The organism is Saccharopolyspora antibiotica (assembly GCF_047200635.1).
Lineage (GTDB): Bacteria > Actinomycetota > Actinomycetes > Mycobacteriales > Pseudonocardiaceae > Saccharopolyspora_C.
In genome coordinates, this window is the sequence record NZ_JBJZOI010000004.1 from 112,703 (window position 1) to 170,373 (window position 57,671).

At 75.3% G+C, this 57,671-nt stretch carries 17 protein-coding genes and 1 riboswitch (2 of these 18 running past the window's edge); of the genes, 14 read left to right on the top strand and 3 right to left on the bottom strand.

Annotated features, from left to right (window positions below; genetic code table 11):
* Positions 1-982 carry the 5' portion of an oxygenase MpaB family protein gene (locus ACL03H_RS03970; protein WP_412809682.1) on the bottom strand. The gene continues 257 nt to the left of window position 1, outside the view, so the window shows 982 of its 1,239 coding nt (coding positions 1-982); the start codon lies at positions 980-982; its stop codon lies off the left edge, out of view.
* A gap of 59 nt (positions 983-1,041) precedes the next feature.
* Between ACL03H_RS03970 and ACL03H_RS03975 the strand changes: the two genes are divergently transcribed.
* Complete coding sequence (locus tag ACL03H_RS03975; RefSeq protein WP_412809683.1) at positions 1,042-1,671, top strand: TetR/AcrR family transcriptional regulator; 630 nt, start codon at positions 1,042-1,044, stop codon at positions 1,669-1,671.
* Between the two features lie 316 nt (positions 1,672-1,987).
* Here the strand turns inward: ACL03H_RS03975 and ACL03H_RS03980 are convergent, their stop codons facing one another.
* Positions 1,988-3,598 (bottom strand): ABC-F family ATP-binding cassette domain-containing protein, encoded by a 1,611-nt coding sequence (locus ACL03H_RS03980; protein ID WP_412809684.1) that lies wholly within the window; start codon positions 3,596-3,598, stop codon positions 1,988-1,990.
* A 389-nt stretch (positions 3,599-3,987) separates the two neighbouring features.
* The gene (locus ACL03H_RS03985) at positions 3,988-5,088 is read right to left on the bottom strand and encodes a type I-E CRISPR-associated protein Cas7/Cse4/CasC (RefSeq protein ID WP_412809685.1); all 1,101 of its coding nucleotides are present in this window, start codon (positions 5,086-5,088) and stop codon (positions 3,988-3,990) included.
* 1,288 nt (positions 5,089-6,376) lie between these two features.
* Between ACL03H_RS03985 and fabD (ACL03H_RS03990) the strand changes: the two genes are divergently transcribed.
* The 13 genes from fabD (ACL03H_RS03990) to ACL03H_RS04050 form a co-directional block, all read left to right on the top strand.
* Positions 6,377-7,954 (top strand): ACP S-malonyltransferase, encoded by a 1,578-nt coding sequence (fabD, locus tag ACL03H_RS03990; RefSeq protein WP_412809686.1) that lies wholly within the window; start codon positions 6,377-6,379, stop codon positions 7,952-7,954.
* 38 nt (positions 7,955-7,992) lie between these two features.
* Complete coding sequence (locus ACL03H_RS03995; protein ID WP_412809687.1) at positions 7,993-8,247, top strand: acyl carrier protein; 255 nt, start codon at positions 7,993-7,995, stop codon at positions 8,245-8,247.
* Between the two features lie 4 nt (positions 8,248-8,251).
* Positions 8,252-10,222 carry an asparagine synthase (glutamine-hydrolyzing) gene (gene asnB, locus ACL03H_RS04000; protein WP_412809688.1) on the top strand — a complete coding sequence of 657 codons (1,971 nt, stop codon included), beginning with the start codon at positions 8,252-8,254 and terminating at the stop codon, positions 10,220-10,222.
* 92 nt (positions 10,223-10,314) lie between these two features.
* Positions 10,315-19,623 (top strand): SDR family NAD(P)-dependent oxidoreductase, encoded by a 9,309-nt coding sequence (locus ACL03H_RS04005; RefSeq protein WP_412809689.1) that lies wholly within the window; start codon positions 10,315-10,317, stop codon positions 19,621-19,623.
* 46 nt (positions 19,624-19,669) lie between these two features.
* The gene (locus ACL03H_RS04010; protein WP_412809690.1) at positions 19,670-43,231 is read left to right on the top strand and encodes an SDR family NAD(P)-dependent oxidoreductase; all 23,562 of its coding nucleotides are present in this window, start codon (positions 19,670-19,672) and stop codon (positions 43,229-43,231) included.
* Positions 43,228-49,107, top strand: coding sequence for an SDR family NAD(P)-dependent oxidoreductase (locus ACL03H_RS04015; RefSeq protein WP_412809691.1), 5,880 nt, complete (start codon positions 43,228-43,230; stop codon positions 49,105-49,107). The genes ACL03H_RS04010 and ACL03H_RS04015 overlap by 4 nt, the downstream gene beginning before the upstream one ends.
* A gap of 1 nt (position 49,108) precedes the next feature.
* Positions 49,109-51,427 carry an ACP S-malonyltransferase gene (fabD, locus tag ACL03H_RS04020; RefSeq protein WP_412809692.1) on the top strand — a complete coding sequence of 773 codons (2,319 nt, stop codon included), beginning with the start codon at positions 49,109-49,111 and terminating at the stop codon, positions 51,425-51,427.
* Positions 51,428-51,450: 23 nt separating this feature from the next.
* Positions 51,451-52,467: an NADP-dependent oxidoreductase gene (locus tag ACL03H_RS04025; RefSeq protein ID WP_412809693.1), complete on the top strand. Its 1,017-nt coding sequence runs from the start codon at positions 51,451-51,453 to the stop codon at positions 52,465-52,467.
* A 257-nt stretch (positions 52,468-52,724) separates the two neighbouring features.
* Positions 52,725-53,546: an SAM-dependent methyltransferase gene (locus ACL03H_RS04030; protein ID WP_412809694.1), complete on the top strand. Its 822-nt coding sequence runs from the start codon at positions 52,725-52,727 to the stop codon at positions 53,544-53,546.
* Between the two features lie 98 nt (positions 53,547-53,644).
* Positions 53,645-54,856, top strand: a complete 1,212-nt coding sequence (locus ACL03H_RS04035; protein ID WP_412809695.1) for a cytochrome P450 — start codon at positions 53,645-53,647, stop codon at positions 54,854-54,856.
* A 148-nt stretch (positions 54,857-55,004) separates the two neighbouring features.
* A riboswitch (cobalamin riboswitch) is annotated at positions 55,005-55,137 on the top strand.
* Positions 55,138-55,219: 82 nt separating this feature from the next.
* A complete protein-coding gene (locus ACL03H_RS04040) occupies positions 55,220-56,221 on the top strand; it encodes an ABC transporter substrate-binding protein (protein WP_412809696.1) in 1,002 nt (333 codons plus the stop codon).
* Positions 56,218-57,252, top strand: coding sequence for a FecCD family ABC transporter permease (locus ACL03H_RS04045; RefSeq protein ID WP_412809697.1), 1,035 nt, complete (start codon positions 56,218-56,220; stop codon positions 57,250-57,252). Before ACL03H_RS04040 ends, ACL03H_RS04045 begins: the two co-directional genes overlap by 4 nt.
* A protein-coding gene (locus tag ACL03H_RS04050; protein ID WP_412809698.1) for an ABC transporter ATP-binding protein crosses the window boundary here: on the top strand, positions 57,249-57,671 show its 5' portion. Its footprint extends 339 nt past the window's final position; only the first 423 of its 762 coding nucleotides appear in the window; it begins with the start codon at positions 57,249-57,251; the stop codon falls past the right edge of the window. The genes ACL03H_RS04045 and ACL03H_RS04050 overlap by 4 nt, the downstream gene beginning before the upstream one ends.

A 57,671-nucleotide genomic window follows, 5' to 3' on the forward strand; every position in this document is an offset into this window, starting at 1 on the left:
CCCCCGCCAGCGAGCCGAACCGCCCGCGGCCGAGCTCCCGCTGCCCGGCCACCAGCGCCCCGGACAGCGCCGCGCCCGCCGGTGTGACGTCGTCCTGAGCGCGCAGCACGTGGTAGTTGAACCGGTTCTGCTCCCGCTCGGTGTCGAACAGGAAGTCCTCGTCCACCCCCAGCAGCCAGCCCACGTACTTCCAGGCGTGCATCACCGCCCGCGACTCGGCGGGCGTGACCAGCCAGCCCAGCGCGCGCACGCCGAGCAGCAGGGTGCTGTTGAACAGCCCCAGCGTCGCGGCCTGGTCGGCCTGGTTGATCGGCAGGCCCCAGCGCCGCGCGTCCCACCGCCCGTTGCGCTCGAAGCGGTGGTTGATCAGCGCGTGCATGACCCGGACGTGGACGGTGAGCCGGAAGCCCTCGCCGTCGCGGCGCATCCCGCCCGGCCGGCTCACCGCCACCGCCCACTTCTTCGTCTCGCCGAGCCTGCGCATCGCGGTGTCCCCGGTGAGCCCGCCGGTGGCGACCAGCAGGTCCGGCGGCCCGCCGAAGCGGTAGCCGCCGATGAGCGACAGCTGCAGCAGCACGTCGTCGACGTTGCGCCCCATCCGCCGCACGGCGCGGGAGCCGCGCTCCAGCAGGTCGAAGTCGACCCAGTCCGGCACCCGGTCGACCCGGGCGAAGAACTCGCGCAGCGCGGGCGGCGCGTCCGGCACGGCGTCGATCCCGTGCTCCAGCGCGCGGCCGAAGGAGCTCATCGTGACCCGCTCGCCCTCGGGGCGGTCCCGGCCCATGGCGGCGACCAGCCGCGCCGCGGGCTCGTCCCGGTCGAACATCCGCCGCCCGATCCGGTCCAGCAGGGACTCGTCCAGCTCCCGCACTCCGGCGGCCACCCGCAACACCCGGCCGATCCGCTCCGAGCGCTCCGGCGCCCCGAAGAACCTGTCCGGATGCACCGCTTCCGAAGTGCGTTGCGTCACAGGTGGGGTCATGCCGACGATGCTGACACGAAGAATCATTCGCGTTCAACTCGCGTTTCCCAGGAGTCCCCGTGCCACCCCGACCTCGCCGCCCGATGCGCCGCGAACCCGCCCAGGAGCGGTCCCGCGCGATGGTCGCGCGGATCCTCGCCGCCGGACACGCCGTCCTGCTGCGGCACGGCTACGACCGGGCCAGCACCGGTCGCATCGCCGAGGCGGCGGGGGTCAGCCCCGGCTCGCTCTACCAGTACTTCCCGGACAAGCACGCGCTGCTCGGCGAGGTCATCGACCAGCACACCGACCGGCTGCGGACTCGCGTTTCGCGCGCGTTCGTCGCGAACCTCGCCGGGCGATCGGTGGTGGAGGCCGTGCGGGGCAACGTGATCGCGCTGCTGGAGGCGTTCGAGCAGAACGCCGGGCTGCTGCGGGTGATCTACGAGCAGCTGCCGCCCGCCGCCGACACCAGGCGGACCGACTTCAAGCACCGCGTCGACGAGCTCGTCACGACCGCCCTGCTGCTGCACGGCGGCGGGCGCGGTGGGCAGGCCGACGCGGTGGCCTGGGTGCTGGTGCGCACGGTGGAGAACCTGACCATCAGCTACGTGCTGGACCCGCCCGGCATCGACCGGGAGACCGCGGTCGAGGAGATCACCCGGCTGCTCACCGGTTACCTGGCGGACCGCTTCGGTCCGGGTGGCTGAGCGCCGCCTTCCCGCCCCGGCGGCCGAATCGAGCACTCGGCGCCCCCGCTGAGATTCCGCTACCCGTCCCGCGCGGCCGGTCCGAAGGCGACATCCCCTCTCCCAGGGGAGCGGCGGATTCCCGCACCGCGAACTCGGGAGGAGTCGGTTCCAGCGCGGGTCCGCGGCGGGGAGCGGGGACGCCGTGCGCGACGAGGGCGACCGCGTTCCGCTTCCACGCCGGGAACGTCCCCCGCGCGGTGCCTCTGACGATTCTCCGGAGAGCACGGGTGCCCGCGCGGAACGCTCGGCCGGGACGGCGGCGCGCCGCTCGGGATCAGGGATCCTCGCGCAGGTGTCCGCCGGCCAGGTGCAGGCGCCGGGTCGGGCGCAGCCCGGCGAGGAACCGCTCGTCGTGGCTGACCACGACGAGGCCGCCCTCGTAGGCCCGCAGCGCCGACTCCAGCTGCCCGACGCTGACCAGGTCCAGGTTGTTCGTCGGCTCGTCGAGCAGCAGCAGCTGCGGCGCGGGCTCCGCGCACAGCACGCAGGCCAGCGTCGCGCGGAGCCGCTCCCCGCCGGAGAGGTCGCCCACCGGCAGGTGGATGCGGTCGCCCTTGAACAGGAAGCGGGCCAGCACGTGCCGGGAGCGGGAGGGCGGCAGCTCCGGCGCGGCGGCCCGCAGGTTCTCCGCCACGGAGCGATCCAGGTCGAGCAGGTCCAGCCGCTGGGACAGGTGGGCGATCCGGCCGTCGAACCGGCTGATCTCACCGCGCTCCGGCGCGAGCTCCCCGCTGATCAGGTGCAGCAGCGTCGACTTCCCGGAACCGTTGTCCCCGGTGAGCGCGATCCGCTCCGGGCCTCGGATCGACAGCGCGACGCCCTCCCCGGCGAACACCTCGCGGACCCGCAGCCCTTCGCCGGTGAACAGGGTGCGCCCGGCCGGAACCCGGGTGTCGGGCAGCGCGAGCGCGAGCACGTCGTCCTCGCGCAGCGCCCGGTTCGCCTCGTCCAGCTTCTGCCGCGCTTCGTCGACGCGCTGCCCGTGCACGTCGTCCGCTCGTCCCGCCGACTCCTGCGCGCGGCGCTTGCGGGCTCCCGCGAGGATCTTCGGCAGCCCGGCGGACTCGACGTTCCGCGCGGCGTTGCCCGCCCGGCGGTCGGCCCGCTCGCGGGCCTGCTGGCGTTCCCGCTTCTCCCGCTTGAGCTCCTGCTCGGCGTTGCGGGCGTTGCGCTCGGCCACCTCCCGCTCGGCTTGCCGCGCGTGCTCGTAGGCGGTGAAGTTCCCGCCGTACCAACGGATCTCGCCGCGATCGAGCTCGGCGATGCGCTCCATCCGGTCCAGCAGCTCCCGGTCGTGGCTGACCAGCAGCAGGCAGCCCTTCCACTCCGCGAGCACCCGGTGCAGCCGCTCCCGGGCGGTCCGGTCGAGGTTGTTCGTGGGCTCGTCCAGCAGCAGCACGTCCGGCTGCTTGAGCAGCTGCGCGGCGAGGCCGATCGCGATGGCCTGCCCGCCGCTGCACGCGCGCAGCTCGCGGTCCAGCCCGACATCGCCCAGCCCGAGCCGGTCCAGCTCCGCGCGGGCGCGCTCCTCGACGTCCCAGCCGGAGCCGACGGCGGCGAAGTGCCGCTCGTCGGTGTCCCCGGCCTCGATGGCCCGCAACGCCCGCAGCGCGGGCGCGATCTCCAGCACCTCGGCGACGGTGCGATCCCCGCTCAGCGGGAGGGTCTGCGGCAGGTAGCCGACCACGCCGCGCGCGCTCGCGGTCCCCGATCGGGGGACGAGCGCACCGGCGATGAGCTTGAGCAGCGTGCTCTTGCCCGCGCCGTTGGGCGCGACGAGCCCGGTGCGCCCGGGCCCCGCGGTGAACGACAGGTCGTCGAACACGGGCGTGTCGTCCGGCCAGGAGAAGGTGAGGTGGGAACAGGTGATCAACGCATCGGCCATGAGGAGGTCTCCCGCGTCGGGCGGGCGCGCCGCGGCGGCCCGGCGAACGGACGGTGGGGTGGGTACGACGACGCGCCCTCCGAGCCGCCCGGGACCGGGCGGGGGGAGGTGCGCGGCACTCCGGGGTCACCCGGAGATGTCGTCCTCGCTCACCACGCCGACCACTCCTCGCCTCGCGGAACCGCCCTCCGGCCCCGACCGCCCAGCACCGTAACAGCCCGGGCGCGGGGAGCCGAACCGATTTTCCGGCGGCCGATCACCGCTGCTCGTGCCGAGTTGGCGCGGCCCGGATCGCGCCGCCGGATCGGCGTCGCGGCAGCGGTCCGGTCGGCACCGACCGATCAGGTGCCCGTCCCGCTCGCCGGCCGGGGACCGCTCACCCCTCGACGTCAGAGAGCGGCCGCGAGGGTGCGGGTGGTGAGGTCCTCGAAGGTGGTGGCTCGCTGGAAGGCGTCCCCGGGGAGGTCGCCGGCCACGGCGGCGCCGAGGACCGTGCGGATCTCGTCGGTGCCGTAGAAGGAGCGGACCTGGCCGAAGTACTCCACGAGCCGGTCGGCGGACCGCGACAGCACGCCCGCGCCGGAGACGGGGTCGATGAAGGCGTTGATCAGGTTCCACGAACCGTGCTCGCGCACCACGGACAGCACCAGCTCGGGGACCGTGCGGGCGGCCGTCGAGCTGGCCGCCGCGCCGGGCAGCGCGTGCACCAGGCAGCCCAGCCAGGCCTCGGCGGCGCGGGACACCAGCTCCGCGTCCCCGCCGAGGTTGTGCGCGAGGCGTTCCAGGTCGAGGCGGGCGTAGCGGTAGTAGCAGGCCGGGTCCAGAGCGACCAGCGCCGCGTCCGCCTCGGCGGGCGGTGCGCATTCGTGAGTGGAGACCGCGGGCGCCACCTCCGAAGCGGCCCTGGCGCTGAAGTCCTCGCCGCCGAACAGCGCTACGTCGACGGCCTGCCGGGGCGCGAGGACGCGCTCGGCGGCCGCTCGCTGCTCCTCCCGGGAGCGGGCGCCGGGGAGCTTGAGCTCCTCCGCGCGCGCCTCCTCGAAGCCGGCGGCGTTGGCGATGATCTTCTTGCGCCGGTCGGCGCGGTCGGCGAAGTCGTCCCAGCCGTCGAGGCAGAACCGGGCCAGTCCCTCGTCCGCGCGCGGGGCGGTGAACACGACCGACGGGGTCAGCTCCCGCGCCGACAGGCCGAGCCCGAGCTCGTAGAACGCCTCCCGCACCACGTCGGCGGTGTCCTCGGACGGTTCGTCCACGCAGGCCGCGGCGTCGATCCAGCGGCCCGCGTCGCCCACGAGGCGGCGGGTGGAGACTCCCTCGGAGGAGACGCCGAGTCCGCGCGCCGGTAGCAGCCCGCCCGCCGAGTCCCGCAGGAAGCGGCTGGACAGCGAGCCGCGCGGGACGTTGCCGAAGGTGGCCTGCGGCTGCTCCAGGGCCTCCCGGGGGAGGGGGCTCACCGGTACCGACTGGAGCAGGTGCAACTCGACGATCATGATGTGCTGTCCTCCGGGGGAGTGCTGCGAGTTCGCGGGGGGAGGGCGGTGGGCCTCATCGGCACCGCTGGCGGATCGGAATCGGTGCAGTCCGGAATGGGCGGATCAACGGGATCCGCCGACCATCCACCGGGCCGGAACTCACTGGCTCTCCTCCGGGAAGCGGGGCTCATCGGGAGAAGCGGTACCGACGACTCGGCTGGTGCGGCGAGTCGCGCTCAACCGGTTGGACCGGATGGGGGAATTTCGACGACGTTCGACGAGAATCCTCTGGCACTCCACGCTGAGTGCGTTTCGGAATGCGACCTCGTTTCGACGGTAGCAAGTCGAGACGTTCGTGCCAACGCGCCCCCGGATTCGGTTTTCGGCGCTGTGCGCAGGGAAAACGTCGACTCCGCCGCGGTCGTGCCCGAGCGGGCGTTGGGGTTTCCCGCGGCGGGAGGCGGCTCACCTGCGGGAATGCCGCGCGGTTCTCATATCGGAACAATTTGGTTCCGCAGATCCTGGATCCGGTGTGATCTGAGCCCCTCCGCCGGGCGTGCCGCGACGTCATGGTTCCCCGGTTCGGGTGCGGTGCCCGGGGTGGCGGACCCGACCAAGATTCCGTCCACTTCGGACGATCTGCGCGAGTCTCGCGGGTCGGATGCGGCGGGCGGCGGCGGGGCGACGCGGGACCGATCGTCGCCATTCCCCTTCCGCGGATCCTCCCGAATTGCCGCCGGTCGTGAAATGAGCGATCTGGTCCCGGTAGGCGACCTCGTTCTGGTTCTGGTGGAAAAAGTTCTCAATGGGCGTCTTCGTCGTTTTCGTGAAATGAGGTGGGGTGTCGGGGGCCTGAGGTGGACTCCGGCGGTCGACGACCGGCGCGGCGGCGCGGACCCGGATCGGACCGTCGCGCGCGCAGCGTTTCCGCCGAGCGGCACGGGGGTTCGGCGGTGCCGCGTCCCCTCGGAAGGCCGTGCGCGGCGCGGCCGGGCGGCGTCGCGCGCCTGTTCAGCTGGGCCGCGAGTGCGGCGGGACTCGTCCCAGGCTGCGTTCGCGCCGCGCCCTCGGCCTTGGGTGGCGGCGCCGATCTGACACCGTCGGCGGAGTTGCTGGTGATTTCCCTAGACGAGCGCCTGGGGATTTCCTTAGATGTCCTGGAAACGCAGTTCTCCTGATTGCGGAGCGTTCCGCGGCTTCTCTAGCGTGATCGCCAGATTGGTCCCGGAACGGGTTATCGCGAAATCGGGAGGCGCGCTATGCACCTAGGTGGTTCCTCGCTCCGGAACAGCGCGGCGGAGCGCGCGTGAACGCCTCCGGAGCCGCAGCGCACGCCGTCCTGTTCCCCGGTCAGGGGTCCCAGCACCGGGGCATGGGCGCGGGCCTGTTCGAGCGCTTCCCCGCGCTCACCGACCTCGCCCGGGAGGTCCTCGGTTACGACCTTCCCCTGCTGTGCCAGCAGGATCCGGACGGGCGGCTCGACGACACCCGCTACGCGCAGCCCGCGCTCTACGTGGTCAACGCGCTGTCCTACCTGGACTCGGTGGCCGCCGGAGAGCCCGAGGGGGAGTTCCTGCTCGGGCACAGCCTCGGTGAGTACAACGCCCTGCACGCGGCGGGCGTCTTCGACTTCGAGACCGGCCTGAAGCTGGTGGCCAAGCGCGGCGAGCTGATGTCGCGGGCCGGGGGCGGCGGGATGCTGGCGGTGCTCGGCCTCGGCCACGACGAGCTGCGCGGGCTGCTCGCCGAGCACGAACTGTCCGAACTGGACCTCGCGAACATCAACACCGATGCGCAGCTGGTCCTCTCCGGCGACCGCGCGCAGCTCGACCGCGCCCGGCGGGAGCTGGAGCTGCGGCGGGTGCGCTGCGCTCCGCTGAAGGTCTCCGGTGCCTTCCACTCCCGGTGGATGGCCCCGGCCCGCGACGAGTTCGCCGCGTTCCTCCGGGGATTCCGCTTCGAGCCGCCCCGGGCCACCGTGATCGCGAACCTGACCGCGCTGCCCCACGCCGAGAACGACCTCGCCGCGACGCTGGCCGAGCAGATCACCGAGCCGGTGCGCTGGCTCGACAGCGTCCGCTACCTGCTGCGGCGCACCACCCCGGAGCGCTGTCGCGAAGCGGGCGGCAGCGGAGTGCTCACCCGGATGCTCGGGCAGATCGCCGCGACGCCCCCGGCCGAGCGGACGCGCCCCCGGGTGTTCGGCATCGCGCACGCGGGCGGCGACGAGCGCGCCTACGCGGGGCTCGCCGAGCAGGCCCCCGACCTGGACGTGGTGGTGCTGGAGCGACCCGGGCGCGGCACCCGCAGCGGCGAACCGTTGCTGTCGGATCCGGTGGCGATCGTCGAGGACCTGCTCGCGCGGCTGCGGGACCGGCTCGACGACGCCACGCCCTACGCGCTCTACGGGCACAGCCTCGGCGCCCGGCTCGCCTTCCTGCTCTGCCACCGGATCCGGCAGGAGGGGCTGCCCGCCCCGGCGCACCTGCTCGTCTCCGGTGAGAGCGGGCCCGCGCTGCCCAGCCGCGAGCGCGACACCTGGCGGCTCCCCGGCGCGGAGTTCTGGGAGCGCCTGGAGCGGCTCGGCGGGCTGCCCGCGGAACTGCGCGAGCACGAGGACCTGATGGCCTTCTACGAGCGCGTCCTGCGCGCCGACTTCACCGCACTCGCCGCCTTCACCCACCCCGACCTGCCGCCGCTGGACCTCCCCATCACCGCCATCACCGGCGAGGACGAGTGGTTCACCCGCGCCGACGTGGAGGCCTGGCAGCAGGAGAGCACCCGGCCGCTGCGCACCCACCGGTTCCCCGGCGACCACTTCTTCATCCGCCAGCAGTGGCCGGCGCTGGGCCGCATCGCCCGGTGCGCGCTCGCGACCACCTGAGACCGCCCGCCCGACGATCCCGAGGCAGAGGAACCGCCATGAAGCAGGAACTGCAGGACTACCTCGAAGAGCGATTCATGTTCGAGTTCGACGCCGAGATCACCGAGGACACCGACCTGTTCAAGGCCGGGATCCTCGACTCCTTCGGCTACATCGCGCTGATGACGCACCTGGAGCAGGAGTACGGGGTGCGGTTCGGCGAGGACGAGCTGCTGGGCAACGTGATGGTCTCGCTGGCGGGCATCGCGGAGTTCGTCGACGGCGCCCGCGAGCGGGCGCTCGAAGGCCGGTGACCCCATGTGCGGCATCGCGGGCTTCTACGGCGGCGCGGGCGACCCCGCGGGCGCACCGGAGCTGGTGCGGGACATGCTCGCGCAGATCGAGCACCGCGGTCCGGACGAGGCGGGCTGCTACCTCGACGACCGAGTCGCCATGGGGACCGCGCGGCTCAGCATCATCGACCTCGCCAGCGGGCAGCAGCCCGTCGGCGGCGAGGACGAGCGCTTCTGGCTCTGCTACAACGGCGAGCTCTACAACTACCGCGAGCTGCGGGCCGAGCTCGTCGCGCGCGGGGCGCGGTTCCGCACCGAGTCGGACACGGAGGTGGTGCTGCGCGCCTGGGAGGAGTGGGGACCGGAATGCCTGCCGAGGTTCAACGGGGCGTTCGCGTTCGCCGTCCACGACTCGGTCACCGGTGAGCTGCACCTCGTGCGGGATCGCTTCGGCAAGCGTCCGCTGTTCGTGGCCCGGCACGAGGGCACCTGGCTGTTCGCCTCGGAGATGAAGGCGTTCCTGGCCTACCCCGGGTTCCGCTTCGAGTTCGACCCCGCCGAGCTCTCCTCGATCTTCGCGACCTGGACGCCGCTGCCCGGCCAGAGCGGGTACTGGGGGATCGAGCAGGTCCCGATGGGGGAGTACCTGGCGCTGCGCGGCGAGCGGGTGCGACGCGGGCGGTGGGCGCCGCTGGACCTCACCCCCGGGCCCGCCCCCGACTCCGAGGAGGAGGCCGTGGAGCAGGTCCGCGCGGAGCTGGAGCGGGCGGTGGACGTGCGGCTGCGCAGCGACGTGGAGGTCGGGGTGTACGCCTCCGGCGGCCTGGACTCCTCGATCATCGCGCACCTCGCGGCGCGGCGCGCCGACCGTCCGCTGCGGACGTTCTCCGTCGAGTTCGAGGACGCCGAGTTCGACGAGTCCGCTGAGCAGGAGGAGCTCGCCGCGCACCTGGGCACCCGGCACTCGACGGTGCGGGTCTCCGACGCGGACGTCGCCGATGCCTTCCCCGAGGCCGTGCGCCACGCCGAGGTGCCCGCGTTCCGCACCGCCTTCGTGCCGATGCACCTGCTGGCCCGCCGGGTCCGGCAGGACGGGATCAAGGTGGTGCTCAGCGGGGAGGGCGCGGACGAGGCCTTCCTCGGTTACGGGATCTTCAAGGACACCCGGCTGCTGTCGGAGTGGCACGAGCTCGACGACCGGACCCGCCGCGAGCGGATGGGCCGCCTCCACCCCTACCTGGCGCACTTCAGCGGCGCCGACGAGCAGCGCCGGATGCTGGGGGTCTACCAGCAGTTCGCCACCGAGCAGCGGCCCGGTCTGTTCTCGCACCAGATGCGGTTCCAGAACGGTCGCTTCGCCGCCCGGCTGCTCGCCGAACCCGGGGATCCGCTCGGGGCGATCGAGCGGCTGGTGGCCGAGGAACCGGGCTACGCCGCGCTCAGCCCGGTGCGCAAGGCGCAGTGGCTGGAGTTCCGCACCCTGCTGGCCGGGTACCTGCTGTCCACCCAGGGCGAGCGGATGGCGCTGGCGCACGGCGTGGAGAACCGGTGCCCGTTCCTGGATCCCGCCGTGGTGCGGCGCGCGGCCGCGCTCAACGGCCGCTTCGGCGACCCCTACGACGAGAAGCACCTGCTCAAGCGCGCCTACGCGGACGTGCTGCCGGAGCGGATCGTGCGGAAGGGCAAGTTCCCCTACCGGGCCCCGGATTCCGCGGTGTTCGTCAGGTCCCGCCCGGACTACCGGGACCTGCTGCTGGACCAGGACACCCTGGAGGAGATCCCGGTGCTGGACGCGCGATTCGCGCGCCGCTTCGTGAACCGGATCTTCGACACCCCGCCGGAGCGCACCGGCACCAAGGAGAACCAGGCGTTCGTGCTGCTGGCCTCGACGGTCTGGCTGCACCACTGGTACGTGCGCGGCCGAGGCCGCCGCCGCGATCCGCTCGCGGTCCCGCTGCGCGTCGTGGACCGCCGCCGCAGCGCGGTGCCCGCCTGAGCGCGAGCGCACCGACAGCACGCAGCACCCGGCCGCGGAGGCCGGGTGGGACAGCGCCCGGGGGCGGGTGCCGGAGAGGGAGAAGATCTGACATGGACCACCCGGCCGGTGACCAGGACGTCGCCATCATCGGGACCTCGCTGCGGCTGCCCGGCTCGCGCACGATGGACGAGTTCTGGGGACATCTGGCTGCGGGCCGCTCCCTGATCAGCGAGGTGCCGGCGCGGCGGTGGCGCAAGGAGGACCACCTCGGCGACCCGCGCCGCGAGGTGAACAGGACCAACTGCGCCTGGGGCGGCTTCGTCGACGACGTGGACTGCTTCGACGCCGAGTTCTTCCAGGTCTCCCCGCGCGAGGCGCGCGCGATGGACCCGCAGCAGCGGATGGCGATGGAGCTGAGCTGGCACGCGCTGGAGGACGCCGGGTACCGGGCCGACCGGCTCGCGGGCACCGCCACCGGGGTGTTCCTGGGCGTCTGCCACTGGGACTACGCCGAACTCGTGGAGCAGGAGGTCGCCGAGGTCGACGCCTACTACCCGACCGGCTCCGCCTACGCGATCATCGCCAACCGGGTCTCGCACCACTTCGACTTCCGCGGTCCGAGCGTCGTCAACGACACGGCCTGCTCCAGTTCGCTCATCGCGGTGCAGCAGGCCGTGCAGGCGCTGCTGAACGGCGACTGCGAGCACGCCCTGGCGGGCGGGGTGAACCTGACCTGGTCGGTGCGGCACTTCATCGCCTTCGCCAAGGCCGGGATGCTCTCGCCGGACGGTCTGTGCCGCGCGTTCGACGCGGGCGCCAACGGGTACGTGCGCGGCGAGGGCGGCGGGGTGGTCCTGCTCAAGCGGGCCGCCGACGCCCGCCGCGACGGCGATCCGGTGCACGCGGTGATCAAGGGCGTCGGCAGCAACCACGGCGGGCGCACCAGCTCGCTCACCGTCACCAACCCGGACGCGCAGGCCGCGCTGATCGCCGGGGTGTACCGGCGGGCGGGGATCGATCCGCGCACCGTGACCTACGTGGAGGCGCACGGCCCGGGGACCCCGGTGGGCGATCCGATCGAGATCTCCGGGCTGAAGAAGGCCTTCGCCGCGCTGGAAGCCGAGCGCGCGTCCGACGCGGACGACCGGGAGCACCGCTGCGGCGTCGGCTCGGTGAAGACCAACATCGGGCATCTCGAAGGAGCCGCCGGGATCGCCGGGTTGCTCAAGGTGGTGCTGGCGATGCGGCACCGGCGGCTGCCCCGCACCGTGAACTTCGAGCGGCTCAACCCGCTGATCAAGCTCGCGAGCAGCCCGCTGCACGTGGTCGACGAGCTCGCCGAGTGGGACGCGCCCGGTCCGCTGCGGGCCGGGGTGAGCTCCTTCGGCTTCGGCGGCACCAACGCCCACGTGCTGCTGGAGTCCGCCGAGCCCGAGACGACCGAACCCGCCCCGGTCGAGCACGACGGGTGGTGGCTGCCGGTCTCCGCGCGCGACGAGGAGCGGTTGCGGGAGCAGTGCGCCGCGCTCGCCGCCTGGGCGCGGTCGCGGATCGAACGCGACGAGCCGCCGGCGCTGGTCGACGTCGCCCGCACCCTGCGCGAGGGCAGGACGCCGATGCGCGAGCGCGTCGCGTTCCGCGCCGAGGACGTCGACGGCTGGCTGGCGCAGCTGGACGCGGTGGCCGGTGGGGCGGAGCCCCCCGCCGGCGTGCTGCGCGGCAGCGCCGGGGGCGGTGCGCCGGACGGGCTCGACGTCGACGACCTCACCGAGCTCGGCGCGCGCTGGCTGGAGCGGGGTCGGCACGAGAAGTTCGCGACCGCCTGGGTGAGCGGTCTCCCGGTGGACTGGGCGGACTGGCCCGCGCGGGGGCGGCGGCTGCACCTGCCCGGGACCTCCTTCGCTCGCACCCCGCACTGGTTCACCCCGACCGCGCCCTCGCACCTCGCTCCCGCCGCCCCGGCCGAAACCCCGGTGCTGGGCGAGGCGCGGGCCGCGGAGGGGGCCTGGGAGTTCCCGGTGCGCTTCGACGCGACGCAGGGCTTCGTGCGCGACCACGTGGTCGGCGGTTCCCGGCTCGTGCCGGGCGTGGCGGTGCTCGACCTCGTGCGCACCGCCGCCGGGCAGGACGCCGTCGCCGACGGCCGCGCGCCCCGGCTGCGGCACGCGGTGTGGATCCGTCCCCTGGAGGTGGGCGCCGACGGGCTGTCCGCCCGGCTGCGGCTGGTCCCCGGCGGTGACGGCTACGACTACGCGCTGCTCGACGCGGCCGGGGCGCCCTGCGCCAGCGGCCGGATCGATTACGGTTCGCCCGAATCCGAATCCGAATCCGTTGACCTGGACGGGTTGCGCGCGAGGTACCCGCACCGATTGGACGCCGAGGGCGGTTACGCGGCGCTGCGGGCCAGCGGCATCGAGCACGGCCCCGCGATGCGCGCGCTGACCGGCGTGCGCACCGGGCCGGACGGCGTGCTCGCCGAGCTGGCCCTGCCCGCCGCCGCCGAGCCCGGAGCCGGACTGCACCCGGCCGTGCTGGACAGCGCGCTGCTCGCGGCGCTGGCGCTCGGCGATCCGGACGGGGGCTGGCGGACGCCGCCCACCCCGGCGGTGCCGTTCGCGCTCGACGAGCTCACCGCGCACGGCCCGACCACCTCGACGATGCACGCCCGGCTGCGCGCCGCCGGGCGCGGCAAGGTCGACGTGGACCTGTTCGACGAGCGGGGGCGGCTGTGCGCGCACCTCGGGGGTTACACCGCTCGCCCCCTCGGCGGCGCGGCGGCGGACCCGGACGGAGAGCTGCTGGAGGTGACGGGGGACTGGGTCGAGGCTCCGGCCGCGCCGGAGGGACCTGGCGTGCCGGTGACCGTGCTCAACGCGGTGCTGGAGGAGGACCTGGTGCCCGCCACCGCCGCCCGCCTCGGGATGGAGGTGCGGGCGCTGCCGGTGTCCGGCCGGGCCGACGAGGCCACCGAGATGCGCACCGCCTTCGAGTCCTGCTACGAGCTGGTGCAGCGGATGCGCGGCCGGGGCCGGGTGCTGGTGGTCGCGCCGGGCGCGCCGGACTCGCCGGTGTTCGGCCCGCTGGCGGCCCTGTTCAAGAGCGCGGCCCTGGAGAACCCCGCGTTCCGGGGCTCGGTGGTGCTCGTGGAGGACGCGGATCCGCGCGACGCGGCGGGGTTCGAGCGGCTCGTGCGCGCCGAGTCGGGTTGCGCCGACCCGGAGGTCGCCCACCGCGCCGACGGGAGGCGGCTGCGCCACGACACCGCCGAGCTGGGCCCCGGAGGCTCGGCCGCCGAGCAGGGGGAGAGCCTGCTGCGCACCGGCGGGGTGTACTGGATCACCGGCGGGGCCGGGGGGATCGGACGGTTGCTCGCCGAGCACCTGTGCACCCGCTACGGGGCGACCGTGGTCCTCGGCGGCCGCTCCGAGCACAGCCCGGCCGTCGCCGCGCTCGCCGCGCGGGTGCCGCGCGGGCGGGTGCGCTACCTGCGGGCCGACGTCACCGATCCCGATTCGGTGCGTGCCGCGGTGGCCGCCGTGCGCGCCGAACACGGCGCGCTGCACGGGATCTTCCACGCGGCCGGGGTGCTCGACGACGGCTACTTGACGGCGAAGCCGCTGGCGGGCACGGCCGCCGTGCTCGCGCCGAAGGTGGCGGGCACCGCGCACCTCGACGCCGCCACCCGGGACGCCGGGCTGGACTTCCTGCTGCTGTTCGGCTCGGTGGCGGGCGCGTTCGGCAACGCGGCGCAGGCCGATTACGCGGCCGCGAACGCGCACCTGGACGCCTTCGCCGCGCGGCGGCAGGCCGCGGGGGCGCTCACCCGGGTCGTCGACTGGCCGCTGTGGGCCGAGGGCGGGATGCGGATGGACGCCTCGACGCTGGCCTACCTGCGCAAGCGCACCGGCACCGTCCCGCTGCCCAGCGAGGTCGGGCTGGACGCGATCGAGCGCTCGCTGCGCACCGGTGCGCCGGTGCGGCGGGTGGTGCTGTTCGGCGAGGTGCCGAAGCTGCGGGTCCACGCGGGCCTGGACCGGCCCGCGCCCACCCCGGCCCCGGCCGGTCCCGCCGCGCGGGGGGAGCTCGACGAGGCGGAGCTGACCGCGCGCACCCAGGACTTCCTGCGGGAGGCCTTCGCGCGGGTCACCGGGCAGGACGCGGACGACGTGCTGGTCGACGAGAAGCTGGAGCACTACGGCATCGACTCCATCGCGATCGTCGATCTCACCAGCGCGCTGGAGGACTCCTTCGGCTCGTTGCCGAAGACCTTGTTCTTCGAGCACGTGGACCTGCGCGGCGTGGCGCAGCACTTCCTCGCCGAGCACCGGCCCCGGCTGCTGGAGCTGCTGGCACCGCGGGAGTCCACATCGGACACCGTTGTCGCCCCTGGGCCCGCGCCGGCCGATCCCGCCGCGCCGGCCGAACCCGTCCCGGAAAGCCGCGCCACCACGGCCCCCGCCTCGACCACCCCGCGCCCCGTCGAGCCCCGCACCGACCCGGGGCGCCACGACATCGCCGTGATCGGCATGGCCGGGCGCTACCCGGGAGCCGAGACCCTGGAGGAGTTCTGGGAGCTGCTCAGCGAGGGCCGGCACAGCTTCGAGACCGTGCCCAGCTCCCGCTGGCGGCAATCCGACCTCTACTTCGACGAGCGCGACGTGCCCGGCAAGACCGTGGTGCGCACCGGCACCTTCCTGCGCGACGTGGACGCCTTCGACCCGCGCTACTTCACCATCTCCCAGCGCGACGCCGAGCTGATGTCCCCGGAGGTGCGGCTGTTCCTGCAAGCGGGCGTCACCGCGCTGGAGGACGCCGGGTACTCGCGGGAGACGCTGCGCCGCCGCTACGACGGGGACGTGGGCGTGCTCGTCGGCTCGATGAACAACAGCTACTCGCTCTACGGCTTCCAGAACATGCTCCAGCGGGGCACCGCGACCTCCGGCAGCGAGGTCGGCGTGCTGGCCAACATGCTGTCCTACCACTACGGCTTCACCGGGCCCTCGGTCTTCGTGGACACCATGTGCGCCTCGTCCTCGGCCTGCGTCCACCAGGCGGTGCGGCTGCTGCGCGAGGGCGAGACCCGGATGGCCGTGGTCGGCGGCATCAACCTGATGCTGCATCCGTACGACCTGATCTCCACCTCGCAGGCCCACTTCACCAGCAAGTCCGCCGACGTGGTGCGCAGCTACGGCCAGGGCGCGGACGGCACGATCCTCGGCGAGGGCGTCGGAGCGGTGGTGCTGAAGCCGCTCGCGGAGGCGGTGGCCGACGGCGACCACGTGCACGGCGTGATCAAGGGCAGCGGGCTGACGAACGCGGGCGTGCGCAACGGGTTCACCGTCCCCAGCCCCCGGCAGCAGGCCCGCGCCATCGAGCGGGCGCTGGACGACGCCGCCGTGGACGCCCGCACCATCAGCTACCTGGAGGGCCACGGCTCGGCGACCGCGCTCGGCGACCCGATCGAGATCAAGGGGGCGAGCCTCGCGTTCGGCAGGCACACCGGCGATCGCGGGTTCTGCGCGCTGGGCTCGGTGAAGTCGAACGTGGCGCACCTGCTGTCGGGTTCCGGGCTGGTCGGGCTGACGAAGGTGCTGCTGCAGCTGAGGCACCGCACGCTGGCGCCCTCGCCGCACTCCGAGGAGCTCAGCCCCGCCATCGACTTCGAGCAGACCCCGTTCACCGTGCAGCGGGAGCGGGCGGAGTGGCGGCGGCCGGTGCTCGACGGGGCCGAGGTGCCGCGCCGGGCCGGGGTGACCTCGATCGGCGCGGGCGGCGCCAACGTCCACCTCGTCGTCGAGGAGCACGACGCGGCGGTGGTCTCCGCTCCGGAGAGCGGGCGGCCGCAGGTGCTCGCGATCTCCGCGATGACCCCCCGGGTGCTGCGGACCGTGCTGCGCGATCTGCGCGAGCACGTGCGCGCGCACCGGCCGGGCCTGGACGCGCTCGCGCACGCCCTGCAAACCGGGAAGAACGAACTTCCCTGCCGGCTCGCCTTCGTCGCCACCGACGCGGACGACGCGCTCGCGAGGCTCACCGAGCTGTCCGAGGTGGACTGGACGGCGGATCCCGCGGTGCCCGGCGGAGCGCACTTCACCGCCAGCACGCTGCGCCGTCGCCGCGGCTCCGATCCGGAGTCCGCGGCGCGGGCGCTGGCCGAGCGGGATCTCCCCGGGATCGCCGGGCACTGGGCGGCCGGGGCCGAGGTCGACTGGGACCGGTTGTGGCCCTCGGGCGCGCGCCCGGCGAAGCACGCGCTGCCGGCCTACCCGTTCGAGAAGGTCCGCTGCTGGTACCCGGAGTTCGACGACGCGCCGAGCGTGCTGCGCCCGCTGGCCTTCACCCGCCGCGCGCATCCCTGGGTCGGGACGAACCGCTCCGACCTGCGCGGAGTCCGCTACGCGCTGGTGCTGCGCGGGGACGAGCTGCTGGACTACGAGCACACCGCGGGCCGCAGGCGGCGGTACGCCACGCTGGCGCTGCTCGACGGCGCGCTGGCCTTCGCCCGGCTCGCCGGGCTCGGCGACGGGCCGCTGCGCGTCCGCGACGCCGAGTGGGCCGCGCTGCCCGCGCCCGACGACGAGCCGGTGGAGCTGGAGTGGCGGCTCGGGACCGGTCCGGACGGAGCGCACCACGTCGCGCTGCACCACCCGGACGGCACCGTCCGCTTCACCGCGATCGTCGAGAGCGGTCCGGGCCCCCGGGTGCCCGGCGCCCGGGTGGACCTGCCGCCGGAGCTGGACGAGGCGGGCTTCTACGCCGCGCTCGCCGAGTCCGGCATCGACCCCCGGCCCTACGCGCGCGGCGTGCGCGGCGTGGCGGCGCTCGACGCCGGCGGGCTGCTGGTCCGGGTCGCGGAACCGGCGATGTGCCAGGATCCGCACAAGCAGCGGGTGCACCTGCCCGCGTGGGTGCTCACCGGGTTGCTGCAAGGGGTGCAGCACGCCACCGGGCAGCCCGACGCCACCGTCCTCCGGGTCGGTGCCGTGCACGGGGAGGGCCTGGAGCGGACCCGCGCGCTGCTGCTGACCCGAACCGGACCTGGCGAGTTCCGGGTGGACCTGCTCGACGAGCGGGGCGATGGTCTCGGGCGGATCGAGCGCGCCGAGTTCGGCACCGGTCCGCTGCCCGGCGCGCTGCGCGCCGCCCCCGGCGCGGTCCCGGCCGAGGTGGCCGCGGCTCCGCCGAGCGCCACCGCCGAGCCCGCACCGGAACCCGCCGGGGGCGACGGGCTCGTCGACGCGCTGCGGCAGGTCGTGGCCGACCTGCTCAAGTTCGACCTCGCCGACATCGACGCGGACACCCACTTCCACGCCTACGGCTTCGAATCCATCGCGCTGGCGACGCTGTCCACCGAGGTGGGAGCCCTGTTCGGCGTGCGGTTGAGCCCGGCGGTGTTCTTCGAGTGCCCGAACGTCCGCACCCTCGCCGAGCACCTGGCGGGGGAGCACGGGGTCACCGCCGCCCCGGCGCCCGCTCCGCTGCCCGGACCCGCGCTCACCACCCCCCGGACCGAGCCCGAGCCCGCCGCCGACGACGCGGTGGCCGTCGTCGGCGCCGCCGGGAGGTTCCCCGGCGCGGCCGACCTCGACGAGTTGTGGCAGCGCCTCAGCGAGGGCGCGGACCTGATCACCCCGTACCCGGGTGACCGCTTCGACTCCCGCTACGCCGGGACCGTCGCGGCCACCGACTTCCCCAAGTTCGCCGGGCAGCTCGACGGCGTGGACCGCTTCGACGCGGACTTCTTCAGCATCTCCCGGCTGGAGGCCGAGCTGATGGATCCGCAGCAGCGGCTCGCGCTGGAGGTGGTGTGGGCGGCGCTGGAGGACGGCGGCTACTCCCCGGCCCGGCTGCCGGAGAGCACCGGGGTGTTCTTCGGCGTCTCCGGCAACGACTACCACCACCTGCTCAACGCCAGCGGTGTCGCGCCCGACGGCTACACCGCCACCGGAAACGCGCACTCGGTGCTGGCGAACCGGATCTCCTTCGTGCTCGACGTGCGCGGTCCGAGCGAACCCGTGGACACCGCCTGCTCCAGCTCGCTGATCGCGCTGCACCGGGCCGCCGAGAGCGTCCGCTCCGGCCGGTGCGCGATGGCGCTGGCGGGCGGGGTGAACCTGCTGCTGAGCGTGGACACCTTCGCGGCGGCCCAGCAGTCCGGGATGCTCAGCCCGGACGGGCGGTGCAAGACCTTCGCCGAGGGAGCCGACGGCTACGTGCGGTCCGAGGGCGTCGCGGCGGTGCTGCTCAAACCGCTCGCGGCGGCCCGCCGGGACGGCGATGCCATCTGGGGCGTGCTGCGCGGCAGCGCCGAGAACCACGGCGGTCGCGCCGGATCGCTCACCGCGCCCAACGGCCGGGCGCAGGCCGCGCTGGTCCGGGAGGCGATGCGCGGAGTCGAACCGGGCAGCGTCGGCTACGTCGAGGCGCACGGCACCGGCACCGCACTCGGCGACCCGGTTGAGGTCAACGCCCTGGCCGCGGCCTACCGGGAGCTCGGCGGTCCCGGGGCGGACGGCAGGCCGTGGGCGCTCGGCTCGGTGAAGACGAACATCGGGCACGCGGAATCGGCGGCGGGCCTGGCCGGGGTGCTCAAGGTGCTGCTGGCGATGCGGCACCGCGCGCTGCCGCCGACGCTGCACTGCGAGCGGCTCAACCCGCACCTGCCCTCCGGCGAGGAGTTCGAGGTGGTGCGCGAGGCGCGCCGCTGGGAGCCCCGCACCGACGCCACCGGGCGGGCCTGGCCGCTGCGCGCCGGGGTGAGCAGCTTCGGCTTCGGCGGCGCCAACGCGCACGTGGTGCTGGAGGAGCCGCCGCCGCCCGCACCGGCCGCCGCCCCCGCCGGGCCGCAGGCGGTGGTGCTCTCCGCGCGCGACGACGAGCGGCTGCGCGAACTCGCGCGCCGGTGGCGAGACCTGCTGTCCGGGTCGGAGGCCCCGGCGCTGGCCGAGGCCGCCCGCACCGCGCAGCTCGGCCGGGAGGCGATGGAGCGGCGGCTCGGCGTGGTCGCCGGCTCCGCGGCCGAGGTCGTCGCCGCCTTGGACCGCTACCTCGCCGGGGACGCGGCGGCCGTGCACCTCGGCGGGGTGCCGCGTTCCCGGGGGACCGGGGTGCGGCGCGACGCCGGGCAGGACCCGGAGGTGGCCCGCGCGCTGCGCGACCGGCGGCTGGACGAGGTGGTCGCGCGCTGGTGCGACGGAGCCCGGGTGGACTGGGCCGCGCTGCACCCGGCCGGGCTGCGGACCGTCCCGGTGCCGCGACACCCGTTCGCCCGCGAGCGGTACTGGGTCCCGGAGAGCCGCGCCGCGGCGCCCGTCGCCGCCCCGCCGCCGGAACCCGACTTCGACCCCGGCGCCTACGCGGCCCTGCTGGACGCGGTCCTCGACGACCGCCTCGGCCCGGACGCCCTCAGCGATGCCTGACCGCCCGCGGTGGACCGCCGCCCCGCGCCCTGGAACGGAGCTCAACGTGAGTCGACAGATCCTTCGCCTGCCGGTGTGGCGCGACGAGCCGGTGCGCCCGGCCACCGCGCCCGGCGACGCCCGGCGGCTCGTGGTGCTCTGCGACGCGCCGGAGGAGGCGGTCGCCGCGCTGCGCGCCCGGATCCCCGGGGTCTCGATCGCGCGGGTCGAATCCCGCGACGACCGCCCCGCCGCGGCCTACGAGCACGCCGCGATCCGCCTGCTCGGCGAGCTCCAGCGGCTGCTGGCGGATCCGGGTGCGGCGAGCTGGGTGCAGGTCGTGTGCCCGTCGGGCACCGCGCCCGGCTACGCGGGCCTGCTCGGTGCGCTGCGCACCGCTGAGCTGGAGGACCCGGCGCTGCGCGGCCGATTGATCGAGTTCGACCGCGTCCCGGGAGGCGAGCGGCTGGCCGAGCTGCTGGACGCCGAGTTCGGCGGCCCCGACCCGCACGTGCGCTACACCGGCGGCGTCCGGCAGGTGCGGGACCGGGAACCCGCCGCGCGCCCGGACGCGGCACCGCTGTGGCGACCCGGCGGGGTCTACCTGATCACCGGCGGGGCGGGCGGCATCGGCGCGCTGCTCGCCGCCGACGCCGCCCGGCACGCCCCGGACGCGCACCTGGTGCTGTGCGGGCGCGCGGCGGAGCGGGACGTTCCGCACGGCGAGTACCGCCAGCTGGACGTGACCGACCGGGCGGCGGTGGCGGAGCTCGTCGCGGACGTGGTCCGCACCCGTGGCCGCCTGGACGGCGTGCTGCACGCCGCCGGGATCACCGAGGACGACTACCTGGTCCGCACCTCGTTCCAGTCCGCGCGGCGCGTGCTGGCGCCGAAGGTCGCCGGGCTCGCGCACCTCGACCTCGCCACCCGCGACCTGCCGCTGGAGTTCTTCCTGGCGTTCTCCTCGGCGGCGGGCTCGCTGGGAAACGCGGGGCAGGCCGGGTACGCCGCCGCGAACGGGTTCCTGGACGCGCACCTGGCCCACCGCGCCGAGCTGGTCGCCGCCGGGCAGCGGCACGGCCGCAGCGCCGCGATCGGCTGGCCGCTGTGGCGCGAGGGCGGGATGACCGCGGACCGGGAAGCGATCCCGGAACTCACCGCCCGGTTCGGGCACCCGCTGCCGACCGCCACCGCGTTGCGCGCCCTGCGCGAGGCGCTGGCGCTCGGCGCACCTCAGCTGCTGGTCGTGGACGAGGAGGGCGATGTGGAGACCGACCGCGCCGAGGACCTGGCGACCCGGGTGCTGCCAGCGCTCAAGGAGCTCGTCGCCGCCGAGCTGCGGCTCGACGCCGTCCGGCTGGACGCCGACGCGCCGCTGGACTCCGCCGGCATCGACTCGCTCGCCGTGACCCGGCTCAACCGCCGCTTCGCGACCTGGTTCGGCGCCCTGCCGAAGACGCTGCTCTACCAGCACCCGACCCTGCGGCAGCTCGCCGCGCACCTGGCCGAGCGCCACCCCGAGGGCTGCCGCCGGTGGCTGGGCGAGTCCCCGGTGGCGGAACCCGCCCGGACCGCGCCCGCCGCGGAGCGCTCCGCCGCCGGCGGAGCAGCACCCAGGCCCGGCGAGCCCATCGCGATCATCGGGCTCAGCGGCCGCTACCCCGACGCGCCGAACCCGGAGGCGTTCTGGGCGAACCTGCGGGCGGGCCGGGACAGCGTCCGCGAGATCCCCGCCGAGCGCTGGTCGCTGGAGGGCTTCTACGAGCCCGATCCCCAACGCGCGGTGGAGGGCGGCGCCAGCTACGCCAAGTGGGGGGCCTTCCTGGACGACTTCGACCGGTTCGACGCCGCCTTCTTCGGCATCGCGCCCCGGGAGGCCGCCGACATCGATCCGCAGGAGCGGTTGTTCGCCGAATCCGCCTGGTCGGTGCTGGAGGACGCGGGCTACACCCGCGCCCGGCTGGCCGAGCGGCACGGCTCCCGGGTCGGGGTCTTCGCCGGGATCACCAAGACCGGCTTCGACCGCACCCGGGCGCGGGGGAGCGGTGCGCCCCGGACTTCCTTCGGCTCGCTGGTGAACCGGGTGTCCTACCTGCTGGACCTGCGCGGTCCGAGCATGCCGATCGACACCATGTGCTCGGCCTCGCTCACCGCGATCCACGAGGCCTGCGAGCACCTGCGCAGCGGTTCCTGCGAACTGGCCATCGCGGGCGGCGTGAACCTCTACCTGCACCCCTCCAGCTACGTGGAGCTGTGCCGCTCGCGGATGCTGGCCTCCGGGCCGGAGTGCCGCAGCTTCGGGGCGGGCGGCGACGGGTTCGTCCCCGGCGAGGGCGTGGGCGCGGTGCTGCTCAAGCCCCTGTCGCGGGCGGAGGCGGACGGGGACCCGATCCGGGCGGTGATCCTCGGTTCCGCGATCAACCACGGCGGGCGCACCAACGGCTACACAGTGCCGAACCCGCGCGCGCAGGCGGCGCTGATCCGGGAGTCCCTGGCGCGCGCGGGAGTCTCCGCCGCCGACGTCGGGTACGTCGAGGCGCACGGCACCGGCACCCGGCTCGGCGATCCCGTCGAGGTGGACGGGCTCACCGAGGCGTTCGGCGGGGCGGGGCGGTGCGCGCTGGGTTCGGCGAAGTCGAACATCGGGCACCTGGAGGCCGCCGCCGGGATCGCCGGGCTCACCAAGGTGGTGCTGCAACTCGAGCACGGCGAGCTCGCCCCGACCCTGCACGCCGAGCGACCCAACCCGGAGATCGACTTCGCGGCCACCCCGTTCGCGTTGCAGACCTCCGCCGCCCCCTGGGAGCGCCCCGCCGGGGACGCGCCGCGCATCGCCGGGATCTCCTCCTTCGGCGCCGGGGGAGCCAACGCGCACGTGGTCGTCGCCGAGCACCGCCCCGCCCCGGTCGCACCGAGCCCGTCGCGACCCGTTCCGCTGCCGGTGTCGGCCCGCACCCCGGAGGACCTGCTGGCGCGCGCGGCGCAGCTCGCGGGCTGGCTCGACCGCACCGGCGAGGCGGACCTGCCCGCCGCCGCCACCACCCTGCAACTGGGGCGGGAGGAGATGGACGAGCGGGTGTGCTTCGTGGCGAGCACGCCCGGCGAGTGGCGCGAGCAGCTGCGCGGCTTCCTCGCCGACCCGGAGGGCACCGGGCCCTGGCGGCGGGGCCGGGTGCGCGCGAACCGCGAAACGCTGCGCTCCCTGGCGGCGAAGGAGGAAACGCGCGCCCTGGTGGCGCGGTGGATCACCCGGGGGGAGCTGGACGAGCTCGGCGGGTTCTGGGCGAAGGGGATGCCGCTGTACTGGAGCGCGCTGCACACCGGCAGCGAGGCCCGGGTCCACCTGCCGGGCTACCCGTTCGCGGGCAGGCGGTTCTGGAACGGGCCCGCCGAGACCGACGGCCCGGCGGCCGAGCCGACGGCCCCGGCGACCCCGGCCGCCGACGTGGAGCGGGTGCTGCTGGACGCGGTGGCCGACGCGCTGGACATGCCCGCCGCCGAGATCGAGCGCCGCCGCCCGTTCGCCGACTACGGCCTGGACTCCATCCTCGGCGTGAACCTGGTGCACGCGCTCAACACCGCCCTGGGCACCGAGCTGGAGACCACCGACCTGTTCGACCACGGCACCGTCGAGCGCCTGGGCGCGTTCCTGGCCGAGTCCGGCGCCACCGCGCCCCGCACCGGATCCCGCGACGCGGCGGCTAGAACTCGTCCCTCCACTTCGGACGCGGTCGCCGTGGTGGGCCTCGCCGCCCGCTACGCCGACGCCGAGGACCCCGCGGCGCTGTGGGACCACCTGCTCGCCGGGGCGGAGCTGCTGGAGCCGGTGACCCGATGGCCGCTGGACGAGGAGATCACCTGCCGCACCGGCAGCTTCCTGCGCGGCATCGACGAGTTCGACCCGGTGTTCTTCGGGATGTCCGGGGTCGAGGCCGCCTCCGCGGACCCGCAGCAGCGCATCTTCCTGGAGCAGTGCTGGAACGCGCTGGAGGACGGCGGTTACACCGGTGAACGGCTGCGCGACCGGCGCTGCGGCGTCTACGTCGGCTGCTACACCGGCGACTACCACGACCACCTGGACGAGCGGGCGCCCGCGCAGACGCTGTGGGGGACGATGGGGTCGGTCGTGGCCTCCCGGATCGCCTACCAGCTCGATCTCACCGGTCCGGCGCTGACCACCGACACCTCCTGCTCCAGCTCGCTGGTCTCGCTGCACCTGGCCTGCCAGGACCTGCGTTCCGGCGCCGCCGACCTGGCGCTGGCCGGCGGGGTGTTCGTGCAGACCACCCCCCGGCTGTACCGGGCGGCGAGCCGGGCCGGGATGCTCTCGCCCTCCGGGCGCTGCCACGCCTTCGACTCCCGCGCCGACGGTTTCGCACCGGGTGAGGGCGCGGGCGCGGTGCTGCTCAAGCGGCTCGCCGACGCCGAGCGCGACGGCGACCACGTCTACGGGATCGTGCGCGCCACCGGCGTCAACCAGGACGGCACCACCAACGGGCTCACCGCGCCCAGCGCCGCCTCCCAGGAGCGGCTGCTGCGCGAGGTGCACGAGGCGGGCGGCGTGCCGCCGGGCGGCGTCCAGCTGGTCGAGGCGCACGGCACCGGCACCCAGCTCGGCGATCCCATCGAGTTCCGGGCGCTGCGCCGCGCCTTCGACGGGGCGCCCGCCGGGGGAGCGGTGCTCGGCACCATCAAGGGCAACCTCGGGCACACCCAGTTCGCGGCGGGCATCGCCGGAGTGCTCAAGTGCCTGCTCGCCCTGCGGCACCGGCGGATCCCGGGCTCCCCCGGCTTCCGGGAGCCGAACCGCGCCGTGGCCCTGGAGGGCAGCCCGTTCCGGATCGAGCGCGAGGCGCGGGACTGGCCCACCCCGGGATCGGGGCCGCGCCGGGCGGCCGTGAGCTCCTTCGGCGCCAGCGGCACGAACGCGCACGTGGTGCTGGAGGAGCACGTCGCCGACCGGCCCGCCGAACCCGTCGGACCGCACCCGTTCCTGCTGTCCGCCCGCACGCCCGCCGCGCTGCGGGAAGTGGTGCGGCGGCTGCTGGCGCACCTGGACCGGGAGCCGGTGCTGCCCGCCGGGGCGGTCGCGCACAGCCTCGCCGCCGGACGCGCGCACTTCCCGCACCGCCTGGCCACCGTCGCCGCCGACCTGCCGACGCTGGCCGCGCGGCTGCGCGACTGGCTCGCCGGATCGGCACCGGACCCGGTGCTCAGCGGGGAAGCCCCGGCGGGCGCCCGCCCCGCCAACGGGTCCCGCGGGCTGGGCCCGGACGCGCTCGCGCTGGCCTACGTGCGCGGGGAGGTGGACCGGTTCGCGGAGGCCTTCCCGCCCGCCGCGCGGGTGCAGGTCCCGCTGCCGACCTACCCGTTCGAGCGGCAGCGGTACTGGATCGACCGCCCGGCCACCCCGGTGGACGCGGCCGCGGTGCGGATCCCGCTCAGCGGCGAGGAGTTCTTCCTCGCCGACCACCACGTCAACGGTCGCGCCGTGCTGCCCGGCGTCGTGTCGCTGGAGGCCGCGCGCCGCGCCGCCGGCAGCGGGCCGGTGCGGCTGCGCGACGTGGTGTGGCCCGCGCCGTTCCCCGTCGACGAGCGGGGCGCGGAGCTGACCGTGCGGGTCGAGGGCGAGACGTTCCGGGTGCTGCGCGACGGGAGCGAGGTGCACGCGCAGGGCCGGTTCGGCGCCCCGGGTTCTCCCGAACCGGCGGACCTGGCCGCGTTGCGGGCCCGCTGCGCGCACCACGCGCTGACCCGCCGCCAGTGCGCCGACGCCCTCGGCGCCGTCGGCATCCAGCACGGCGAGCGGCTGCGCGCCGTCGAGGAGCTCTTCGTCGGCGACGGCGAGGTGCTGGCCCGGCTCGTGCTGCCGGACGGCACCGGTGCCGAGGACTTCGGCCTGCACCCCGCGATGCTGGACAGCGCCATCCAGGCCGTCGTCGGCCTGCACGGCGACGCCACCGGCGCGCTCGCCGAGCGGGGCGGCGCGCCCGCCCTGCCCTTCGCGCTGGACGCGATCGACGTCTTCACCCCCACCGCGGAGCGGATGTGGGCGCACCTGCGCCACACCCCGGGCCACGAGCCCGCGCCCGGCCGGGAGACGACCAAGGTGGACATCGACCTCTACGACGAGGGCGGCCGGCTCAGCGCGAGCCTGCGGGGTTACACCTCCCGCCGCTCCGGCCTCCCGGGATCGGGGGAGCCGGCGGCGACGCTGCTCGCCCCGGTCTGGGACGCGCTGCCCGCCGAGGAGCACCCGCGCTGGCCCGCCCCGGGCGCGCGGGTCGCGGTGCTCGGCGGCACCGAGGACGAACGGGCGGAGCTGCGCCGCCACCACCCGGGGGCGGTGCTGCTGGACACCGGTGCCGAGACGAGCACCGAGCACCTCGCGGGGCTGCTGCCCGCTGACGTCGAGCACGTCGTGTGGACCGCGCCCGCCACCAGCTCCCCGGAGGAGGCGCCCCTCGCGCTGTTCCGCCTGGTGAAGGCGCTGCTGGCCGGGGGAGCGGACGCGCGCGAGCTGGGGCTGACGGTGGTGACCCGGCGCGGCAGGGCGCTGCCCGGCGATCCCAGCTCCGATCCGGCGCAGGCCGGGGTGCACGGCCTCGTCGGCACGCTGGCCAAGGAGTACCCGCACTGGCGCTGCCGCTCCGCCGACGTCGAGGACGCCGTCCCGTGGCCCGCGCTGCTGGAGCTGCCCGCCGACCCGCGCGGGGAGACGCTCGCGCACCGGCACGGCGAGTGGTACCGCCAGCGCCTGCTGGAAGTCCCCGAGCCCGGCGTCGCCGAGCGGCCCCCCGGGCAGGACGGCGTGCTCGTCGCCATCGGCGGCGCGGGCGGCATCGGGGCGGTGTGGACCGAGCACGTGCTGCGCGAGCACGGCGCCCAGGTCGTCTGGATCGGCCGCCGCCCGCTGGACGCGGAGATCACCGTGCGGCAGGACCGGCTCGCCGCCCTCGGCCCGCGCCCGGACTACGTGCGGGCCGATGCCACCGATCCCGCGGCGCTGGCCCGCGCCCGCGACGAGATCGTGCGCCGCCACGGCCCGATCACCGGGGTGCTGCACTCGGCGATCGTGCTCGGCGATCAGACGCTGGCCCGCATGGACGAGCGGCGGTTCCGCACCACCTTCGCCACCAAGGCCGACATCTCCGCGCACCTCGCCGAGGTGTTCGCGGGGCAGCCGCTGCGGTTCGCGGCGTTCTTCTCCTCCATGCAGTCCTTCTTCAAGGCCCCCGGCCAGGCCAACTACGCGGCGGGTTGCACCTTCGGCGACGCCTTCGCGGAGCGGCTCCAGGAACGCCTCGGCTGCCCGGTGAAGGTGATGAACTGGGGGTACTGGGCCGGAGTCGGCATCGTCACCGCCGACGGCTACCGGCAGCGGATGGCCCGGCTCGGGCTCGGCTCCATCGAGCCCGCCGAGGGCATGGCCGCCTTCGACGCGCTGCTGGCCTCCCCGCACCGGCAGCTCGCGCTGCTCAAGGCCACCGACGCGCGCAGCCTCGAAGGCCGGTACTCCGAGGACGCCCTCACCCAGCTGCCCGCCGCGACTCCTTCGCTGGTCGAGGAGCTGCGCGCCGGGCGACCCGACCGGCGGGCCGAGATCGAGCGGCTGCGCGCCGGGGCCGACGGCCACGCGGGTTCGATGCACGAACCGCTGGTCGAGATCACCTGGGCGCTGCTGCGCTCCCTCGGCCTGTTCGCCGACACCCGCGCCGCCACCGCCGCCGAGTGGTGCGCCGCCGCCGGGATCGAGCAGCGCTACCAGCGCTGGATGCGCCACACCCTCACCGTGCTCACCAGTTCCGGGCACCTGCGCGACCACGGCGAGGAGCGCTTCGGCGCCGTCGATCCGCGCCCGGTGGACCTGGCGCGGGCCTGGTCGGCGTGGGACCGGGAGAAGGACCGCTGGCTGGCCGAGGACGCCAAGCGCGCTCAGGCCGTGCTGGTGGACACCACGCTGCGGGCGCTGCCGGACGTCCTGACCGGCCGCCGCCCGGCCACGGACGTGATGTTCCCGAAGACCTCGCTGCACCTGGTCGAGGCGGTCTACCAGAACAACCCGGTCGCGGACTACTTCAACGACGTCCTCGCCGACGCGCTGGTGGACTACCTGCGGCGCAGGCTCGAACGGGATCCGTCGGCGCGGCTGCGGATCCTGGAGATCGGGGCGGGCACCGGCGGCACCAGCGCCGTGGTGTTCCGCAGGCTCCAGCCCTGGGCCGAGCACGTCGAGACCTACCGCTACACCGACATCTCGAAGGCGTTCCTGCTGCACGCCGAGAAGGCCTACGGCGAGATCGCGCCCTACCTGGACGCCCGGATCTTCAACGCGGAGCGACCGCTCGCGGGCCAGGACACCGATCCCGGGCAGTTCGACGTCGTGATCGCCACCAACGTCCTGCACGCCACCCGCAACATCCGCCGCACGCTGCGCAACGCGAAGGCCGCCGCCCGGCCGAACGCGCTGCTGCTGCTCAACGAGCTCTCGGACAACATCGTGTTCAGCCACCTGACCTTCGGGCTGCTCGACGGGTGGTGGCTCTACGACGACCCGGCGCCGCGCATCGCCGGTTCGCCCGGGTTGTCCCCGGAGAGCTGGCGGCGGGTGCTCGGCGAGGTCGGGTTCCGCTCGGCGTTCGTCGGGGCCGAGGGCGCCGAGGACCTCGGCCAGCAGGTGATCATCGCCGAGAGCGACGGCGCGGTGCGCCAGCCCCGGCAGGTCTCGGCGTTCCGCGGCGCGCTGCCGGCTACCGCCGGGCCAGCGGAACCCGCCGCGGCGGAGGAGGAACCCGCTCCGGCCGACCCGGCGCCGGTGGGCCGGAACGCGGGCGACGGGCAGCCGGTCGCCGCGGCCGCGCGGGACTACTTCCGCGGCCTCGTCGCCGACGTGCTGCGACTGCCCGCGTCCGAGATCCGCGCCGACGTCTCCTTCGACCGCTACGGCATCGACTCGATCCTGGTGGTGCAGCTGACCGACGCCGTGCGCCGGGTGCTCGACGACGTCGGCAGCACGCTGTTCTTCGAGGTCCGCACCATCGACGGGCTGGTGGAGCACTTCCTGCGCACCCGGCCGGACGCGCTGGCCGAGCTCGTCGGGAGCGGAGCGGAGGCCGCTCCGGCGACCGTCGCGCCCGAGCCGGATCCGCGGCGACCGGCCGAACCGGACCCGGCTGTGCCGCGCCCGGCGGAGGAGGGCCCGGAGGAGGAGGGCACGGCGATCGCCGTCGTGGGCATGGCCGGGCGCTACCCGGGGGCCCGCGACCTGGACGAGTTCTGGGCGAACCTGCTCGCCGGCCGCGACAGCATCACCGAGGTCCCGGCGGAGCGCTGGGACCACGAGCGCTACTTCGACGAGCGGCGCGGCGTCCCCGGCACGACCTACACCAAGTGGGGCGGCTTCCTCGACGGCGTCGACGAGTTCGATCCGCTGTTCTTCGGGATCTCGCCGAAGGCGGCGTCCACGATGGACCCCCAGGAGCGGCTGTTCCTGCAGACCGCTCACTCGGCGCTGGAGGACGCCGGGTACACCAGGGACGCGCTGCGCGCGGCGGCCCGCGCCGGGCTCGGCGCGGACGCCGGGGACGTGGGCGTGTTCGTCGGGGCGATGTACTCCGAGTACCAGCTGCACGGCGCCGAGCGCACCGCGCTGGGTGATCCGGTGGTGGTGCCCGGCAGCCTCGCCTCCATCGCCAACCGCGTCTCGCACTTCTTCGACGCGAGCGGCCCGAGCGTCGCGGTCGACACCATGTGCGCCTCGGCGCTCACCGCCGTCCACCTGGCCATCGCCGCGCTCGAACGCGGCGAGTGCGGGGCGGCGCTCGCGGGCGGGGTGAACCTCTCGCTGCACCCGAGCAAGTACCTCATGATCGGCGAGAGCCAGTTCGCCGCGAGCGACGGGCGCTGCCGCAGCTTCGGCGAGGGCGGTGACGGCTACGTGCCGGGCGAGGGCGTGGGCGCGGTGCTGCTGCGCCCGCTGGCCGACGCGCTCGCCGACGGGGACCGGGTGCTCGGCGTCATCCGGGGCAGCGCGGTCAACCACGGTGGCCGCACCCACGGCTTCACCGTGCCGAACCCGAACGCGCAGGCATCGGTGATCCGGCAGGCGTGGCGGCGGTCGGCAGCGGACCCGCGCGACATCGGTTTCCTGGAGGCGCACGGCACCGGGACCGCGCTGGGCGACCCGATCGAGATCGCCGGGCTCTCGGCGGCGTTCGGCGAGTTCACCGCGGACCGCGGGTTCTGCGCGATCGGCTCGGCCAAGTCCAACATCGGCCACCTGGAGTCGGCGGCGGGCATCGCGGGGCTGAGCAAGCTGCTGCTGCAACTGCGGCACGGCACCCTCGTGCCCTCGCTGCACGCCGAGCGGACCAACCCGGACATCGACTTCGAGCGCACCCCGTTCGTGCTGCAGCGGGAGGCCGCGCCCTGGCCGCGTCGCGGGCGGCGGCCGCGCCTGGCCGGGCTGTCCGCCTTCGGCGCGGGCGGGGCCAACGCGCACCTGCTGGTCGAGGAGCACCTCGCGCCCGAGCCCCCGGTGCGCCCGGGCGGCCCGGTGGTCGCGGTGCTCTCGGCGGCCGACGAGGAGCGGCTGCGCGAGTCCGCGGGCCGGTTGCGGGACGCGCTGAGCTCGGGGGAGTGGTCCGACGCGGACCTCCCGGACATCGCCTACACCCTCCAGGTCGGCCGCGAGGCGATGCGGGCCCGGTTCGCCGTGGTCGTGGACGAGCTGGCCGCGCTGGTCGACGCGCTGGACCGCTGCGCGCGCGGCGGCACGCCCGAGGGCGGGCACGTGGAGCTCGGGGGCGGCGGTGCCGTGCGGGGCTTCCTCGCCGACGAGGACTTCCAGGAGACCGCGGCGCGCTGGGCCCGGCGCGGCAAGCTGGCGCCCCTGGCGGAGGCGTGGGCCGGTGGGATGCCCGTCGACTGGGCGTTGCTGCACGCCGAGGGCCCGCGCCCGCGCAGGGTCGGCCTGCCCGGTTACCCGTTCGCGCGGGAGCGGTACTGGTTCACCGACGGGCTCGGGGAGCCCCCGGCCGTCCCCGCCAGGCGGGAGCGGCCCGATCCGGCTCCGCCCGCCGCGTCCCCCGCGTCCGGCGACACGACCGCGTCCGACGAGGTCGTCGCCGGGGCGCACGAGATCCCCGCCGGGGACCTCACCCTGCACCCGGTGTGGGAGCCCGCCCGGCTGCTGCGCGGCAGGCCGTTCCCCGCCGCCACCGCTCGCGTCCTCGCGGTCGGGCTGGACGCGGCGGAACTGGCGGCGCTGCGCGCCCACCACCCGGAGGCGGTGGAGCTGGGCGAGGAGGACGCGGACGCGCTCGCCTCGGTGGGGCCCCTCGACCACGTCGTCCTGCGCTTCCGCACCCGGGCCGGCGGCACCGCCGACGAGCGGCTCGCCGAGCAGCGCCGCGCGACCCGGCGCCTGTTCCGGCTGCTGCGGGAACTCACCCGGCTGGGCCGGGAGGAGGTCGCGCTCGGGCTCACCCTGCTCACCTCCGACGCCTTCGACCCGGAGGGCGCCGGCACCGCCGACCCCGCGCAGGCCGGGCTGCACGGCCTGTTCGGCGGTCTCGCCAAGGAGCAGCCGCACTGGCGGCTGCGCGCGGTGGACCTCGCCGGGGACGAGCCGTTCGTCCCGGCCGAGGTCTTCGCGCTGCCCGCCGACCGCCGCGCGCACCCGTTCGCCCGGCGCGGCGGCCAGTACCTGCGCAGGCAGCTGCTGCCGGTGGCGCCCTCCCCGGAACCGGCGGAGCCCGCGCTGCGCCGGGACGGCGTCTACGTGCTCATCGGCGGCGCCGGGGACCTCGGGGCGCTGCTCACCGAGCACCTGCTGCGCGCGCACGACGCCCGCGTGGTGTGGGTCGGTCGCCGCGCGGAGGACGAGGCGATCCGGGAGCGGGCGCGGCAGGTCGCCGCCGGCGGCCGGGCGCCCGAGTACCTGTCCGCCGACGCCGCCGATCCCGCCGCGCTGGCCGGGATGCGCGACGAGGTGCTGCGCCGCCACGGCCGCATCGACGGTGTGGTGCACCTGGCGATGGTGTTCAGCCACACCCCGCTCGCCGAGATGACCGAGTCCGAGCTGGACGCGACGCTGGGGGCGAAAGTCGATCCCTGCGTGCACTTCGCGGACGTGTTCGCCGGGCAGCGGATGGACTTCCTGCTGCTGGTCTCCTCGCTGGTGAGCTTCATCCGCAACGCGAACCAGGCGCACTACTCGGCCGCCTGCGCCTTCGAGGACGCCCGCGCCGAGCGGCTGCGCGCGGAGCTGGGCTTCCCGGTGAAGGTGGTGAACTGGGGCTACTGGGGCAACGTCCCCGACGAGCTGCTGCGGGACGTGACCGCGATGGGCCTGGCCCCGATCGACACCGCGACCGCGATGGGGGCGATCGACCGGCTGCTGGCCGGGCCGCTGCACCAGATCGGGTTCATGCGGCTCGGCAGGCCGCTTCCGGTGGAGGGCGTCCTGACCGGCGAGGTGCTGGACCCGCGTCCGCTCGTCGCGGCCGAACCGGTGGCCGCCGCCGAGGTGGTGCTGCCCCGAGCGCTCGCGGAGCACCACGCCGGCCCGGTGCCGGGCGAGGTCGACGCGGCCCTGCGCCGCTGCCTGGCCGCCGAGCTGCGCGCCCTGGGACTGGATCCCGCCGACGAGCGCGGCCGGGAGCGCGCCGGGATCGACGCGAGGTTCGAGGGATGGCTCGCCGCCGCGCTGCGCACCCTCGCCGAGCACGGGCTGATCGATGCCGAGGGCCGGTGGGCCTCCGGGACCGGGGACGCCGCCGGGGCCCGCGCGGACTGGCTGCGCGCGGCACCCCGGTGGGCCGACCTCGATCCCGACCTGCGAGCCCCGCTGCGGCTGCTGGAGCGCACCCTGCCCGCGCTGGGCGAGGTGCTGCGCGGTGCCCGCACCGCCACCGACGTGCTGTTCCCGCAGGGCTCCTTCGACCTGGTCTCCGGGGTGTACCGGGACAACCGGGTCGCCGAGCACTTCAACGCGGTGCTGGCCGAGCAGGTCGTGGCGTTCCTGCGAGGCCGCCGCGCGGCCGATCCGGCTGCGCCGCTGCGGGTGCTGGAGATCGGCGCGGGCACCGGCGGCACGACCGGGCCGGTGCTGGAAGCGCTGGCGCGCGGCGGGATCGAGCTCGCCGAGTACTGCTTCACCGACCTCTCGCAGGCCTTCCTGCACACCGCGCGGGACACCTTCGGGCCCGGCCGGGACTTCCTGAGCTGCCGGATCTTCGACGCGGCGCGCCCGCCGCACGAGCAGGGCCTCGCCCCCGGCGGCTTCGACGTGGTGATCGCGGCGAACGTGCTGCACGCGACCGACAGCATCCGGCCCGCGTTGCGGCACGCGAAGGCGCTGCTGCGCGGGGGCGGGCTGCTGGCGCTCAACGAGATCAGCGGGTTCTACCTGGTCAACCACCTCACCTTCGGGTTGCTGGACGGATGGTGGCTCCACGAGGACGCCGAGCTGCGCGCACCGGGCAGTCCCGCGCTGCCGCCGGAGAGCTGGCAGCGGGTGTTGCGCCAGGAGGGCTTCACCGGAGTCGAGCACCCGGCCGCCGACGCGCTGGGGCTGGGGCAGCAGGTCGTGCTCGCGCGCGGCGACGGCCTGGCCCGCGCCCCGCGCGCGGTGGAGGTGCCCAGCCCGGAACCCGCGGCGCGGGAACCGGAGCCGGTCCCGGCCCCGGTGACGGGCGTGCGGGACGTCGTGCTGGCCGCGCTGGCCGAGGCGCTGCGGATGCCCGCCGACCGGATCGGGCTGGAGCAGGCCTTCGCGGACTACGGGCTCGACTCCATCGTCGGAGCGGCGTTCGTGCAGCGGCTCAACGAGCGGCTCGGCCTCGACCTGCTCACCACGGTCATCTTCGACTTCCGCAGCGTCGAGCAGCTCGCCGGGCACATCGCCGAGCAGCACGATCCCCGGCTGCCCGCGGAACCGGACCCGGTCGCTGAGCGGCCCGGCGCCCGGCGCCCGGCGGAGCGGCCCGCCGCGACCGAGGTCGTGACCACCGCGCCGCCCGCGCGGGACGGGGGCCGCGACGAGCCGATCGCCGTGATCGGGCTCAGCGCCAGGTTCGCCGGGTCGCCCGACGCGGACGCCCTCTGGGCGCACCTGGCCGCCGGGGACGACCTGGTCGGGCCGATCGAGCGCTGGGATCTGTCCGATGTGGATGAACTGACCTGTCGGTCGGGCAGCTTCCTGGACGGCATCGACGAGTTCGACGCGAACTTCTTCAACCTCACCGGCATCGAGGCGACCTGCACCGATCCGCAGCAGCGGCTGCTGCTGGAGCAGGCGTGGACCGCGGTGGAGCACGCCGGGTACGCGAGCGCCGAGCTGGCCGGGCGCCGCTGCGGCGTCTACGTCGGCTGCACCGGAGGGGACTACACCGCGTGGTTCGACGGCCCGCCGCCCGCGCAGGCGGCCTGGGGCAACGCGCCCTCGGTGGTGCCGGGGCGGGTCGCCTACCACCTCGACCTGCGGGGTCCGGCGATCGCGGTGGACACCGCCTGCTCCAGCTCGCTGGTCGCGGTGCACCTGGCCTGCCAGGGGCTGCGCGCCGGGGAGACCGAGCTCGCCCTCGCGGGCGGGGTCAGCGTCACCACCACCCCGGCCACGCACCTGGCCGCGAGCCGCGGCGGGATGCTCTCGCCCAGCGGGCGCTGCCGCACCTTCGACGCGGGCGCCGACGGCTTCGTGCCGGGCGAGGGCGTCGGGGTGGTGGTGCTCAAGCGGCTCTCCGACGCGCTGCGCGACGGCGACCACGTGCACGCCGTGATCCGCGGCTCGGCGGTGAACCAGGACGGCGCCACCAACGGGATCACCGCACCCAGCGCCCGGTCCCAGGAACGGCTGATCCGCCAGGTGCACGCCGAGTTCGGCATCGACCCGGCCGAGATCGGGGTGATCGAGGCGCACGGCACCGGCACCCAGCTCGGCGATCCGCTGGAGTGCCAGGCGCTGTCCGCCGCGTTCGCCGGGACGCCCGGGCCGATCGCGCTCGGCTCGATCAAGACGAACCTCGGGCACACCACCTCCGCGGCGGGCGTGGCCGGACTGCTGAAGCTGGTGCTCTCCATGCGGCACGGGCAGATCCCGGCCTCGCTGCACTACCGTGAGCGGAACCCGGCGATCCGGCTCGACGGCGGCCCGCTGCGGGTGAACACCGCGCTGCGGGCGTGGGAGCCGAACTCGCGGGGCAGGCGCGCGGCCGGTCTGAGCGGCTTCGGGTTCAGCGGCACCAACGGGCACCTGGTCGTGGAGGACGTTCCGGCGCCCGCTCGCGGGAACACCGGTGGCACCCACCTGTTCCCGCTCTCCGGACGACGGCCCGCCGCGCTGCGGCAGCGGATCGCGGACCTCGCCGCGCACCTGCGGGCACGCCCGGAGGCGGTGCTCGGCGACGTGAGCCGCACCCTCGCGCTCGGCCGCGACCACCACGAGCACCGCGCCGCGTTCATCGCCGCCGACCGGGAATCCCTGCTGCGGCAACTGGATTCCCGCCTCGCGGACCAGGACCTCGGCACCGCCGGTGACGGCGAGGAGCCGCACGAGCGGGTCCGCGCGGATTACCTGGCGGGTGCGGCGGTGGACTTCGCGCCCTTGTTCGCGGGCCTCGACGTGCGGCGCACGCCGCTGCCGACGTACCCGTTCCAGCGCAAGAGCTACTGGGTGTCCGCCGAGCTGCCCGGTGGCGGATCGGCGCGGCCTTCGGCCGGGACTCCGGCCGGTCCCGAGCGGCCGGAGGGGGACGGACCGGGGCTGCGGCACCGCACCGAGGACGTGGTGCTGGGCGAGCTGTCCCGGGTGCTCGTGATGGAGCCGGAGGAGATCGACCCGCAGGCCTCCTTCTCGGACTTCGGCGTGGACTCCATCCTCAGCGTCAAGCTGGTCCAGGCGGTGAACGGCGCGCTCGGCACGGACCTGCCCAGCACCGCCCTGTTCGAGCACAGCTCGCTGGAGCGGCTGGTGGCGCACCTGGTGCGGCGGCACGAGGGCGCCCTGCGCGCCGCGCTGCCCGAGCCCGCCGCCCCGCTCGCGGTGCTGCCCGCCACCGGTTTCGACGTCGCGAGCGCGGCACACCGGGGCCGCGACGGCCACGGCCAAGGCGAGCCCGGGACGAACGGCCACGAGCTCGGGACGAACGGGCGCGGTTCCGGCGGTTCCGGGACCAACGGCCACGGGCCCGGTGCGAACGGGCGCGGTTCCGGCGGATCCGCGCCGAGCGGACGCGCCACCGGCGACGCGCGGCCGAACGGCGCGCCCCGTGACGTCCCGGACGGCCCCGCCGCACCCCGCTCCGCCGACGAGCCGATCGCCGTGGTCGGCCTCGCCGCCCGCTTCGCGCGGACCCCGGACGCCACCGCGCTGTGGCGCCACCTCGCCGCCGGGGACGACCTCGTCGGCGAGGTCACCCGCTGGGACCTCAGCCGGGAGCTCGGTCCCGAAGGCGCGCACCGGCACGGCAGCCTGCTGTCCGACATCGACCGCTTCGACGCCTGGTTCTTCCGGATGTCCGGCAAGGAGGCGGCCTGCACCGACCCGCAGCAGCGGATCTTCCTGGAGGAGTGCTGGCACGCGCTGGAGGACGCGGGCCAGGCCGGGGAGCGCCTGGACGGCTCGGGTTGCGGCGTCTACGTCGGCGGCTCGCCCAGCGACTACCAGCAGCTGCTCGGCGAGGACGCCCCGCCGCAAGCGCTGTGGGGCAACATCTCCTCGGTCACCGCGTCCCGGATCTCCTACTTCCTGGACCTGCGGGGCCCGGCGATCTCGGTGGACACCGCGTGCTCCAGCTCGTTGGTGGCGATCCACCAGGCCTGCCAGGACCTGCGGCGGGGCGAGACCTCGATGGCGCTGGCCGGTGGGGTGTTCGTGCAGTCCACGCCGATCTTCTACCGCTCGGCCCTGCGGGCGGACATGCTCTCCGCCCGGGGGCGCTGCCACACCTTCGACTCCCGCGCCGACGGCTTCGTGCCCGGCGAGGGCGCCGGGGTGCTGGTGCTCAAGCGGCTCTCCGACGCGCTGCGCGACGGCGACCAGGTGCGCGGTGTGCTGCGCGGCTCGGGGATGAACCAGGACGGCACCACCAACGGGCTCACCGCGCCCAGCGCCGGATCGCAGGAGCGCCTGCTGCGGCGGGTGCACGAGCGGGCGGGGATCGACCCGGCGAGCGTCCAGCTCGTCGAGGCGCACGGCACCGGCACCCCGCTGGGCGATCCGATCGAGTTCACCGCGCTGCGGGCCGCCTTCGGCGACGCGCCGGCCGGCGGGACCGCGCTCGGCTCGATCAAGACGAACGTGGGGCACACCCAGTTCGCGGCCGGGGTCGCCGGAGTGCTCAAGGCGCTGCTCGCGCTGGAGCACGAGCAACTGCCCCCGACGCCGCGCTTCCGGGAACCGAACCCCGAGATCCAGCTGGACGGGAGCCCGTTCCGGGTGAGCACCGAGCTGAGCCCGTGGCCGGAGCCCCCGGGCGGGGGCCCGCGCCGCGCGGCGGTGAGCTCCTTCGGCGCGGCGGGAACCAACGTGCACGCGGTGCTGGAGCAGGCTCCGGCCCGCACCGGCGGCCATCCCGCGCGGTCGGCCTGGCTGGTCGTGCTGTCCGGGCAGGGCGAGGACGTCCGCCGCGACCAGGTGGAACGGCTGCTGGCGCACGCCGAGCAGCACCCGGACCTCGACCTGGGCGACGTGTCGTTCACCTTGGCGACCGGGCGCAGGCACTGCCCGCACCGCTGGGCCGCCGTGGTCGCCGACCGCGCCGCGCTGCTCGCCGCCCTGCGCGGCTGGCTGCGCGGCGAGGACCCCGAGGGGGTGGTCACCGGCACCGCCGCCGAGGGGCACCGCCGCCAGGACCCCGCCGAGGCCGCCCGCGTCGAGCACCTGCTCGGCGAGGGCGCGGACCCGGCGGCGCTGGCCGAGCTGGCCGGGCACTTCGCGCGGGGCGCGGAGATCCGCTTCGCGCCGCTGTTCGCCGAGGCCGGATTCCGGATCACCTCGTTGCCGCCCTACCCGTTCGCGGGGGAGCGGTACTGGCCCGCCTCGGCCACCGCCCCGGAGCGCTCCCCGCTGGCGGGGCGCGGGCCGGACCACGCCGTCGAGCTGACCGGCCGGGAGTTCTTCCTGGACGACCACCGGGTGCGCTCGGTGCCGGTGCTGCCGGGCGTGGCCTACCTGGAGCTGGCCTGCGCGGCGGCTCGGGACGAGGGCCTGGAACCGACCGAGCTGCGGCTGCGCAACGTGGTCTGGGCCCGCCCGGTGGAGATCACCGGGCCGGTCACCGCGTCGGTGGCCCTGCGCGAGCGCGCGGACGGTCTCGGCTTCGAGATCAGCACGCCCGCGGGGATCCACGGCAGGGGCGTCGTCGAGCGCGGGGCGGCGGAACCGCCCGCCCGGCTCGACCTGGACGGGCTGCTGGCCCGCACCGGGCGGCGGGTGGCCCACGAGGAGGTCTACGCGCACTTCGAGCGGATGGGCATCGGTTACGGGCCGTCCTTCCGCGCGGTGCGGGAGCTGCACGTCGGCGCCGATCTCGCGGTGGCCCGGCTGCGGCTGCCGGAGGAAGGACGCGACGGCGGGGCCTGGACGCTGCACCCGGCCGTGCTGGACGCGGCGGTGCAGGCCGCGCTCGGGCTCTCGCTGCGCGGGGACGGCACCGAGGCGGCCACCGCGCTGCCGTTCGCGGTGGAAGAAGTGCGGATCCACGGCCCGAGCCCGGAGGCGGGCTGGGCGGTGGTCCGGCCCTCCGCGCACGACCGGGGCGGCGAGGTGCTCCGGGCGGACGTCGAGCTGTGCGACGAGGACGGCGCGGTGCGGGTGCGGCTGCTCGGCTTCACCACCCGGCCGCTCCCCGGGGGCGGTGACGCCCGATCCGAGGAGGACGTGCTGCTCGCTCCCGAGTGGCGGTCGGCCGCCGCGGTGGCGGTCGAGGAGCCGCCCGCGCGGCACGAGGTGCTGCTCACCGGACTCGACCTCGACCCGGCCAAGCTGCGGGACGAGCTGGGCGCCCCCTGCGCCGCGCTGCCCACGGCCGGTGCACCGGCGGAGCGCTTCACCGCCCAGGTGGAGGCCGTGCTGGACCGGTTGCGGGCCGCGATCCGGGCGACCCGGGACGGCCGGGTGCTGGTGCAGGTCGTGGTGCCCGCGCGCGGCGCCGGACGGGTGTCGGCCGCGCTGTCCGGCCTGCTGCGCACCGCGCACCTGGAGCACCCGAAGCTCGCCACCCAGGTCGTCGAGGTGGAGCCCTCGGTGCCGGCCGCCGCGCTCGCGGCGCTGCTGCGCACCGAGGCGCGCAGCGGTGACGCCGAGGTGCGCCACGACGGCGCGCGGCGCGAGGTCCGGCGCTGGAAGCCCGTGGACGACGCGCCCGAGGTGTCGCCCTGGCGGCCGGGCGGGAGCTACCTGATCACCGGCGGCGGGGGCGGTCTCGGCGCGGTGTTCGCCCGCGAGATCGCGGCCCGGGCCCCCGGGGCGCGGCTGGTGCTCGCCGGACGTTCCGCCGAGGGGCCGTCGCGGCTGCTGGACGAGCTCGCCGAGGCGGGCGCCCGCGCGAGCTACCGCCGCCTGGACGTCACCGACCGCGACGCCGTCGAGCGCTGCGTGCGCGAGGTGGTCGCCGAGCACGGCGCGCTGCACGGCGTGCTGCACCTCGCGGGCGTGCTGCGGGACGGCTACCTGGCGCGCAAGGAGCCCGGCGAGGTGCGGGAGGTGCTGGCGGCCAAGGCCGCCGGGTTCGCCCACCTCGACGCCGCCACCGCCGAGCTGGACCTGGACTGCTTCCTCGGCTTCTCCTCGCTGTCCTCGCTCGGCAACGCGGGGCAGGGCGACTACGCCGCGGCCAACGCCTTCCTGGACGCCTGGGCCCCGCACCGCGCGGAGCTCGTCGCCCGCGGGGAGCGGCGCGGCCGGACCCTGGTGATCGGCTGGGGCCTGTGGTCGGGCGGCGGCATGGACGTGGACGCCGCCACCGCCGCGCGGATGCGGGAGCGGGTCGGCATGGTCGCGATGCGGCCGGAGCACGGTGCGGCCGCGCTGCGCCGGGCCTGGGGCAGCGGAGCACCGCACGTGCTCGCGCTGCGCGGGCACCGGGCCCGCATCACCGGCGCGCTGCTCGCCGAACCCGCCGCGCCGGACCGGGCGTCGGCGCGCACCGCCGCCCTCGACCGGCTCCGCGCCCAGGCCGCCGAGGTGCTCGGCGTGCGGGCCGAGGAACTGGACCCGGACGTGCCGCTCGGGGACTACGGCTTCGACCGGGTGGCGCTGACCGCGCTCGCCGGGGCCGTGGAGGCCGAGCGCGGGATCGCCGTTCCCCCGAAGACCTTCGTCGAACATCCGACCCTGGGAGACGTCGTGGACCACCTCCTCGATGACCGCTCCGGCGGCTCCGGGGCGCCGGCCCCGCCCGCCGCCGACCCGCCCGCCGCGCCACCGGACGCGTCCCGGCGCGAGGCGCTGCTGGCCGAGCTGGTCGAGCGGGTCGCCGCGCTGCTGGACGTGCCCGCGGAGCGGATCACGACGACCGCCGAGCTCACCCGCTTCGGCTTCGACTCGCTGTCGCTGACCGGGTTCGCCGAGGAGCTCAACGCCGCCCACGGTCTCTCGCTCGCCCCGACCCTGTTCTTCGAGCACCCCACGCTCGGCGAGGTGGCCGACCACCTGCTCGCCGAGCACGGCGACGCGATCGCCCCCGCGCGACCGGAAGTCCCGGTAGCGCGGGAGAACCCGGTCCCGGCCGCACCGCCGGCCGGGCAGCCCGCCGACGAACCGATCGCGGTGATCGGCATGAGCGGCCGCTTCCCGATGGCCGCCGACATCGCCGAGTACTGGGAGAACCTGCGCGCGGGCCGCGACTGCACCAGCGAGGTCCCCGCGGACCGCTGGGACTGGCGGGAGCACTACGGCGATCCGATCAAGGACCCGAACAGCACCGACGTCATCGCGGGCGGCTTCATGGACGGCGTCGGCGACTTCGACCCGTTCTTCTTCGACATCTCGCCGAAGGAGGCCGAGCTGATGGACCCGCAGCAGCGGCTCCTGATGCTGCACGTGTGGAAGGCGATCGAGGACGCCGGCTACTCGGCGGAATCCGTGGCGGGCACCGACACCGCGCTCATCGCCGGGACCACCAGCACCGGGTACAGCACCGTGGTCACCCGCTACCAACCCGCGATCGAGGGCTACGACATCACCGGCGCCGCGCCGTCGATGGGCCCGAACCGGATGAGCTACTTCCTCGACCTGCACGGCCCCAGCGAACCGGTGGACACCGCCTGCTCCAGCGCGCTGGTCGCCCTGCACCGCGCGGTGCAGGTGCTGCGCGGCGGCGCGTCCGACCTGGCCATCGCCGGTGGCGTGAACACGATGGTCAGCGTCGACGGGCACATCAGCATCTCCAAGGCGGGGATGCTCAGCCCCAGCGGGAAGTGCAAGACCTTCGGGGCGGACGCCGACGGCTACGCCCGGGGCGAGGGCGTGGGGTTCCTGGTGCTCAAGCGGCTCTCCGAGGCCGAGCGGGACGGGGACCACGTCCACGGGCTGATCCGGGCCACCGCCGAGAACCACGGCGGCCGGGGCAACTCGCTCACCGCGCCCAACCCCAAGGCGCAGGCCGCGCTGCTGCGGGAGGCCTACACCCGGGCGGGCGTGGACCCGCGCACCGTGGGCTACGTGGAGGCGCACGGCACCGGCACCAAGCTGGGCGACCCGGTCGAGATCAACGGTCTGAAGGCGGCGTTCCGGGAGCTGTACGCCGACGTGGGCGCCGAGGTCACCGAGGCGCACTGCGGCGTCGGCTCGGTGAAGACGAACATCGGTCACCTGGAGCTGGCCGCCGGGGCCGCCGGAGTGATCAAGGTGCTGCTCCAGCTGCGGCACCGGAGCCTCGTGCCGGGCGTGCGGTGCGAGGAGGTCAACCCCTACATCGACCTGGCGGGCAGCCCGTTCCACCTGGTCCGGGAGAACCAGGACTGGGCGGCGCCGCGCGACGAGCAGGGCCGGGAGCTGCCGCGCCGCGCAGGGGTGAGCTCCTTCGGCTTCGGCGGCGTGAACACCCACGTGGTGCTGGAGGAGTACGTCCCCCGGGCGGCCCCCGCCGAGCGGAGCGCCCCCCGCGCACCGCTGCCGGTGGTGCTGTCCGCGACCCACCCCGAGGTGCTCCGGCAACTCGCGACCGACTGGCTCGCCGCGCTGCGCGGCGGGACGCACACCGACGCGGACCTCACCGCGATCGCCCGCACCTCGCAGCTCGGGCGCACCCCGATGCGGGAGCGGCTGGCGGTCTCGGCGCGGACGGTGCGGGAGCTGTGCGACGGCCTGGAGGCCTGGCTGCGCGGTGAGCGGCACCCCGAGGTGCACGCCGGGCGGGTCGCGCGCGGCACCGCGCCGCCGGAGCTGCCCGCCGAACTCGCCGGACCGCGCGAGTTCGCCGGGTTGAGCGGGCCCGAGCGCTCCCGGCTGGCGCAGCTGTGGGTGCGCGGCGCCGAGGTCCGCTGGGAGCGCTTCGAGACCGGGCAGCCGCCCCGGCGGCTCCCGCTGCCGACCTACCCGTTCCGGTTGCGCCGCTACTGGGTGGACACCAGCCGGCCCGCCGCCGGAGGCCCCGGTTCCACCGGGGGGCCGAAGCACCCGCTGGTGCACGAGAACACCTCAGACCTCACCGAGCACCGCTACAGCTCGCGCTTCACCGGCGCGGAGTTCTTCCTGGAGGACCACCGGGTCGGTGCCGAGGTGGTCTCGGTGGTGACCGACTGGCGCGGCGCCCCGGCGGCAGGCACCGGCGAACCGACCGCCCGGGTGCTGCCCGCCGTCGCCTACCTGGAGATGGCGCGGGAGGCGGCGGTGCGAGCGGCGGGCGGCGACGCGCGATCCTGGTCGTTCCGGCTCGCGTGCTGGCTGAACCCGCTGGTGGTCCGGGAGACGACCGAGGTGCACGTGGCGCTCGCGCCGCGCGACGGAGGCGGCCTGGACTACGAGGTCTACACCGGTGATCCGGGCGGGGAGCGCACGGCGCTGGCCCGGGGGCAGCTGCGGCGCGGCGATCCCGCCCCGGCGGCCCGGCTGGACCTGGCGGCGCTGCGCGCGGAGTGCGACGGCCCGGTGCTCCGGGCGGACGCGGTCTACGAGCGCTACACCCGGTTCGGCATGGCCTACGGTCCCGCGCTGCGCGCCGTGGAATCGCTGCGCACCGGGTCCCGGCAGGCCGTGGCCCGCCTGGTGCTGCCCGCCGCCGCCCGCGCGGAGGGCCTGGTGCTGAACCCGAGCGTCCTCGACTGCGCCCTGCAGGCGACGGCCGGGGTGTTCCTGGACCAGGACGCGGCCGGGGCCGCGCTGCCCTACGCCCTGCGCGAGCTGGAGGTGCTGCGCCCGACGCCGGAGACCGGCTGGGCGGTGGTCCGGTTCGCCGAGGACGACCACGCCGGGGCGGTCCGCCGCCTGGACGTCGACGTCTGCGACGACGACGGCGAGATCTGCGCGCGGCTGCGCGGGTTCAGCGTCCGCCGGGTCGGCGGGGACGGCTCCCCGGAGCGGCCCGCCGAGGACGAGCCCGGGGACGCGCACCTGCTGGACCTGATCGACGCCATCGGCAGGCGTTCCCTGAGCGCCGACGAGTTCAAGAGGAGCCTGGCATGAGCACCCCGATCGCATCGCTGGACGAGCTGCACCGGCTGATCAGCGAGGGCCGGATCGAGCAGGGCGAGGCGCTGCGGCTGCTGCGCGCCCACCAGCGCGGTGCGGCCCCGGCCCCGCCGAAGAACCCGTCGATACCGGAGAACCCGTCGGCTCCGGCGGGTCCCGCGCCCGAGCAGTCCACCGAGGACCTCGCCGAGCGGGTCCGCGAGATCGTGCTGGAGAAGGTCTGCGCGCTGCTCAAGGTCGACGTCTCCGACCTCGACGTGGACGTGGAGCTCAGCGAGTACGGCCTCGACTCGCTCATCATCAGCCAGTTGGTCAACCTGGTGAACGAGTCCCTCGGCCTGGAGCTGGTGCCCACGGTGCTGTTCGAGCACCCGACGCTGCGCGCCTTCAGCGCCTTCGTCGCGGCGGAGCACGGGACCGAGCTGGCCGCCGCCCTCGGCCAGCCGGTCGAGGTCGCGGAACCCGAGGCGCCGCAACCGGTTCCGGCCGCGGCGGTGCCCCCTCCCGAGGAGGCGCCCCCGGCCGAGCGGCCCGGGCCGGCCTCGCGAGCACCCGCCGCGCGGGAGGGCGACGACCCCATCGCGATCGTCGGCATCAGCGGCCGCTTCCCGAAGGCCGCCGACCTCGACGAGTTCTGGGAGAACCTGCGCGCCGGCCGGGACTGCGTCGACGAGGTCCCCGCCGACCGCTGGGACTGGCGGGCGCACCACGGAGATCCGCTCCAGGAGCCGGGCCGCACGCGGGCCAAGCACGGCGGGTTCGTCGACGGCATCGCCGAGTTCGACCCGCTGTTCTTCGGCATCGCCCCGAAGGACGCCGTGCACATGGACCCGCAGCAGCGGTTGCTGATGCTGTACGCGTGGAAGGCGCTGGAGGACGCCGGGCACTCCGCCGAGGAGCTCGCGGGCTCGGATCTCGCGCTGTTCGTGGGCACCCACGACACCGGTTACGGCCTGCTCGCCGAGCGCTCCGCGGCCCGTTCCCGCGGCGTCACCCCGACCGGCAGCGTGCCCTCCGTCGGACCGAACCGGATGAGCTACTTCCTCGACGTGCACGGCCCGAGCGAACCGGTGGAGACCGCCTGCTCCAGCTCGCTGGTGGCGATGCACCGCGCCGTGGCCGCCCTGGAGCGCGGGGAGACCGGGATGGCCGTGGTGGGCGGCGTGAACACCATCGTCGTGCCGGACGGGCACGTCAGCTTCAGCCGCTCCGGGATGCTCAGCGAGGACGGCCGGTGCAAGAGCTTCTCCGCCGACGCGGACGGCTACAGCCGGGGGGAGGGCGTCGGGATGCTGGTGCTCAAGCCGCTGTCGGCCGCCGAGCGGGACGGCAACCACGTCTACGGGCTGATCCGGGCCACCGCCGAGAACCACGGCGGCCGCGCCAACTCGCTGACCTCCCCGAACCCGAAGGCGCAGGCCGCGGTGATCCGCCGCGCCCACGCCGGGGCGGGCATCGATCCGCGCACCGTGGGCTACGTGGAGGCGCACGGGACCGGCACCAGGCTGGGTGACCCCATCGAGATCAACGGGCTCAAGGAGGCCTTCGCCGAGCTCGCCGGGGACGCGCCGGTGCCCGCCGGGCGGTGCGGCATCGGCTCGGTGAAGACGAACATCGGGCACCTGGAGCTGGCCGCCGGGGTGGCCGGGGTGCTCAAGGTGCTGCTGCAGCTGCGGCACCGGACTCTGGTGCCCAGCCTGCACGCGGAGCGGATCAACCCGCTGGTCAAACTGGAGGGCAGCCCCTTCCGACTGGTCCGCGAGAGCGAGGAGTGGGTCGCGCCGCGCGACGAGCGCGGCGATGAGCTGCCGCGCCGGGCGGGGGTGAGCTCCTTCGGCTTCGGCGGCGTCAACGCGCACGTGGTGCTGGAGGAGTACCGGCCGCCCGCGGCCCGCCGCGAACCGGCCGCCGGGCCCGTCGCGATCGTGCTCTCCGCCGCCGGTCCGGAGACGCTGCGCGCCCGCGCGCGGCAGCTCGTGGAACGGATCGACGCGGGTGGGCTGGCCGAGACCGACCTGCCCGACCTCGCGCACACCCTGCAGGTGGGCCGCACCGCGATGGCGGAGCGGCTGGCGTTCCTGGCGCACTCGCTGGCCGAGGTGCGCCAGCGGCTCGCCGCGCACGTGGCCGGTGGCAGGCCGCCGGGACTGCACCTGGGCCGAGCCGAGCGGCGAGGCGTCTGGGCGGAGCTGGCCGGTGACGAGGACATCGCCACCGCGATCGACGGCTGGGTCGCCAAGGGCAAGCTGGGCCGGTTGCTGAAGCTGTGGGTCACCGGCTTCGACTTCGACTGGAAGCGGCTGCACGCCGGCCGTCCGGCGCGGCGGCTGCCGCTGCCGAGCTACCCGTTCGCGCTGCGGCGCTACTGGATCGCGGACGGGGACCGAGCCGCCGCCGCGCCCGTCCCGGAGCGCCCCGAGCACCGCCACGAGCTCGGCGGTGCGGACTCCTGCCTGCGCGATCACCGCGTGGGCGACGTGCCCACCCTGCCCGGGGCCGCCTACCTGGAGTTCGCCCGGGCGGCGCTGGGCGCCACCGCCGGGGTGCGGCTGTGCGACGTCACCTGGCTGCGCCCGCTTCCGGTCACCGCGCCGCGCTCCCTGCTCCTGGAGGTCGACCCGGACTCCGGCGCCTTCCGGGCGTGCGTCGAGGACTCCGGCGAGCGCGTGCCGCACGCCCAGGGGACGGCGCGGGTCGAGCAGGACCTGCCCGCCGCCGAGGTGCACGATCTCGACGCGCTGCGCGCGATGTGCCCGGTGCGCCACGACGGGACCGAGATCTACCGGCTGTTCTCCCGGATGGGCATGGGCTACGGCTCCGCCTTCCGGGCGATCGAGCACCTGCACCGCGGCGACGACCTCGCCGTGGCCCGGCTGCGGCTGCCGGTGGCCGCGGCCGGGGCCTTCGAGCTGAACCCGGCGATGCTCGACGGGGCCCTGCAGACCACGCTGGGCCTGGTGCTCAGCGAGGAGGGCGCGGCACCGGAGGAGGCGGCGCTGCCGTTCGCGGTGCGCGAGGTGCGGGTGCTGGCCCCGACACCGGAGGCGGGCTGGGCGGTGGCGCGCCGCTCCGCGGACGATCGCCGGGACTCCGGGGTGCGCCGCCTGGACGTCGACCTGTGCGACGAGAGCGGCGCGGTGTGCGTGCGGATCCTCGGGTTCGGCACCCGCGCCCGGCCGCGCTCGACCGCCGAGGCCCGTCCGGTGCAGACGGCCCCGGTGGAGAAGACCCCGGTGGAGACCGCGCTGCTGGTCGAACCGGCCTGGGCGCCCGCCGCGGCGCCCGAGCCCGCCGCGGACCCGGCCGAGCGGCACGTGCTGCTCTGCGAACTGCCCGGGGTGGACCCGGACGAACTCGGCGGTCTGCTCGGCGCGACGTGCACCGCGCGAGTCGGGAGCGGCGGCCTCGACGAGCGCTACACCGCGCACGCCGAGCACCTGCTCGCCCTGCTGCGCGAGCAGGCCCGCGGAGCCGCGCACCGCCTGGTGCAGGTCGTGGTGCCGGGCGACGCGCCCTGGCTGGCCGGGCTGGCCGGGATGCTGCGCACCGCGCAGCTGGAGCACCCGAAGCTGCGCGCGCAGCTGGTCGAGGTCGATCCGGCGACTCCGCTCGCCGCACTGGCCGACCAGGTCCGCCGCGACGCCGCCGACGTCGAGCAGCCGGTGGTGCGCCACCGCGACGGCGGGCGCGAGATCTCCCGCTGGCGCGAGATCGCCGCGCCCGCCGCGCGCCCGCCCTGGCGCGACGGCGGGGTCTACCTGCTCACCGGCGGGGCCGGGGGCCTCGGCGCGCTCGTCGCCGAGGAGATCGCGCGACGGGTGGACTCGCCCGCGCTGGTGCTGTGCGGGCGCAGCCCGGCCGGGCCGGCGCAGGAGGAGCTGCTGACCCGGCTGCGCGCCAGCGGGGCGAAGGCCGACTACCGCGCCCTCGACGTCGCCGACGGCGCGGACGTGCGGCGGGCGGTGCGCGAGGTGGAGGCCCGGCACGGAGCACTGCACGGGGTGGTGCACGCCGCCGGGGTGCTGCGGGACGGCTTCCTGGCCCGCAAGACCGCCGAGGACCTGCGGCAGGTGTTCGCCGCGAAGGTCTCCGGCGTGCGCCACCTCGACGAGGCCACCGCCGGATCGGCGCTGGAGTGCTTCCTCTGCTTCTCCTCGATGGCCGCGTTCGGCAACGTCGGGCAGGCCGACTACGCCGCCGCGAACGGCTTCCTGGACGGCTACGCCGCGCACCGGGAGTCCCTGGTGGCCCGGGGCGAGCGGTCCGGGCGGACGCTGGTGGTGAACTGGCCGCTCTGGGAGGAGGGCGGGATGGGCGGCACCGCCTCCACCGCGCGGCTGCTGGAGTCCGCCGGGATGCGGCCGATGCGCGCCGAGGTCGGTCTCGACGCGCTGCACCGGGCCTGGGCGGCCCGGCGGCCCCAGGTGATCGCCCTGGACGGGGACCCCGCGCGGCTGCGCGAGCGGTTCCTGCCCGACGAGCCGACCGCCGAGCCCCGGGACGCCGGGAACCGGGCCCACGAGGACCGGGCCCACGAGGACCGGGCCCACGAGGACCGGGCAGGCGACGCCGGGCCCGGCGGGGCGCGGGGCGCGGACGTCCCCGACGCCGCCGCGCTGCTGCCGGTCGTCGCCGACCTGATGGCCGCGCTGCTGGAGATCGAGCCCGCCGCGCTGCCGAGGAACGAGCCGCTGACCGACTACGGCTTCGACTCGATCTTCATGATGCAGTTCCTCACCCAGGTGCAGGCGCACGTCGACGCCGGGCTCACCCTCGACGTCATCGCCGGCTGCGACACCCTGCACGAGATCGTGGAGGCGATCGCGACGGCCCTCGCGCCCGCGCGACCCGCCCCGGAGATCCCCCGGCAGCGGGCGGAGGTCCCACCCGGCGCGGCGCGTCCCGCACCGGTCCCCGCGACCGAGTTCCCCGAGCTGGTGCGGATGAACGGCGTCACCGAGGGCCGCCCGGTGTTCTGGGTGCACCACGGGAACGGCGGCGTCGAGTCCTACGCCCCGGTCGCCGCCCGGGTCCGCAGGCCCTTCTACGGCATCCAGCCGAAGGGCTGGATCGACGGCACCGAGATCCTCACCGGCCAGGTCCCGATGGCCGAGTTCTACGCGGACCTCGTCCGCGCCGTGCAGCCCGAAGGCCCCTACGACATCGGCGGGTTCTCGCTCGGCGGGCTGTTCGCCTACGAGGTCGTGCGGCAGCTCCAGCTGCGCGGGGCCGAGGTGCGCTCGCTGGTCATGCTCGACACCCTCGACGCCGAGGCCACGAACGCGGCGAACGACATCATCGTCGGCGGCGACCACAGCCCGGAGATCGTGTCCAAGGTCAGCGACTACCGGGCGGTGAACCTGATCCTGGGCAACAACAGCTTCGAGTCGCACCAGGACGACGCGCCGATCCTGCGGCGCGACGAGGTCGATCCCGCCCTGGACGGCCCGGCCTTCCTCGACTCGCTGATCCGGGCCGCGCTGGACCGGGGCGTGAAGAAGAACGAGGCGCAGCTGCGGTCCCGGGTGCGCCAGCTCGCCCGCTACCTGGAGGCCACCCAGGGCGAGCGCTACGAGCTGCGCGAGCTGCCGAGGCCGGACGAGCTCAGCTGCTACTACCTGCGCAACGCCAGCGGCGAGTTCTTCGGCGCGTTCCGGGAGTACATGGTGCTGCTGCCCGACGACTCCCTGCCGCAGGTGGACGGCACCGAGTACTGGCGCGGCTGGGCCGAGCGGATCGACGACTTCTTCACCATCGACGTGGACACCTCGATGCACTCCGAGGTGATGACCGCCCCGGCGGCGCTGGAGAAGCTGCTGCGGCTGTGCGACCGGCTGTACGCGCCGGAGACCGGACGGGGAGGTCGTTGAGATGCGTGCGGTGATCTTCCCCGGGCAGGGCGCACAGCGGCGCGGCATGGGCCGGGAGCTGTTCGACGCCTACCCGGAGGCGGAGCGCGAGGCCTCCGAGGTGCTGGGCTTCTCGCTCCGGGAGCTGTGCGAGCGGGACCCGGAGCAGCGCCTCGGCGACACCCGCTTCACCCAGCCCGCGCTGTACGCGGTCGGCGCCCTCGCCTACCGGCGGTGGCGGGAGGAGAGCGGGGCCGAACCGGACCGGCTGGCCGGCCACAGCCTCGGCGAGTACTGCGCGCTGCACGCGGCCGGGGCGTTCGACTTCACCACCGGGCTGCGCCTGGTCCGGCGGCGCGGCGAGCTGATGGCGCGGGCTCGCGGTGGCGGCATGGTCGCGGTGCTCGGGCTCGATCCCGCGCGGCTGCGCGCGCTGCTGGACGAGGCCGGGTTCGGCGAGCTGGTGGTGGCCAACGACAACGCGCCCGCCCAGCAGGTCGTCTCCGGCGAGGTCGAGGCCATCGGGGAGCTGGTGGCGCACCTGGAAGCCCGCGAGATCCGCTGCGCGCGGCTCGCCGTCTCCGGGGCGTTCCACTCGCCGCTGATGGCGGAGTCGGCAGCGGAGTTCGCGCGCCACCTCGCGCGGTTCCGGCTCGACGACCCGAGCGTCCCGGTGGTCGCGAACGCCACCGCGCGGCCGTACCCGCCGGGGGAGACCGCGCGGCTGCTCGCGGAGCAGATCGTGCGGCCGGTGCGCTGGACCGAGAGCGTGCGGGCGCTGCTGGACGAGGGGGTGGAGGAGTTCGTGGAGCTCGGCGGGGCGGTGGTGGGCGGGCTCGTGCGGCAGATCCGCGCGGTGCCCGGGCCTGCGCCCGAACCGGTTCCCGCCCGAGCGGCCCCGCCCGAGCCGCCTCCGGCTCCCGGCACGACCCCGGGGTCCGCGCTGGGCAGCGAGGTGTTCCGCCGCCGCTACGGCCTGGACTACGCCTACGCGGGCGGCGGGCTCTACCGGGGGATCGCCTCCGCCGAGATGGTCGTGCGGTTCGGCCGCGCCGGGATGCTCGGCGTGCTCGGCACCGGAGGTCTCGCCCCGGCCGAGGTGGAGCGCGCGATCGAGCAGGTGCGGCGCGGGCTGACCGCGGAGCGGGCGTTCGGGGTCAACCTGCTCGCCGACCACGACGACCCGGCCGCCGAGCGGGAGGTCGTCGAGCAGCTGCTGCGGCTCGGGGTGCGGGTGGTGGAGGCCTCCGCCTTCATCCGGATCACCCCGGCGCTGGTGCGGTTCCGGGCCGCCGGGCTGCGCGCCGGACCGGACGGGAATCCCGTGTGCGAGCACCGGATCCTGGCGAAGGTCTCCCGCCCGGAGACCGCCGCGGAGTTCCTGGCCCCGCCCCCGGAGCGGATCCTGCGGCAGCTGCGGGACGAGGGGGCGCTGACCGAGGAGCAGGTGCGGCTGGCGCGTGCGGTGCCGATGAGCCACGACCTCACCGTCGAGGCCGATTCCGGCGGGCACACCGACGGCGGCATCGCCACCGTGCTGCTGCCCGCGATGCTGGCCCTGCGGGACCGGGCGATGCGCGAGCACGGCTACGCGGAGCGGATCTGCACCGGGCTCGCGGGCGGCATCGGCACCCCTGCCGCGGCCGCCTCGGCCTTCGTGCTCGGCGCCGACTACGTGCTCACCGGTTCGGTGAACCAGTGCAGCGCGGAGTCCGCGATGAGCGAACCGGTCAAGGACGAGTTGCAGCGCATCGGGGTGGACGACACCGGCTACGCCCCGGCGGGCGACATGTTCGAGATGGGCGCGCAGGTGCAGGTGCTGCGCAGGGGCGTGTTCTTCCCGACCAGGGCGAACCGGCTGTTCGCCCTGCACTCGCACTACGGGTCCTGGGAGGAGATCCCGGCGAAGACCCGGGCGCTGGTCGAGCGCACCTACTTCCGGCGCGGTGCCGAGCAGGTGTGGGAGGAGGTGTGCGCCTACCTGCGCGCGCGCGGCCGGGAGGAGCGCATCGCCCAGGCGGAGCGGGATCCCAAGATCAAGATGGCGCACCTGTTCCGCTGGTACTTCCACTACAGCACCAGGCTGGCGATGACCGGGGCCGAGGAGGACAAGGTCAACCGCCAGGTCCACACCGGACCCGCGCTGGGCGCGTTCAACGAGTGGGTGCGGGGCACCGAGCTGGAGCCCTGGCGGGCGCGGCACGTCGACGAGATCGGCAGGCTGCTGCTGGACGGGGCCGCGGAATCCCTCGCCGCCGCTGCCCGCCGCTGGGCCTCCCTCGTGCCGGATTCCCCTTCCCCACCGCGAGCGGCAGAACGCGCTCCGGCCACCGTCAGCTGACCCCGCACCCCGAGGAGATCGTGATGCACGTTCCGACCACCGGCACCGAGGTCCGGCTGGCCGCCCGGCCCGACGGCTGGCCGACCACCGCGGACTTCGACGTCGTGCGCGCCGAGCTGCCCCCGGTCGGGCCCGGGCAGGCACTGGTGCGCAACCTGGTGATGAGCGTCGACCCGTACATGCGCGGCCGGATGAACAACGTGCGCGGCTACGCGGCCCCCTTCCGGATCGGGAAGCCCCTGGAGGGCGGTGCGGTCGGGGAGGTGCTGGAGTCGCGCTCGCCGCTGCTGGCGGCCGGGGACGTGGTGGTGCACGACCTCGGCTGGCGGGAGTACGCGGTGCTCGGTGCGGGGAGCGCCGAGAGGATCGACACGTCGGTCGCGCGGCCCGCGGACCACCTCGGCGCCCTGGGCATGCCGGGGCACGCCGCCTACGCCGGGTTGCTGGAGGTGGCCGGGTTCCGGCCCGGTGACGTCGTGTTCGTCTCCGGCGCGGCGGGCGCGGTCGGCTCGCTGGCCGGCCAGATCGCGCGGCTGCGCGGCGCGGGCAAGGTGATCGGGTCGGCGGGGAGCCCCGAGAAGGTGCGGCACCTGACCGAGGACCTCGGCTTCGACCGGGCCTTCGACTACCACGACGGTCCGATCTGGCAGCAGCTCGCCAAGGCCGCGCCCGAGGGCCTGGACGTCTACTTCGACAACGTCGGCGGCGACCACCTGGACGCCGCGCTGCTGCTGGCCCGCACCGGTGCCCGGTTCGCCCTGTGCGGCGCGATCTCGCAGTACAACCAGAAGGGAGAACCAGCGGGGCCCCGCCACCTCGTGCAGGCGATCGGGAAGGGGATCACCCTGCGCGGATTCCTCGTCGGACACCACGAGGACGTGAAACCGCGCTTCCGGGCCGAGATGTCGGGCTGGCTCGCTCGCGGCGAGGTGCTGTTCCGGGAGACCGTCGCCGAAGGGGTGGACCAGGCGCCGCGAGCGTTCCTGGACATGCTGGCCGGGGCGAACACCGGCAAGACCCTGGTGCGCGTCGCGGAATGAGCACCGCGCGCGGAACACCAGTGATTTCCCCAGAAGCGCGATCAGCGTCGCGCGACGTGTTCACCGGCGGCGGGGTGGCGTGTAGCTTTCCGGGAGGGGCGGCTCGCACCCCGAATCCAGGAAAACGCCGCCGCGCCTGGCGATTCCGCGGATTCCGGAGCGCGCCCGCCGCGTTCGCGACTCGCGCCCCCGCCTTCTCGCGACGGCCCGTTCCCGTCGAACTCCTCTTCCCGCGAACAACACCAGGAGGAACCCCCATGTCCGCGCACGACTCCGCCCTGTCCGTCCCCGAAGAGGTCGGACTGCTCTACGACCGGCTCACCGCGCTCGACACCGAGGGGACCGGCGGCAGCCTGCACCTCGGTTTCTGGGACCTCGACGACACCGGCGTGCCGCTGGTGGAGGCGGCGGATCGGCTCACCGACATGATGGCCGACCGGCTGCTGCTGCGGCCGGGGCACCGGGTGCTGGACGTGGGCTGCGGGCTCGGCCAGCCCGCCGGGCGCATCGCCCGCCGGACCGGGGCGCACGTCACCGGCATCGCGATCAGCCGAGACCAGATCACCCGCGCCACCGAGATCGCCGAGGCGGAGGGCCTGTCCGGCCAGGTGGAGTTCCAGCACGCCGACGCGATGGAGCTGCCGTTCCCCGACGAGTCCTTCGACGCCGCCATCGCCATCGAGTCGATCTTCCACATGCCCGACCGCGAGCAGGTATTCCGGGAGGTCCGGCGGGTGCTCAGGCCCGGCGGGCGGATCGTGCTCACCGACTTCTTCGCCCGCGGCCCGATCCCCGCCGACAAGCAGCGGCACGTCGACCGGCTGCTGCGCGACTTCATCATGACCCTCGCCGACGGCGACGACTACCTGCCGATGCTGCGCCGCGCGGGCCTGCGCTTCACCGAGCTGCTGGACATCACCGAGCAGAGCGTGCGCCCCACCTTCCAGCAGATGAGCCGGGACAACGACCAGCTGGACCCGGTCTTCGCGGAGGGCGGCGACGCGAAGTTCAGCCCGGCGGACATGGTCGACGTGGACGAGTTCGGCTCCGCGCTGCTCACCGCCGAGAAGCCGCGCTGACCCCAGGACCGGTCCCGGCGTCCGGTGTGGACGGACGGGACCTCCGCACCCCGGCCCACCCGGCGCCGCGGCGCCCCGCACCGAAGGACCGATCTCCCGTGCCCGATCTGGCCGAGGACGACACCGCACTGGCCTTCCCCCCACCCCGCACCTGCCCGTTCCGGCTGCCGGAGGAGTACCCCGAGCTGCGCGAGAGCACCCCGGTGCGCCGGGTGCTGCTGCCCACCGGCAGGCACGCCTGGATCGTCACCCGCTACGAGGACGTCCGCCGAGCCCTCGTCGATCCCCGGCTGAGCTCCGACCGGGGTGATCCGAACTTCCCGCACGTGGTGGAGCTGGCCAAGAGCGACAACGATTCCACGCTCTCGCTGGCGGGAATGGACCCGCCGGTGCACACCCGGGCCCGCCGCGCCGTCGTCGGCGAGTTCACGCTGCGCAAGACCGAGGCGATGCGTCCCCGGGTGCAGCAGGTCGTGGACGAGGCGGTGGACGCGATGCTGGCCGGACCGCGTCCGGCCGACCTGGTGCGCGCGCTGTCGTTCCCGGTTCCGTCGCTGGTGATCTGCGAACTGCTCGGCGTCTCCTACGGCGACCACGAGTTCTTCGAGGACCGCACGTCCACGATGCTCAACACGACCGAGCCCCCGCTGGCCCGGCAGCGGGCCTTCTTCGACCTGCAGTCCTACCTCGACGACTTGGTCACCCGGAAGGAGGCGGATCCCGGCGACGACCTGCTCAGCCGCCAGGCCGCCAAGACGCCCGAGGACCGCTCCTACGACCACGCCGAGCTCGTGGACCTGGCCTTCCTGCTGCTGACCGCCGGGCACGACACCACCGGGAACATGATCTCGCTGGGTTCGCTGGCGCTGATGCGCGCCCCCGAGCTGCGCGAGCGCGTCACCGGAGCGGCCGAGGGAGCGCTGGAGGTCGTGGACGAGCTGCTGCGCTACTTCAGCATCACCGATCTGATCACGGTGCGGATCGCCAAGGACGACCTGGAGATCGGCGGACAGCCGATCAAGGCGGGGGAGGGCGTGTTCGCGCTGGGCGGCGCCGCGAACCGCGATCCGGCGGCCTTCGCGCGGCCCGAGGAGATCGACGTGGACCGCGGCGCCCGGCAGCACGTCGCCTTCGGCTACGGCCCGCACCAGTGCCTCGGGCAGAACCTGGCCCGGATGGAGCTGGAGATCGTCTACCGCACGCTGTTCCGGAAGATCCCCGAGCTGCGGCCCGCGTGCGACCCCGGTGAGCTGCCGCTGAAGAACGACGCCGCGATCTTCGGCCTGCACGCGCTGCCCGTCACCTGGTGACGCGGCGGCGCGGTCCCGGCGGGGTGATCGCCACCCCGCCGGAGCGCGCCGGGGGCCACCACCACCGTGCGGCGAGGAACATCACCTTGATGCGGCAGCGGTGCGCCCGGTTAGGGTGCCCGGGAGCCAGTCGTGCCCGGAATGGGCGGGGAATCCGGTCGGAAGCCGGAGCTGACGCGCAGCGGTAGGGGCGATGGGCGAGGACCGCCCGCGCGGGCGGACACCACTCGATCACGCGATCGGGGAAGGGACCTCGCCCGCTGAACCCGAGCCCGAAGACCAGGCCGGCTCCCCGGGCCGCAGGCGGTGCCGGGTCGCTGCTGCCGGACCCCGCGCCTGGGTCCGGGGTGAGGAACTCGTGACATGCCGTTACCGCGCGCCCGCACCGGGTGGGTGGCGCTGGTCGCCGCCCTGCTGGCCTCCTGCTCCGCGCCCGCCGAGGACACCGCCGCGTCCGGGACGACGCTGCGCAACTGCGACACCGACGTCACCGTGACCAGCCCGCCGCGACGGGCGGTGTCGCTGAACCAGTCGACCACCGAGATCATGCTCTCGCTGGGGCTCGCCGACCGGATCGTCGGCACCGCGACCTGGACCGAGCCGGTCGATCCCGCGCTGGCGGCGGCCAACGCCCACGTCCCGCGCCTCAGCGACGAGACCCCGTCGTTCGAGGCGGTGCTCGGCACCGAACCGGACATCGTGCTGGGCGCCTACCGGGCGATGTTCACCGACGAGCGGGTCGCCGATCGCGAGCGGTTTGCCGAGCTCGGGGTGCCGACCTACCTGTCCCCGAGCAACTGCCTGCCGGAGGAGGCGCCGCTGGCCGAGCCGGTCGAGCTGGCCGACATCTACCAGGAGGTGCGGGAGATCGCCGGTCTGTTCGGCGTCCCCGAGCGCGGCCACGAGCTCGTCGCCCAGCTGACGAGCAGGGTCGAGGCGGCCCGGGCCCGGGTCGCGAACCTGGAGTCCCCGCCGGACACCTCGGTGCTGTTCTGGTTCGCCCGCACCGAATCCCCGTACGTGGCCGGGTCCACCGGTTCCCCGGCGATCATGGCCAGGGAGCTGGGCGTGCGCAACGCCTACGGGGACCAGGCCTCGATGTGGCCGCAGGTCTCGTGGGAGGACGTCCTCGCCCGCGACCCGGACCTGCTGGTGCTCGGCGACCTCACCCGCGACGGGGAGGGCGACGGACTGGCGGCGAAGACGCGGTTCCTGCGCGAGGACCCGGCGGTGTCCCGGCTCGGAGCCGTGCGCGCGGGCCGGCTCATGCCCATGACCGGCACCGAGCTCAACATCAGCCTGCGCACGGTCACGGGCATCGAACGGCTGGCCGACCGGCTCGTCGAGCTGGACCGGAAGCGGTGACCGCGGCGCTGCCCGCCGGGCGGCTGCCGGGTACCGCGATCGTGCTGGCCGGGATCCCGGCACTGCTGCTGTCGATCGGGGTCGCGGTCACCCTCGGGCCCGCCGATCTCAGCCTCGCCGACGTCGGCAGCGTGGTCGCCGACCGGCTCGGGCTGCTGGAGACCGGCGTGTCCCGCATCGGCCAGGGCATCGTGTGGCAGCTGCGGCTGCCGCGGGCGCTGCTGGCCGCGGTGTGCGGGTCCGGGCTCGGGGTGTGCGGGGCGGTGTTGCAGTCGGTGCTGCGCAACCCGCTGGCCGACCCCTTCCTGCTCGGCGTGTCGGCGGGAGCCTCGACCGGGGCGGTGTCGATCGTGGTGCTCGGGCTCGGCGGCGGGGTCGTCGGCCTCACCGCCGGGGCTTTCGCCGGGGCACTGGTGGCGTTCGCACTGGTGATGCTGCTGGCCGCGCTCGCGGGCGGCGCCACCGGGCACACCGTGCTGGCCGGGGTCGCGGGGACCCAGCTGTTCTCCGCGCTCACCTCCTACATCGTGATCACCTCGGCGGACGCGGAGCAGACCCGCGGCGTGCTGTTCTGGCTGCTGGGCTCGCTGTCGGGGGCGCGGTGGAACGACGTGGCGCTGGCCGGGGCCGTGTGCGCGGGCTGCTTGGTGCTGTGCCAGTCCCGGGCCGCCGCGCTGGACGCCTTCGCCTTCGGCCAGGACGCCGCCGCCTCGCTCGGAGTGCGCGTGGCCCGGCTGCGGCTGGTGCTGCTGGTGGCCACGGCGCTGCTGGCCGCGACGCTGGTGGCCGCCGCCGGGGCGATCGGCTTCGTCGGGCTCGTGCTGCCGCAGGCCGCGCGGCTGCTGGTCGGGCCCCGGCACCGGGTGCTGCTGCCGGTGACCGCCGTGCTCGGCGCGGTGCTGCTGGTGTGGGTGGACGTGCTGGCCACGACGATCGCGGCCCCGCAGGAGGTCCCGGTCGGCGTGGTCACCGCGCTCGTCGGCGTGCCCGCCTTCGCGGTGCTGCTGGTCCGGCGGGGGAGGATGTCGTGAGCGTCACCGCGCACGAGGTGTCCTGGTCGGCAGGCGGCGCCCTCGTCCTCGACGGGGTGCGGCTGACGGTGGGCGAGGGCCGCACCGCGGGGCTGCTCGGACCGAACGGGTCCGGGAAGTCCTCGCTGCTGCGGCTGCTCGCGGGCCTGCGCAGGCCCGCCAGCGGTGCCGTCACCCTCGGCGGCAGGGAGACCGCCGGGTGGCCCCGACGCGAGCTCGCCCGGCGGGTGGCGGTCGTGGAGCAGCAGGTCGGCACCGAGGTGGACCTGACGGTGGCCGAGGTCGTCGCGCTCGGCCGCATCCCGCACCGCAGCGGCTGGGGCGGTCCGCACCCGGCCGACGCGGAGGTCGTCGACCGGGCGCTGGCGCAGACCGGGCTGACCGGTTTCGCGCACCGGCGCTGGCACGGCCTCTCCGGC

What these genes read in the sequence shown, in the direction of transcription:
- ACL03H_RS03980 (WP_412809684.1), bottom strand. Translation starts at nt 3,598, where the DNA reads ATGGCCGATGCGTTGATCACCTGTTCCCACCTCACCTTCTCCTGGCCG.
- ACL03H_RS03985 (WP_412809685.1), bottom strand. Translation starts at nt 5,088, where the DNA reads ATGATCGTCGAGTTGCACCTGCTCCAGTCGGTACCGGTGAGCCCCCTC.
- ACL03H_RS03995 (WP_412809687.1), top strand. Translation starts at nt 7,993, where the DNA reads ATGAAGCAGGAACTGCAGGACTACCTCGAAGAGCGATTCATGTTCGAG.
- asnB (WP_412809688.1), top strand. Translation starts at nt 8,252, where the DNA reads ATGTGCGGCATCGCGGGCTTCTACGGCGGCGCGGGCGACCCCGCGGGC.
- ACL03H_RS04005 (WP_412809689.1), top strand. Translation starts at nt 10,315, where the DNA reads ATGGACCACCCGGCCGGTGACCAGGACGTCGCCATCATCGGGACCTCG.
- ACL03H_RS04015 (WP_412809691.1), top strand. Translation starts at nt 43,228, where the DNA reads ATGAGCACCCCGATCGCATCGCTGGACGAGCTGCACCGGCTGATCAGC.
- fabD (WP_412809692.1), top strand. Translation starts at nt 49,109, where the DNA reads ATGCGTGCGGTGATCTTCCCCGGGCAGGGCGCACAGCGGCGCGGCATG.
- ACL03H_RS04025 (WP_412809693.1), top strand. Translation starts at nt 51,451, where the DNA reads ATGCACGTTCCGACCACCGGCACCGAGGTCCGGCTGGCCGCCCGGCCC.
- ACL03H_RS04030 (WP_412809694.1), top strand. Translation starts at nt 52,725, where the DNA reads ATGTCCGCGCACGACTCCGCCCTGTCCGTCCCCGAAGAGGTCGGACTG.
- ACL03H_RS04040 (WP_412809696.1), top strand. Translation starts at nt 55,220, where the DNA reads ATGCCGTTACCGCGCGCCCGCACCGGGTGGGTGGCGCTGGTCGCCGCC.